The sequence below is a fragment of the Reyranella aquatilis genome (genome assembly GCF_020880995.1).
GTDB lineage: Bacteria > Pseudomonadota > Alphaproteobacteria > Reyranellales > Reyranellaceae > Reyranella > Reyranella aquatilis.
Genome location: NZ_JAJISD010000002.1, coordinates 226,804 through 283,014 on the forward strand (window position 1 = coordinate 226,804; position 56,211 = coordinate 283,014).

The 56,211-nt window shown below is 66.6% G+C and carries 51 protein-coding genes and 1 pseudogene (2 of these 52 cut by a window edge); 29 read left to right on the forward strand and 23 right to left on the reverse strand.

What is annotated here, in order from left to right:
* A protein-coding gene (ettA, locus tag LJ725_RS06895) for an energy-dependent translational throttle protein EttA (RefSeq protein ID WP_230549898.1) crosses the window boundary here: on the forward strand, positions 1-1,292 show its 3' portion. 385 nt of this gene lie to the left of the window's left edge; the window shows 1,292 of its 1,677 coding nt (coding positions 386-1,677); its start codon lies off the left edge, out of view; it ends in the stop codon at positions 1,290-1,292.
* 29 nt (positions 1,293-1,321) lie between these two features.
* Positions 1,322-1,777 carry a hypothetical protein gene (locus tag LJ725_RS06900; protein ID WP_230549899.1) on the forward strand — a complete coding sequence of 152 codons (456 nt, stop codon included), beginning with the start codon at positions 1,322-1,324 and terminating at the stop codon, positions 1,775-1,777.
* Here LJ725_RS06900 and LJ725_RS06905 read toward each other — a convergent pair whose 3' ends face one another.
* Positions 1,778-2,884 carry a hypothetical protein gene (locus LJ725_RS06905; protein ID WP_230549900.1) on the reverse strand — a complete coding sequence of 369 codons (1,107 nt, stop codon included), beginning with the start codon at positions 2,882-2,884 and terminating at the stop codon, positions 1,778-1,780. It lies immediately after the preceding gene.
* A gap of 159 nt (positions 2,885-3,043) precedes the next feature.
* Positions 3,044-4,696 carry a tetratricopeptide repeat protein gene (locus LJ725_RS06910; RefSeq protein ID WP_230549901.1) on the reverse strand — a complete coding sequence of 551 codons (1,653 nt, stop codon included), beginning with the start codon at positions 4,694-4,696 and terminating at the stop codon, positions 3,044-3,046.
* 71 nt (positions 4,697-4,767) lie between these two features.
* Here LJ725_RS06910 and LJ725_RS06915 point away from each other — a divergent pair, with 71 nt between their 5' ends.
* On the forward strand, positions 4,768-5,868 hold the full coding sequence (locus tag LJ725_RS06915) for an NAD(P)/FAD-dependent oxidoreductase (RefSeq protein WP_230549902.1): 1,101 nt from the start codon (positions 4,768-4,770) through the stop codon (positions 5,866-5,868).
* Here LJ725_RS06915 and LJ725_RS06920 read toward each other — a convergent pair.
* From LJ725_RS06920 to LJ725_RS06940, 5 genes are all read right to left on the reverse strand, one after another.
* The gene (locus tag LJ725_RS06920) at positions 5,865-6,392 is read right to left on the reverse strand and encodes a hypothetical protein (protein WP_230549903.1); all 528 of its coding nucleotides are present in this window, start codon (positions 6,390-6,392) and stop codon (positions 5,865-5,867) included. The genes LJ725_RS06915 and LJ725_RS06920 overlap by 4 nt on opposite strands.
* Positions 6,393-6,614: 222 nt before the next feature.
* Entirely contained in the window at positions 6,615-7,442 is an 828-nt protein-coding gene (locus LJ725_RS06925; protein WP_230549904.1) for a sugar phosphate isomerase/epimerase family protein, read from the reverse strand.
* Positions 7,443-7,534: 92 nt separating this feature from the next.
* Positions 7,535-8,359 (reverse strand): serine O-acetyltransferase, encoded by an 825-nt coding sequence (gene cysE, locus LJ725_RS06930; protein ID WP_230549905.1) that lies wholly within the window; start codon positions 8,357-8,359, stop codon positions 7,535-7,537.
* A gap of 116 nt (positions 8,360-8,475) precedes the next feature.
* Entirely contained in the window at positions 8,476-9,066 is a 591-nt protein-coding gene (locus tag LJ725_RS06935) for an MlaC/ttg2D family ABC transporter substrate-binding protein (protein WP_230549906.1), read from the reverse strand.
* An 89-nt stretch (positions 9,067-9,155) separates the two neighbouring features.
* The gene (locus tag LJ725_RS06940) at positions 9,156-9,959 is read right to left on the reverse strand and encodes an MlaA family lipoprotein (protein WP_230549907.1); all 804 of its coding nucleotides are present in this window, start codon (positions 9,957-9,959) and stop codon (positions 9,156-9,158) included.
* A 216-nt stretch (positions 9,960-10,175) separates the two neighbouring features.
* Between LJ725_RS06940 and LJ725_RS06945 the strand changes: the two genes are divergently transcribed.
* The 3 genes and pseudogenes from LJ725_RS06945 (at position 10,176) to metH (ending at position 15,809) form a co-directional block, all read left to right on the forward strand.
* A complete protein-coding gene (locus tag LJ725_RS06945) occupies positions 10,176-11,156 on the forward strand; it encodes an ArsR/SmtB family transcription factor (protein WP_268990514.1) in 981 nt (326 codons plus the stop codon).
* A complete protein-coding gene (gene metF, locus LJ725_RS06950; protein ID WP_230549909.1) occupies positions 11,153-12,085 on the forward strand; it encodes a methylenetetrahydrofolate reductase [NAD(P)H] in 933 nt (310 codons plus the stop codon). Before LJ725_RS06945 ends, metF begins: the two co-directional genes overlap by 4 nt.
* An 11-nt stretch (positions 12,086-12,096) precedes the next feature.
* Positions 12,097-15,809: pseudogene (gene metH, locus LJ725_RS06960) on the forward strand (methionine synthase).
* A 76-nt stretch (positions 15,810-15,885) separates the two neighbouring features.
* Here metH and LJ725_RS06965 read toward each other — a convergent pair.
* From LJ725_RS06965 to nthA, 3 genes are read right to left on the reverse strand one after another with little or no spacing between them, the layout of a single operon-like run.
* Positions 15,886-16,269, reverse strand: coding sequence for a nitrile hydratase accessory protein (locus tag LJ725_RS06965; protein ID WP_230549912.1), 384 nt, complete (start codon positions 16,267-16,269; stop codon positions 15,886-15,888).
* Complete coding sequence (nthB, locus tag LJ725_RS06970; protein ID WP_230549913.1) at positions 16,269-16,928, reverse strand: nitrile hydratase subunit beta; 660 nt, start codon at positions 16,926-16,928, stop codon at positions 16,269-16,271. The genes LJ725_RS06965 and nthB overlap by 1 nt, the downstream gene beginning before the upstream one ends.
* On the reverse strand, positions 16,925-17,566 hold the full coding sequence (gene nthA, locus LJ725_RS06975) for a nitrile hydratase subunit alpha (RefSeq protein ID WP_230550153.1): 642 nt from the start codon (positions 17,564-17,566) through the stop codon (positions 16,925-16,927). The genes nthB and nthA overlap by 4 nt, the downstream gene beginning before the upstream one ends.
* A gap of 227 nt (positions 17,567-17,793) precedes the next feature.
* On the opposite strand from nthA, the gene LJ725_RS06980 reads away from it, so the two are divergent.
* From LJ725_RS06980 to LJ725_RS06995, 4 genes are all read left to right on the forward strand, one after another.
* Positions 17,794-18,516 (forward strand): sulfite exporter TauE/SafE family protein, encoded by a 723-nt coding sequence (locus LJ725_RS06980; RefSeq protein WP_230550154.1) that lies wholly within the window; start codon positions 17,794-17,796, stop codon positions 18,514-18,516.
* Positions 18,517-18,568: 52 nt separating this feature from the next.
* Positions 18,569-19,099, forward strand: coding sequence for a hypothetical protein (locus LJ725_RS06985; protein WP_230549914.1), 531 nt, complete (start codon positions 18,569-18,571; stop codon positions 19,097-19,099).
* Positions 19,100-19,188: 89 nt separating this feature from the next.
* Positions 19,189-20,049, forward strand: coding sequence for a phytanoyl-CoA dioxygenase family protein (locus LJ725_RS06990; protein WP_230549915.1), 861 nt, complete (start codon positions 19,189-19,191; stop codon positions 20,047-20,049).
* Positions 20,050-20,201: 152 nt separating this feature from the next.
* Positions 20,202-20,720: a DUF992 domain-containing protein gene (locus LJ725_RS06995; protein ID WP_230549916.1), complete on the forward strand. Its 519-nt coding sequence runs from the start codon at positions 20,202-20,204 to the stop codon at positions 20,718-20,720.
* Between the two features lie 7 nt (positions 20,721-20,727).
* On the opposite strand, the gene LJ725_RS07000 is transcribed toward LJ725_RS06995, so the two are convergent.
* The 5 genes from LJ725_RS07000 to LJ725_RS07020 form a co-directional block, all read right to left on the reverse strand.
* The gene (locus LJ725_RS07000) at positions 20,728-21,582 is read right to left on the reverse strand and encodes a TauD/TfdA dioxygenase family protein (RefSeq protein ID WP_230549917.1); all 855 of its coding nucleotides are present in this window, start codon (positions 21,580-21,582) and stop codon (positions 20,728-20,730) included.
* A 21-nt stretch (positions 21,583-21,603) separates the two neighbouring features.
* Positions 21,604-22,560, reverse strand: coding sequence for an AEC family transporter (locus LJ725_RS07005; protein ID WP_230549918.1), 957 nt, complete (start codon positions 22,558-22,560; stop codon positions 21,604-21,606).
* 151 nt (positions 22,561-22,711) lie between these two features.
* Entirely contained in the window at positions 22,712-23,854 is a 1,143-nt protein-coding gene (locus tag LJ725_RS07010) for an acyl-CoA dehydrogenase family protein (RefSeq protein ID WP_230549919.1), read from the reverse strand.
* 40 nt (positions 23,855-23,894) lie between these two features.
* Positions 23,895-25,091: an acyl-CoA dehydrogenase family protein gene (locus LJ725_RS07015; RefSeq protein WP_230549920.1), complete on the reverse strand. Its 1,197-nt coding sequence runs from the start codon at positions 25,089-25,091 to the stop codon at positions 23,895-23,897.
* Positions 25,092-26,288 (reverse strand): acyl-CoA dehydrogenase family protein, encoded by a 1,197-nt coding sequence (locus LJ725_RS07020; protein WP_230549921.1) that lies wholly within the window; start codon positions 26,286-26,288, stop codon positions 25,092-25,094.
* Between the two features lie 226 nt (positions 26,289-26,514).
* Between LJ725_RS07020 and LJ725_RS07025 the strand changes: the two genes are divergently transcribed.
* Entirely contained in the window at positions 26,515-27,207 is a 693-nt protein-coding gene (locus tag LJ725_RS07025; protein ID WP_230549922.1) for an OmpW/AlkL family protein, read from the forward strand.
* A 56-nt stretch (positions 27,208-27,263) separates the two neighbouring features.
* Here the strand turns inward: LJ725_RS07025 and LJ725_RS07030 are convergent, their stop codons facing one another.
* Positions 27,264-28,466 carry a CaiB/BaiF CoA transferase family protein gene (locus LJ725_RS07030; protein ID WP_230549923.1) on the reverse strand — a complete coding sequence of 401 codons (1,203 nt, stop codon included), beginning with the start codon at positions 28,464-28,466 and terminating at the stop codon, positions 27,264-27,266.
* Between the two features lie 142 nt (positions 28,467-28,608).
* Here LJ725_RS07030 and LJ725_RS07035 point away from each other — a divergent pair, with 142 nt between their 5' ends.
* Positions 28,609-29,736 (forward strand): CaiB/BaiF CoA transferase family protein, encoded by a 1,128-nt coding sequence (locus LJ725_RS07035; RefSeq protein ID WP_230549924.1) that lies wholly within the window; start codon positions 28,609-28,611, stop codon positions 29,734-29,736.
* On the forward strand, positions 29,736-30,950 hold the full coding sequence (locus tag LJ725_RS07040; protein WP_230549925.1) for an MFS transporter: 1,215 nt from the start codon (positions 29,736-29,738) through the stop codon (positions 30,948-30,950). Before LJ725_RS07035 ends, LJ725_RS07040 begins: the two co-directional genes overlap by 1 nt.
* A 20-nt stretch (positions 30,951-30,970) precedes the next feature.
* Here the strand turns inward: LJ725_RS07040 and LJ725_RS07045 are convergent, their stop codons facing one another.
* The 3 genes from LJ725_RS07045 to LJ725_RS07055 form a co-directional block, all read right to left on the reverse strand.
* Positions 30,971-32,131, reverse strand: a complete 1,161-nt coding sequence (locus tag LJ725_RS07045; RefSeq protein WP_230549926.1) for a DSD1 family PLP-dependent enzyme — start codon at positions 32,129-32,131, stop codon at positions 30,971-30,973.
* On the reverse strand, positions 32,128-33,006 hold the full coding sequence (locus LJ725_RS07050; protein ID WP_230549927.1) for an SDR family NAD(P)-dependent oxidoreductase: 879 nt from the start codon (positions 33,004-33,006) through the stop codon (positions 32,128-32,130). Before LJ725_RS07050 ends, LJ725_RS07045 begins: the two co-directional genes overlap by 4 nt.
* Positions 33,007-33,081: 75 nt before the next feature.
* On the reverse strand, positions 33,082-34,284 hold the full coding sequence (locus LJ725_RS07055; RefSeq protein WP_230549928.1) for a pyridoxal phosphate-dependent aminotransferase: 1,203 nt from the start codon (positions 34,282-34,284) through the stop codon (positions 33,082-33,084).
* A 77-nt stretch (positions 34,285-34,361) separates the two neighbouring features.
* Between LJ725_RS07055 and LJ725_RS07060 the strand changes: the two genes are divergently transcribed.
* On the forward strand, positions 34,362-35,210 hold the full coding sequence (locus tag LJ725_RS07060) for a LysR family transcriptional regulator (protein WP_230549929.1): 849 nt from the start codon (positions 34,362-34,364) through the stop codon (positions 35,208-35,210).
* Between the two features lie 36 nt (positions 35,211-35,246).
* Here LJ725_RS07060 and LJ725_RS07065 read toward each other — a convergent pair whose 3' ends face one another.
* Positions 35,247-37,094, reverse strand: coding sequence for an AMP-binding protein (locus tag LJ725_RS07065; RefSeq protein ID WP_230549930.1), 1,848 nt, complete (start codon positions 37,092-37,094; stop codon positions 35,247-35,249).
* A gap of 91 nt (positions 37,095-37,185) precedes the next feature.
* Here LJ725_RS07065 and oxlT point away from each other — a divergent pair, with 91 nt between their 5' ends.
* The 4 genes from oxlT to LJ725_RS07085 all read left to right on the forward strand — a co-directional run bounded on the left by oxlT (position 37,186) and on the right by LJ725_RS07085 (position 41,853).
* Positions 37,186-38,448, forward strand: a complete 1,263-nt coding sequence (oxlT, locus tag LJ725_RS07070; protein WP_230549931.1) for an oxalate/formate MFS antiporter — start codon at positions 37,186-37,188, stop codon at positions 38,446-38,448.
* Between the two features lie 110 nt (positions 38,449-38,558).
* A complete protein-coding gene (locus LJ725_RS07075; protein WP_230549932.1) occupies positions 38,559-39,782 on the forward strand; it encodes an acyl-CoA dehydrogenase family protein in 1,224 nt (407 codons plus the stop codon).
* A 195-nt stretch (positions 39,783-39,977) separates the two neighbouring features.
* A complete protein-coding gene (locus LJ725_RS07080) occupies positions 39,978-40,346 on the forward strand; it encodes a YidH family protein (RefSeq protein ID WP_230549933.1) in 369 nt (122 codons plus the stop codon).
* A 604-nt stretch (positions 40,347-40,950) separates the two neighbouring features.
* Positions 40,951-41,853: a hypothetical protein gene (locus tag LJ725_RS07085; protein ID WP_230549934.1), complete on the forward strand. Its 903-nt coding sequence runs from the start codon at positions 40,951-40,953 to the stop codon at positions 41,851-41,853.
* A 103-nt stretch (positions 41,854-41,956) separates the two neighbouring features.
* Here LJ725_RS07085 and LJ725_RS07090 read toward each other — a convergent pair whose 3' ends face one another.
* The gene (locus LJ725_RS07090; RefSeq protein WP_230549935.1) at positions 41,957-44,053 is read right to left on the reverse strand and encodes a hypothetical protein; all 2,097 of its coding nucleotides are present in this window, start codon (positions 44,051-44,053) and stop codon (positions 41,957-41,959) included.
* A 610-nt stretch (positions 44,054-44,663) separates the two neighbouring features.
* Complete coding sequence (locus tag LJ725_RS07095; protein WP_230549936.1) at positions 44,664-45,272, reverse strand: VOC family protein; 609 nt, start codon at positions 45,270-45,272, stop codon at positions 44,664-44,666.
* Between the two features lie 85 nt (positions 45,273-45,357).
* Between LJ725_RS07095 and LJ725_RS07100 the strand changes: the two genes are divergently transcribed.
* The 4 genes from LJ725_RS07100 (at position 45,358) to LJ725_RS07120 (ending at position 49,132) form a co-directional block, all read left to right on the forward strand.
* Positions 45,358-45,993, forward strand: a complete 636-nt coding sequence (locus LJ725_RS07100) for a TetR family transcriptional regulator (protein ID WP_230549937.1) — start codon at positions 45,358-45,360, stop codon at positions 45,991-45,993.
* Positions 45,990-46,991, forward strand: coding sequence for an HlyD family secretion protein (locus LJ725_RS28905; protein WP_268990515.1), 1,002 nt, complete (start codon positions 45,990-45,992; stop codon positions 46,989-46,991). The genes LJ725_RS07100 and LJ725_RS28905 overlap by 4 nt, the downstream gene beginning before the upstream one ends.
* On the forward strand, positions 46,988-47,914 hold the full coding sequence (locus LJ725_RS07115; protein WP_230549938.1) for an ABC transporter ATP-binding protein: 927 nt from the start codon (positions 46,988-46,990) through the stop codon (positions 47,912-47,914). Before LJ725_RS28905 ends, LJ725_RS07115 begins: the two co-directional genes overlap by 4 nt.
* 66 nt (positions 47,915-47,980) lie before the next feature.
* Positions 47,981-49,132 (forward strand): ABC transporter permease, encoded by a 1,152-nt coding sequence (locus LJ725_RS07120; protein WP_230549939.1) that lies wholly within the window; start codon positions 47,981-47,983, stop codon positions 49,130-49,132.
* 71 nt (positions 49,133-49,203) lie between these two features.
* Here LJ725_RS07120 and LJ725_RS07125 read toward each other — a convergent pair whose 3' ends face one another.
* Positions 49,204-51,141 carry a primary-amine oxidase gene (locus LJ725_RS07125; protein ID WP_230549940.1) on the reverse strand — a complete coding sequence of 646 codons (1,938 nt, stop codon included), beginning with the start codon at positions 51,139-51,141 and terminating at the stop codon, positions 49,204-49,206.
* A gap of 178 nt (positions 51,142-51,319) precedes the next feature.
* On the opposite strand from LJ725_RS07125, the gene LJ725_RS07130 reads away from it, so the two are divergent.
* From LJ725_RS07130 to LJ725_RS07160, 7 genes are all read left to right on the forward strand, one after another.
* On the forward strand, positions 51,320-52,246 hold the full coding sequence (locus LJ725_RS07130; protein ID WP_230549941.1) for a DMT family transporter: 927 nt from the start codon (positions 51,320-51,322) through the stop codon (positions 52,244-52,246).
* Positions 52,243-53,013: an SDR family oxidoreductase gene (locus LJ725_RS07135; RefSeq protein WP_230549942.1), complete on the forward strand. Its 771-nt coding sequence runs from the start codon at positions 52,243-52,245 to the stop codon at positions 53,011-53,013. Before LJ725_RS07130 ends, LJ725_RS07135 begins: the two co-directional genes overlap by 4 nt.
* Positions 53,014-53,015: 2 nt before the next feature.
* On the forward strand, positions 53,016-53,276 hold the full coding sequence (locus LJ725_RS07140; RefSeq protein WP_230549943.1) for a hypothetical protein: 261 nt from the start codon (positions 53,016-53,018) through the stop codon (positions 53,274-53,276).
* Positions 53,277-53,282: 6 nt separating this feature from the next.
* Positions 53,283-54,077 carry an alpha/beta fold hydrolase gene (locus LJ725_RS07145; protein ID WP_230549944.1) on the forward strand — a complete coding sequence of 265 codons (795 nt, stop codon included), beginning with the start codon at positions 53,283-53,285 and terminating at the stop codon, positions 54,075-54,077.
* A gap of 87 nt (positions 54,078-54,164) precedes the next feature.
* Positions 54,165-55,331 carry an acyl-CoA dehydrogenase family protein gene (locus LJ725_RS07150; protein WP_230549945.1) on the forward strand — a complete coding sequence of 389 codons (1,167 nt, stop codon included), beginning with the start codon at positions 54,165-54,167 and terminating at the stop codon, positions 55,329-55,331.
* Positions 55,332-55,458: 127 nt separating this feature from the next.
* Entirely contained in the window at positions 55,459-55,842 is a 384-nt protein-coding gene (locus LJ725_RS07155) for a hypothetical protein (RefSeq protein ID WP_230549946.1), read from the forward strand.
* A gap of 117 nt (positions 55,843-55,959) precedes the next feature.
* Positions 55,960-56,211 carry the 5' end (the start) of an alpha/beta fold hydrolase gene (locus tag LJ725_RS07160; RefSeq protein ID WP_230549947.1) on the forward strand. 894 nt of this gene lie beyond the right edge of the window, so only the first 252 of its 1,146 coding nucleotides appear in the window; it begins with the start codon at positions 55,960-55,962; its stop codon lies beyond the right edge, outside the window.

Genomic DNA, 56,211 nt, shown 5'->3' on the forward strand with positions numbered 1-56,211 from the left:
AGCTGCAGGAGAAGATCGACGCCGGCAACGGCTGGGACCTCGGCCGCACCGTCGAGATCGCCATGGACGCGCTGCGCTGCCCGCCGTCCGACGCCGACGTGAGCAAGCTCTCCGGCGGCGAGAAGCGCCGCGTGGCGCTGTGTCGCCTGCTGCTCTCCAAGCCCGACATGCTGCTGCTCGACGAGCCGACCAACCATCTCGACGCCGAGTCGGTGGCCTGGCTGGAGCGCCACCTCGCGGAGTTCCCCGGCACCGTCGTGGCCGTCACCCACGATCGCTACTTCCTCGACAACGTCGCCGGCTGGATCCTCGAACTCGACCGCGGCGCGGGCATCCCGTGGGAAGGCAACTACTCGTCCTGGCTGAAGCAGAAGGACAAGCGCCTGGAGATGGAAGAGAAGGCCGCCGACTCGCGCCGCCGCACCATGCAGCGCGAGCTCGAATGGATGGGCACCAGCCCGTCGGCCCGCCGCTCCAAGAGCAAGGCGCGAATCGCGGCCTACGAGCGCATGGTCGAGGAGGAGCAGAAGGCGACGCTGGACTCCCAGCAGATCGTCATCCCCGCCGGCCCGCGCCTCGGCGACCACGTCATCCGCGCCGAGGGCATCTCCAAGGGCTTCGGCGACCGGCTTCTGATCGACAACCTTTCCTTCAACCTGCCGCCGGGCGGCATCGTCGGCGTGATCGGCCCCAACGGCGCCGGCAAGACCACGCTGTTCAAGATGATCACCGGCCAGGACAAGCCCGACAGCGGCACCTTCTCGGTCGGCCCGACGGTGAAGCTGGGCTACGTCGACCAGAGCCGCGAGACGCTCGATCCCAACAAGACGGTGTGGGAGGAGCTCTCGGGCGGCCTCGACATCATCAAGCTCGGCAGCCGCGAAGTCTCCAGCCGCGCCTATTGCGGCTCTTTCAACTTCAAGGGCGCCGACCAGCAGAAGAAGGTCGGCCAGCTCTCCGGCGGTGAGCGCAACCGCGTGAACCTCGCCAAGATGCTGAAGAGCGGCGCCAACGTGCTGCTGCTCGACGAGCCGACCAACGATCTCGACGTCGATACCTTGCGCGCGCTCGAAGAGGCGCTGGTCGACTATGCCGGCTGCGCCGTGGTGATCTCCCACGATCGCTGGTTCCTCGACCGCATCGCCACCCACATGCTGGCCTTCGAGGGCGACAGCCATGTCGAGTGGTTCGAGGGCAACTATCAGGACTACGAGGCCGACCGGCACCGCCGCCTCGGCACCGACGCCGACCAGCCGCACCGCATCAAGTACAAGCCGCTGGTCCGCAGCTAGACGCCGGCGGGCGCGGCAAGGGCAGCGGCATGAACCCGCTCAACGAGGTCCAGTGGGGCCAGGACTGGGCGTGGGGCGTGCCGCTGATCGCGCTCACCTGCGTCATCCACATCCTGTGCCTCGCCGTCTTCACCGCCCGGGTCGACCGCCTGCTCGACACGATGCGGGACCGCGGCCGCCACTTCACCCTCATCTTCTCGCTGGTGATGGCGATGGCCGTCACCCTGGTAACGGTGCTGCACATCCTCGAAGGCGGCATCTGGGCACTCGCCTTCCGCCATCTCGGCGCCATCCCCGACAACCGCTCGGCCATGCTCTACTCGCTGGGCGCCCTCACCACCTACGGCGACACCACCATCCACCTCGCCCACCAGTGGAAGATGCTGGGCGCACTGGAAGCGGTGAACGGCATGCTGCTGTTCGGCCTGACGACCGCCTTCCTGTTCGCGATGATCCAGCGGGTGCTGCCACCGGCGAAGCGGTGACTAGGCGGTTACCTCCGATGGAATTGGCACAGACCCGTAAATCGCCAGTTCCGGTTGATTGTCAGGTGGCAGCCAGAAGACTTCCTGAACCTTGGCCAGTTCGCTGTGGATACGGCGGACGGTTGCCAGAACAGGAAATGCCTCGAGGGTTGGAGTTGATCCCTTGGCGAGTGGCGGCCGGCTATTTTCGCTCGTCACCATCTTGAGTTCGCTGTGGTAGCCACTCTCGGATTTGGCGGGCGAGGCAACCAGGGTTTTCATGGCACCATCGACGCCGAAGATCAGGCCGCCCTTCAAGGTTGCGACGCGCGCGTCCACAATCCATGTGCCGCACGCTGGGACGATCTGAATCTGCGCATACACATCGCCCGATTCCATTGCGATCCCGCGCAGGCGTTCGAATCCGTGATCGGCACAGATTTCGATGCCGAAGGTAATGCCATCCAGCCTTACTATCCCGCCACGGTCGATGCCTCTACCGGGAAGCACCCTGTCGTTTAGCTCCTCGGAGTAAGACAGTGGGAACGCGCCTTCGAAATAGCTCGGCCACTGGCCTCCGAAGCCTTTTACGTCTTCTGCTACGGGAGAAACATCCGGAAAATCCATCCAATCTTCCGAGCCCCGGCGCTTCTTCTGCACGACGAGCGATCGATCCCCTTTCTGCACCAGAGCAAGATTGAGCATTTCGATCTCGCCCGGCGGCTTGCGCGGCTCACCCGCCATCCGGTTCTCGACCATCGCGGTGCCGAACACGAACAGCCAATCCTTCCAATCCGGCCCATGAAGTTTAGCGGACAACTCACCCATTATTGTCCCACGCGTGGGTGCCGCCCCCATCGCACCCAGTAAGCCATTGTCGGGATAGGCGCCTGTTCGCGGACGGAAGTAGAACTCCGGTGCCACGAAAACTTTCAGCACGGACGGATCTCTATTGATGTCGGGGCTGTTAGCAGCTGCATGGATCGCTTCGGTCATGAGATCCAGGCGCACGCTGAGGTCGCTCACAGGATCCCGAGGTCCGACAAAGTGGGTGCCCATGCCATCGGCACCGACGGCTGCCCCGGTGTATATGCGGTAGGCAATGAATTGGACTTTCCGGTAGGTCACGACTCGCTCCCTGATTACGTATGTACGCGCACCAAGAGCGCGCTCGCCGTTTGGACGGAGACCGCGCCCTCGTTCGTAGCCGGAGGAAATGAGATCAGCCCCTCTACCCAGTGGCGCGATCGTAATATCCTGACGCCAACCGGCAGGGCGAAACTTCAGCTATGCGGCTTCGCGCCGACAGAGGCATGAAGCGCGCACCGGGAACTCCGTCCGTGCCGACGCCAGATCCAGCCGCGCCTTGATCAGCGGCGCTTCCACAGTCTCGCCGCGGCGCGTCAGGCATTCGTGGAGGCCGTGCAGGCTCCAGACATTCTCGGGATGCCAGCACGCGCGGTTGGTCTTGCCGTCGAAGCCCAGGTCGGCGCGATAGACGGCTTCCGCCTCGGCGAGATGGCCCTGCTCCAGCAGCAGCGCGCCGAGCGCATGACGCGTCGGCTGCATCCAGCCCCAGGGCTCGTCGTAGGGCAGCGAATCGTCGAGTTCGACGGCGCGGCGCAGATGGGCGAAGGCCAGGTCGAAGTTGCCACGGCGATATTCCAGCTCGCCGGTCAGCATCTCGTCGGCGATGGCCAGCAGGTCGACCATCGTGTTGTTGTGCAGGCGCCGGCTCTCGGGTACGCGCGCCTTGGCGGCGCGGAAAGCGGCACGCGCCCGTTCGGCCTGCTCGATCTCGCCCAGAACCGAATGCGCCACGCCTTTCGCGTAGAGCGTCATCGCCGTGGTCGAGCAGTAGAGATCGGGATCCTTCGGCAGTTCCTGGGCAATGATCTCGCGCCACTTGCCGAAGCGCACCAGCACGTGCTGCTTCATCGAGAGATAGCCCTCGACGAAATCGGCCATCGGCGGCGACTGGATGCGCAGCAGTTCCTCGGGCGTGGTGTCGATCAGCTCCTGCGCCGCGGTGATGGCCGGCGTGTACTGGCCGAGGAACATTGCGCCGTAGACGATGAAGTGGTGGTCGTGGCTGCGATACATCGAATAGACGTTGAGGGCGCCCTCGCGGGCGAGATACTTGCGGTCGACCACCACGGCTTTCTGGTTGTAGACGACGACGTCGCGATAGTTGCCGCACAGCACATCGATATGGGTCGGCATGTGCACGAGATGGCCGGAGTCGGGCACGAGGTCGCGCAGCCGGTCGCCGGCGCGCAGCGCGCGCTGCGGGAACGGCGACATCTCCATCAGATGGACGTAGAGGTGCAGCAGGCCGGGATGATCCCAGCTCGCCGGGATGTCGCGGAAGGCGCTCTCCAGCACCTCGACCGCCTCCTCCGTGCCGGCGCCCGGCGTCGGCTGGCCGGTCTTGAGATCCCACATCTGCCATGGCGTCTCGTTCATGATCGCCTCGGCATAGACCGAGCGCAGGTCGAGATCGTGCGGATGGGCGCGGAACAGCTTGCGCATCTCGACGGTGAAGGCCTTGTCCCAGGTCGTCTGGTCCTCGATCACCTCGCGCTGCGGGTAGCGCGCCGGCAGGGCGCGGATCAGCGCCTGCTCGACCGGCGAGGCGTTGGGCGCGGCGGCCAGCGCGCGCTGCATGGCGTCATAGGAGGCTTCGAGCGCGCGCTTCTTGCCGGCCGGATCGTAGCGGTGCCAGGGGAGATTGTAGTTCGGCCCGGCGGCATAGGAGATGCCCCAATGCGCCATGGCGCAGCCGGGATCGGTCTCCAGCGCCTTCTCGAAGCACTTGATCGCTTCGGCGTGGTTGAAGCCGTAGAGCCAGTTCAGTCCGCGATCGAACCAGAGCTGCGTCTGCGGCGAAGATGTGGTGACGGTGCGCTTGTAGGCGCCGAGATCGTAATAGTCGTCCATGAACGAGGCTCCCGCGGCGGTCCGGCCCGCATGCTGCCGCCACGGACGTCATTGCGCTAGTGTCGAAACGCATGGACAGACCCAGCAGAATCATCATTTGCGGCGGCGGCGCGATCGGCGCGGCCATCGCCTACTTCCTCAGTCTGCGCGGCGCGGTACCGGTCGTGGTCGAGCGCCATGAAGTCGGCGGCGCGGCCTCGGGCAAGTCCGGAGGGTTCCTTGCCCTCGACTGGTGCCGCGGCAGCGCCCTCGACCGGCTGGCGCGCCGCAGCTTCGCGCTGCACGCCGAACTGGCCCGGACGCTTCGCAATCCGTGGGGCTATCGCCCGCTCACGACCTTCGCCGGCCATGCCGCCGAGGGGCGACACGGCCACGGCCGTGCCGGGCGGCCGTGGCTCTCGCCCGACGTCACGCTGACCGGCCAGATCGGCACGCCGCAGACGACCGCCCTGGTCGAGCCGCGCGCCTTCACGCAAGGCCTGATGCGTGCCGCGGAAGCCAACGGCGCCGAACTGAGGCAGGGCACCGTCGCGGGACTGACGAAGGCCGCCAGCGGAGCCGTTGTCGGCGTCGTACTCGACAGCGGCGAGACCGTCGAAGGCGACGGCGTGGTGATCGCGATGGGCCCGTGGTCGATCCTCGCCTCGCGCTGGCTGCCGCTTCCCGCCGTCTATGGGTTCAAGGGCCACAGTCTCGTCTTCCGCACCGGCGACGCTGTGCCGGCCGAGGCGCTGTTCCTCGAATACGAGGAGGCAGGCGGCGAGGCGCTGACGCCCGAGATCTTCGCGCGTGCCGACGGCACGGTCTGGGCCTGCGCCGTCTCCAGCACCGCGTCGCTGCCGATCGATCCGGCCGACATTGCGGGCGACGAGGGCGCGCACCACCGCCTGGAAGCGTTGTGCCGCGCGGTGTCACCTGTCATGGCGACGGCGCCCATCGTGGCCCACCAGGCCTGCTTCCGTCCCGTCACCGAGGACGGCCTGCCGCTGATCGGCGCGGTGCCCGGCGTTGCCGGCGCCTGGGTCGCGACCGGCCACAGCGTCTGGGGCATGCTCAACGCACCCGCGACCGGCGAGGCGATGGCCGAGCTGATCCTCGACGGCGCGACGAGCCAGGTTCCGCTGCGGCACTTCGATCCGCGACGGCTGAAGCCGTTCGCGGGTTTGCGTTAGCCTTCGGGCTTGCTCGTCCAGCGCGGCGGCAGCAGCCGCGTGTTGAGGAAGTACGGCACGCTGTTGTCGCTGAGCCGGATCGTGCCGAAGAACGGCAGTTCGTAGGTTGCGCGGAAGTAGATCTGGGCGCGATGGGCGGTGCTGTAGTCCTCGGCGAGCGGCGGCAGGCCGAACAGGGCACGGAAAGGGCAGCGGAAGGTCGCCACCTCGCCGGGCTTCAGCTCGTCGACGGCCCCGGCAGGGAAGCGCACGTCGGTCGCCTCGATCAGCGTGGGCTCGCGGCCGGAGGCGCGCACATGATCGAGCACGCAGTTGAGCTTCAGGCCCTTCAACGGAAACCAGGGGTTCGTATTCTCCGCCGTGAAGGTGGCATCGAACGGCGAGCCCGCCTTCTGCTCGACAGACGCGTAGCTGGGCACGGGCCGCATCGACCAAGCGCCGATGCCGATGCCCGCGATCACCACCAGCACCGCCAGGAACACGATCAGGCTCTGCAGCGACTGCGCACCGCTTTGCGCCATCATCCGCAATTCCTGCTGCAGCGTCGTGGTAGGCGGCGGCAGCGGCCGCGGTCCCGCGGCGCGCGATGCCGGCTTTCGGGCCCTCGGCTTCGCGCCCGAAGAAGGAGGCTTCGCACCGGAAGAAGCGCTCTTGCGCGGCTTGCTGGTAGGCTTCTTCTTCTGCGCCATCGCCCAAAGGCTTAACGCATCCCGTCCGGATCATCCATCCCGCGGCTGGTCGCAGGCTCAGCCCGCGAAGGCGATCTCCAGCGTGCGGCGCGCAGCCTTGGCGCCCTCGCGCGCGACCTCGAGGGCGGGCTTCGCCCAGTGCGCGGGATTGGGCGCTTCGTAACTCACCCAACCCTCGTAGCCCTTGGCCGCCAGCAGCTGGAACAGCTCGGTCCAGCGCACCACGCCCTGGCCCGGCGGCAGGCGATCGACCGGCGGTGCCGCGTTGGGCGGCGCGTTCGGCACGTCGCTGTATTGAACATAGAAGATCTCCGAGCCCGGCACTTCCTCGAAGCCGCGCCCGGGACGCCCGCCGCGCTGCAGGTGATAGGCGTCGAGCAGCAGGCCGACGCTCCTCTGCCCGGCCTTCGCGATCAACTCGCGCAGGATGTCGAGGCGGCTCACGATCGGATGCTGGAACTGGTATTCGAGCGCCAGCCGGAGCCCATGACGCGCCACGATCTCGCCGGCATGGCGGATGTTCGCCACGCCCTCTTCCATGGAGGCATCGCCCGGCCCGATACCGCTCATCACCGTCGCGCAGTCTAGCGTTACCGCGCGCTCGCAGGCCTCCTCCAGCGACGCGAACAGGCGTTCGCGATCCTCAGATGCCGCAAACGCCCAGCCATACTCGCAACCGACGGCGCTGACCGGCAGGCCATTGGTTCGCACGCGGCCCAGTATCTCGGTGTTCGACAGGCCGCGCTCCTCGGCACGCTTGAAGTCGACGCGCCGCAATTCGACCGCGTCGAAGCCGCCCTCTTTCGCCGCGCCGAGCGCCTGCTCGAACGGCGTCGTATCCACGGTCCAGAGATGGAGCGCGATCCCGCGGAACCTGTGACGCATTGGACTTCCCCTGAATGTGGCGGTGACCATCATTCAAATTCCCCTCCCCCGCCAGAGGAAGAGGCGGGAGAAGGCCACAAATCGCGCTGGTGTCAGATGCGATGATCCATGTCGAGTGCCGGCTCCGGCACGTCGACGCAGCCGATGATGCGCGCAGGCACGCCGGCGGCGGTGCAGCCGGCCGGAACGGGGTCGAGCACGACACTGCCGGCCGCGATCTTGGCGCAGGCGCCGATCTCGATGTTGCCCAGCACTTTGGCGCCGGCCCCCAGCAGGACGCCGCGGCGCACCTTGGGATGGCGGTCGCCGCGCTCCTTGCCGGTGCCGCCCAGGGTGACGCCGTGCAGCATGGAAACGCCGTCCTCGACGACGGCGGTCTCGCCGATCACCACGCCGGTGCCGTGGTCGATGAAGATGCTCTTGCCGATCACCGCGCCCGGGTGGATGTCGAGGGCGAACAGCGAGCTCGCGCGGCTCTGCAGGAAATGCGCGAGCGTCCGCCGCCCCTCCAGCCACAGCCAGTGGGCGGCACGGTAGGTCTGCAGCGCGTGATAGCCCTTGAACCAGAGCAGCGGGTCGAGATGGGAAGTGCAGGCCGGGTCACGGTCGGCGACCGCCACGATGTCGGCGCGTGCCGCCAGACCGATACCCGGATCGGCCGCGAAGGCTTCGTCGAAGGTCTGGCGTATCAGGGCGGCCGGCACTTCGGTCGTGCCAACGAGGCGCGCAAGGTGATAGCTCAGCGCGCTCTCGAAACGCGGCTGGCTCAGGATCGTGGCATGGAGCGTTCCCGCGAGCACGGGCTCGGCCGCGGCGGCTGCCTGGGCGGCCTCGCGAATCCGGTCCCAGACCGGGTCCACCGAGCGCAAATCTGCGGACCGGGGCTCCGACGGGTTCTTGAATACGGCGCTATCCATGGCGCTCTCCTCCGCTCCGCTTCCGTCCCCTGCGACGCTCGCGGTGCGCTCGACACGCCTCCCCTCGGGAAAGACTATGCCGCGCGCGCGCCGTTCGCAATCGGGCGGTTACGGACCTACTGGGCCGCCCGGGCTTCCAGCTCCCGGACCAGCGGCTCGACCTTGCCGCCATTGTTCTGGATGTAGGAATTGAAATCCGAACGTCTAGTCATGACCATGCTGACGCCCTCGACCTTGACGTCGGTGATGCGGTCGTTGCGGATTTCCCATTCGAGCTTGATCGGTTGGCCGCTGGTCTGGTTCAGCCTGCTGTCGACGATCGTGACGCCGTTGGCGCGCGGCGTGACCTTGCCCACGGTCAGGGTCTGGCCGCCGTACTGGCCAAAGCGCTCGCTGTAGGCCTTGGCTTCGGCCGTGGCGACGGCCTTGAGGAAGCGGGTGCGCTCCGCCTCGGTCGCCTGGTTCCAGTGGGTGCCCAGCGCCGAGCGGCCCATCGCCGGCATGTCGAAGCTTGTCTGCAGGACGCCCAGGATCGCGGCCTGGCGGGCGGCGCCCGTCTTGGTCTTGATGATGTCGATGACCTGCTGCGCCGTGTTCTGCACGAGCTGCGCGGGATCGACCGCGAGGGCGGGCGTGACGACAGGAAGGGCGACGAAGAGAGCGGATGCGGCGGCAAGCTGCAACACGACACGACGAGAGGCGAGCATCGGCACCGTGCACTCCTGTGAACGATTGTTGGGAAAGGGGCTTCTAGCCCGGACGCCCGCTCAACGCACCCCCTCGCGGGCGCGTTGCGCTAGCGCACGAGCGCCAGGTTGTCGCGACGCTCCAGTTCGCTGCGCGTGTCGGTCTTCTCGCGCTTCTGGCGGATCAGATCGGCACGATTCTGCGTGTAGGCCGAACGCAGCGCGGCATAGTAATCGACGCTGTTCTTCTCGAGGTCGTCCAGCGCGAAGATGGTGCGTGAGCGGTAATCGACGGCATTCATGCCGTAGCGGCCGAGCTGGTAGATGTCCCAGTTGATCGACAGGTTGAACGTCAGGATCCGGAACGGATCGACCAGATAGTCCATCATCAGGCCGGTGCCGTCGCGGGCGTTGGACGGGCCGATGCCGGGCAACATCAGGTAGAAGCCGCCATTCTCGGGCTCGACGCCGGCCCACAGGCCGATGGTCTTGCCGAAATCCTCCTTGGTGCGCTCGAGGCCGAGGCTGGTGGCGACGTCGAACAGGCCAGCAAGGCCGATCGTCGAATTGACGAGGAAGCGCGCCATGGTCGTGGCGGCGCGATGCGGTTCGCCCTGGAAGATCTCGTTGATGGCCGTCACCGGCTCGCCGAGGTTGTCGAGCGCGTTGCGGACGCTGGTCTGGGCGCGGTCGGGCACCAGGTCGCGATACATCACCGCCAGCGGCCGAAGCGCTATGATATCGACGGCACGGTTGATCGAAAAGATGAAGCGGTTGGGGGTCTCGAGCGGATCCCACACTTCGGCGGCGCCGGTATCGCCGGTGGCGCAGCCTCCCACCATGGTCCCGGCAAGGGCGATGGCGACAACCGACCGGCGGATGCCTGCAGCAATGGTTCTCGTCAGACCAAACATGAACGCCGACCCCGGTTCCATCCCGCTGGCCCAGGGACGCCGGGCCACGAACGCGATGCGGCTTTCTCCGCCGCAGTTATTCCAAAGTGTTGCATAGGCAAGCTGCACTTTGAAGTGAGTCGCCCCACAAAGACGAGGCTTGTGCTTCCCGGGTCACATAAGTCGGCCCCCAGGAAGCCCTTGCATACATAAAGATATGCTTATATCATTCTCAACATGGAACACCTTCTTGCCCTGCTTCGGGCTGCGGCCGAGGACACGCGCCTGAGGATTTTGGCCTTGGCGGCGCGCGAGGACCTTACGGTCAGCGACTACGTGAATGTGCTGGGCCAGAGCCAGCCGCGCGTCTCCCGGCACCTGAAACTGCTGGTCGAAGCGGGACTCCTGGAGCGGTTCAGGGAAGCCCAGTTCACCCGGTTTCGCCTGACCAACGGTGGCGAGGATGCCGCCCTGGTGCGTGAGTTCGTGCGCCGGCTCGATCCCAAGCATCCCCGCATCGCCACCGACCGGGCCCGACTCGACGCCGTCCAGCAGCGCCGCCAGACCGCTGCCGCCCGCTTCTTCCGCGACAATGCCCAGCGCTGGGACGAGCTGCGCGCCCTGCACGTGGCCGACCGTGAGATCGAGAGGTCGCTCGCCCACCACCTGCCTTTCGGGGCCCGCCGACTGCTCGACATCGGGACCGGCACCGGCCGGCTGCTCGAAGTGCTGGCGCCCAAGGTCGAGCAGGCGGTCGGTGTCGACCAGAGCCGCGAGATGCTCGCGCTGGCGCGCGCCAACCTCGCGCGCGCCGGCATCGAGAATGCCGACATCCGCCAGGGCGACATGTATGCCCTGCCCTTCGAGTCCGACAGTTTCGACGTGGTGACGATCCATCATGTGCTGCACTACGCCGACGATCCCGCGGCAGCGCTGGCCGAGGCCGCGCGCGTGGTGAAGCCCGGCGGCTCGGTGCTGGTGGTCGACTTCTCGCCGCACGACCTGGTGGAACTGAAGCGCGATCACGCGCATGTCCATCTGGGCTTTGCCGACAACCAGGTGCAGGGCTGGCTGCGCAGCGCCGGCCTCAATCCGCTCGAACCCATCCACTTCCCCGGCCGCCGCCTGATGACGGGCATCTGGCGCGGCGAGCGCGAGCTTCCCTCGCTCGCGAGCGCCCGGCCCACCACCGTATCCGCCCAAGGAGTTTCGCGATGAGTCCCGATACCGGTCCGATCGGCAGTCCCCTGAGTTCGGCAGGCAGCCCGCCCGCGGCCGAGTTCCCGGCCCGCGCGCCGCAGCGCCTGTCGGTCTCCTTCGAGTTCTCGCCGCCCCGTACCGACGCGGCGGAGAAGACGCTGTGGGAGACCGTGACCCGCCTCACGCCGCTGCGGCCCTCCTTCTTCTCCGTGACCTATGGCGCCGGCGGCTCGACGCGCCAGCGCACGCACGACACGGTGGCGCGCCTCAAGAGCGAGACCGGCATCGACGCCGCTGCGCATCTCACCTGCGTGGCCGCCACCCAGGGCGAGATCGACGACATCGCCCGCGCCTACTGGGATGCCGGCATCCGCCATATCGTGGCCCTGCGCGGCGATCCGCCGGGCGGCATGGGCGGGGCCTACACCCCCCATCCGGGCGGCTATGCCAACGCCGCTGCTCTCGTCGCCGGCCTGAAGAAGATCGGCAACTTCCAGATCAGCGTCGCGGGCTATCCCGAGAAGCACCCGGCCTCGGCCGACGAGAAGGCCGATCTCGACAATCTCAAGGCCAAGGTCGATGCCGGCGCCGACCGCTGCATCACCCAGTTCTTCTTCGAGGCCGAGGACTTTCTGCGATTCCGCGACCGCGCCGCGGCGGCGGGCGTCAACGTGCCGATCGTCCCCGGCATCATGCCGGTGTCCAACTTCGCGGCGGTCAACCGCATCGCGGGCCTGTGCGGCTCCAAGGTGCCGCCGTGGTTCGCCAACATGTTCGAAGGCCTGGACGACGACCTGGAGACGCGGCGCATGATCGCCGCCACCGTGGCCGGCGACCTCTGCCGCCGCCTGCAGAGCGAGGGCGTCGGGCAGTTCCATTTCTACACGCTTAACCGTGCCGATCTCACCTTTGCGATCTGCCATCTGCTGGGAGTGCGCCCCAAGTGACCCGTCAAGCGATGACCCGCGAGAAGAAGGCCGAGCAGCTGCGCGAGATCGGCGCGCAGCGGATCCTGGTCAAGGACGGGCCCTATGGCTCGATGATCCAGAGCTACAAGCTCGACGAGGAAGGCTTTCGCGGCGGCCGAACCTTCAACCACGACCAGAAGGGCAACAACGACCTCCTGAACCTAACGCGACCTGACGTCGTGGGCGAGATCTGCAACGCCTATCTCGACGCCGGCGCCGACATCGTGGCGACCAACACGTTCAACTCCAACGCCATCAGCCTGTCCGACTATGGCATCACCGGCATGGCGCGCGAGATCAACATCGCCGCGGCGAAGCTGACCCGTGCCTGCGCCGACGCCGCCACGGCGCGCGATCCCGCCAAGCCGCGCTTCGTGGCAGGCGCGCTGGGGCCGACCAACAAGACGCTCTCGGTGTCGCCCAACGTCAACGATCCCGGCTACCGCGCCGTCACCTTCGACGAGGTGAAGGACATGTACCGCGAGCAGATCGACGGGTTGCTCGATGGCGGCGTCGATTTCATCCTGGTCGAGACGGTGTTCGATACGCTGAACGCCAAGGCCGCCCTCGTCGCCGTCGACGAGGCGGGCGAGGCACGCGGCGAGGTCATCCCGGTGATGGTGTCGATGACGCTGACCGACCTCGCCGGCCGCAACCTGTCTGGCCAGACGGTCGAGGCTTTCTGGCATTCGGTGCGGCACGCCAAGCCGATCACCATGGGCCTCAACTGCAGCTTCGGCGCCACCGAGCTGCATCCCTACGTGCAGGCGCTGAACCCGCAGGTCGATAGCATGCTGTGCATATACCCCAATGCCGGCCTGCCGAACGAGCTCGGCGCCTATGACGAGCCGCCGGAAATGACCGGCAAGCTGGTCAAGGGCTGGGCCGAGAACGGCTGGATCAACGTGGTCGGCGGCTGCTGCGGCACGACGCCCGGCCACATCAAGGCGATCGCCGAGGCGGTCAAGGGCATCAAACCGCGCACCTGGCACGTCCTGCCCCCGGCGCTGCGGCTCTCCGGCATGGAAGCAGCGAGTTTCTTCTGATGAGCATCGACGAGAACACGGCCGGCGAGAACCGGACCGAGAGCCGCGCCACCTTCATCAACATCGGCGAGCGCACCAACGTCACGGGCTCGGCGAAGTTCAAGAAGCTGATCCTCGAGGGCGACTACACCGCCGCCGTCGAGGTCGCGCGCCAGCAGGTCGAGAGCGGCGCGCAGATCATCGACGTCAACATGGACGAAGGCCTGCTCGACGCCGAGCTGGCGATGGACACGTATCTCAAGCTGATCGCGTCCGAGCCCGACATCGCCCGCGTGCCGATCATGATCGACAGCTCCAAGTGGAGCGTCATCGAGGCGGGCCTGAAGTGCGTCGCCGGCAAGCCGATCGTGAACTCGATCTCGATGAAGGAGGGCGTCGAGCCCTTCATCGCGCAGGCCCGCAAGGTCCGCCGCTACGGCGCCGCGGTCGTCGTCATGGCCTTCGACGAGAAGGGCCAGGCCGACACCAAGGAGCGCAAGGTCGAGATCTGCGCCCGCGCGTACGACATCCTGGTGAACAAGGTCGGCTTCCCGGCCGAGGACATCATCTTCGATCCCAATATCTTCGCTGTGGCGACGGGCATCGAGGAGCACAACAACTACGGCGTCGACTTCATCGAGGCGACGCGCGAAATCAAGGCGCGCTGCCCCGGCGCCAAGATCTCCGGCGGCGTGTCCAACCTCTCCTTCGCCTTCCGCGGCAACGAGCCGGTGCGCAAGGCGATGCACTCCGTGTTCCTCTACCATGCCATCCAGGCGGGCATGGACATGGGCATCGTCAACGCGGGTCAGCTCGAGGTCTACGACCAGATCCCGCAGGAGCTCCGCGACGCTTGCGAGGATGTGATCCTCAACCGCAACCCGAACGCCACCGAGCGGCTGCTCGACCTTGCGCCCAAGTACAAGGGCACCGGCGAGGTTGCCGAGACGCAGGATGCGGAGTGGCGCAGCTGGCCGGTCGAGAAGCGCCTGGAGCACGCGCTGGTCAAGGGCATGGACCAGTTCGTCGTCGCCGACACCGAGGAAGCGCGCCTGCAGATCGCGCGGCCGATCGAAGTGATCGAGGGCCCGTTGATGGCCGGCATGAACGTGGTCGGCGACCTGTTCGGCGCCGGCAAGATGTTCCTGCCGCAGGTCGTCAAGAGCGCGCGCGTGATGAAGAAGGCGGTGGCGCATCTGCTGCCCTTCATCGAGGCGCAGAAGACCGAGGGATCGCGGCCCAAGGGCAAGATCGTCATGGCGACGGTCAAGGGTGACGTCCACGATATCGGCAAGAACATCGTCGGCGTGGTGCTCCAGTGCAACAACTTCGAGGTCATCGACCTCGGCGTCATGGTGCCGTTCCAGGACATCCTGAAGAGCGCCAACGACAACAAGGCCGACATCATCGGCCTCTCCGGCCTGATCACGCCCTCGCTCGACGAAATGGTGACGGTGGCCGAGGAGATGACGCGGCAGGGCATGAACCTGCCGCTGCTGATCGGCGGCGCCACGACCTCCAAGGTCCACACCGCGCTGCGCATCGCACCGCGCTACAAGGGCACGACGGTGCACGTGCTCGACGCCTCGCGCGCCGTCGGCGTCTGCTCGGCACTGGTCTCGGAATCGGGCTCCCAGGCCGAGGATTTCGCGAGCAAGGTCGCCGCCGAGTACGAGGCGATCCGCATCGAGCGCGCGGGCGGTTCCAAGGAGAAGGTGATTCCTCTCGAAGAGGCGCGCGCGAACGGGTTCAAGATCGACTGGTCCGCCTACTCGGCTCCGAAGCCCGCCGTCACCGGCACGCGCGTGTTCGCGGAGTATCCGCTGCACGAGCTGGTGGAGCGCATCGACTGGACGCCGTTCTTCCGCGCCTGGGAGCTGGCCGGCAACTATCCGGCGATCCTCGAGGATCCGGTGGTCGGCGAAAGCGCGAAGAAGCTCTACGCCGATGCGCGCAAGATGCTCGACCGGGTCGTGCGCGAGAAGTGGTTGACGGCCAAGGGCGTCGTCGCCTTCTGGCCATGCCGCCGCGAGGGCGACGACGTCGTGCTCTACAGCGACGAGACGCGCACGAAGGAAATCTCGCGCCTCTACTTCCTGCGCCAGCAGATCGAGAAGCGCGCGCCCCGCGCCAACATGTGCCTAGCCGATTTCATCTCGCCGGAGGCCGACTGGATCGGCGGCTTCGCCGTCACCGCGGGCCACGGCATCGAGGAGCATCTCGCGCGCTTCAAGGCCGACCATGACGACTACTCGGACATCCTGCTGAAGGCGCTGGCCGATCGTCTTGCCGAAGCCTTCGCCGAGCGCTTGCACGAGCGCGTGCGCAAGACCCTATGGGGCTACGCGCCGGAGGAAGCGCTCTCCAACGAGGAACTGGTGCGTGAAAAGTATCGCGGTATCCGTCCGGCGCCGGGCTATCCCGCCTGCCCCGACCACAGCCAGAAACCCGAACTGTTCCGGCTGCTGAACGCCGGCCAGAACGCCGGCATCCAGCTCACCGAGAGTTTCGCGATGATGCCGACCTCGGCCGTCTCGGGTTACTATTTCGCCCATCCCGACGCGCAGTATTTCGGTGTCGCCCGCATCGGCAAGGATCAGGTCGAGGACTACGCCAAGCGCCGCGGCGTCTCGATCGAACAGGCCGAACGCTGGCTGCGCCCGAACATCGGCTACTGAGCGAGGACCCGGTCTCCCCGGCAAGCCTGAGGCTTGCCGGGCGGGGAACGAGATCCCCGCCGCCGGCGGCAAGCCTCTAGCGAAAGTCTTCCGCCACGAGCTCGATCGTCTGGCCGTGAGGCGTGCGATCGGCGGCGTGATCCCAGGCGCGATAGTAGCGATCGAGGGTCTCGGTCGACGCGATGCCCTTCCTCGACACGAGGCGTTCGAGCGTCGCCAGCCAATGGCGGTAATAGGTCGTCCCATCGTCGGGATCGCCGTCGGCGATCGCCGCCTTGATCTGCGCGCCGAGTTCGGCGGCCCACTCGCTCCAGGAAAAGACACCGCGTTGCTGCAGCTCGAGCGCCATGGCGAAAGCCTGGGCCTGCCACGGTTCGGCGAAGATGGGCGCCTCGCCTTCGCAAGGGATACCCGGGACCGTTTGCAGCGCCGAGCGAACGGACTCCAGATTCGGCGACATTACGGCCGTTCCAGATACGGCTCGAAAGCCTCGATGGAGACGGTGGCGCCCTCTTCCGCATCGGGTCCCCAGAGCTCCCGGCCGTCGAACACCACGGTGTATAGCCATTCGCCCTGCTTGACGCCCTTCTCCACCATCGCATCCGGATAGGTGTGGCATCCCTGGATCCGCTCGATCACGCCGACATGGCCGCGGGCGAAGCGCGGCAGGCGTGTGTGCGAATGGGGATGAATGTTGCGGGCACGAACCTTCTCGCCGACCGCGAAGGCGGCGGGCGCGCGCGGCGGTTGATCGTGGTTGGGCCGGCTCACGGAGGCGCCGGCGTGCGGACCCGACAGGGGCTGGCGCTTCAAGGGCCGGCCCGGTCCGCTCGAATGGCCGCTCGCCAACTCGCGCTCGGAAACGAGGTTCAGATGCAGGCAGAGGCGTTCGAGACGCAGAAACCACTTCTTGTAGTAGGACGAGGAGAGATAGACCGCCGGCGGCAAGGTCTCGATCCAGTAGCGGCCGACATCGATGTTCCATTCGCCCGCCGAGCCCATGACGCGATTGAGGGCAAAGGAGCGCGCCTGCCACTCTGCAGGGAAGGGCACTTCGTGTGCGTCGGGAGCGACCTTGCCGAAGCCGTCCATCCCGCCCATGTCGTGCACGCCGTTCATGCCGCCACCTCGTGCGCGGCTTTGGGGAACCCGGTACCGATCATCGAATCGCGCGTGACGAGGGCCGCGAGCCTGTCTTCTGACCAGCCTTCCGTGGCGGGCGGCCGCATCGGCAGGACGATGAACCGCGTCTCGGCCGTGGAGTCCCACACCCGGACCTTCATGTCGTCGGGAAGGGTCACGCCGAAATCGGCCAGCACCTTGCGCGGCTCTTTGACAGTGCGCGCGCGATAGGCCGTGGATTTGTACCAGGCCGGCGGCAGGCCCAGCAGATCCCACGGGTAGCAGGAGCACAGGGTGCAGACGATCATGTTGTGCGTGGCGGGCGTGTTCTCCACGGCAATCAGATGATCCCCGACCTTCTGCTGCAGGCCGAGTTGCGCGATCGCCTTGCTGGCGTCGGCGAGCAGTGCCGTGCGGAATTCCGGATCGGCCCAGGCCTTGGCCACGACCTTTGCCCCGATATGCGGACCGACCCGCTTCTCGTACGTCTCGATGATCGAATCGAGCGCGGCCGGATCCACATACCCTTTCTCCGTGAGAATGGTTTCGAGGGCGCGGACGCGCAGCTGCATTTCCGAGAGCTCGGAGCCATGCTCATGGTGGTGGTCATGGTCATGATCGTGGTCGTTCGACATGGCATCCCCTGATCGCTTGAGCGGGATTGGCAGCGCAAGCGCTGCAGCGGCGGTCGCTGGCGCGCGTCCGTCGGGCTCTGCCGGTACGTTAGGATATCCGCTTCCGCCTCGCCAGAGGGCGCGCCGGGCACGCATGATGGCGGAAATCCCCTGATGACTCCCCGGCGCATCGACCGCTATGAGCACGCAGCCTCTTCCCGATGCGGACGAGGTGGGGAGACACGATGCTGAGCTACGCCCTCGTCCTGTTCGTCGGCCTCATCGCCGGTACGGTGAGCGGCGTCGTGGGCACGGGAGCGACCGTCATCCTGCTGCCGGTGCTGGTCATGGTGTTCGGGCCGCGCGAGGCGGTGCCGATCATGTCCGTCGTCGCCCTGATGTCGAACTTCGCCAAGATCACCGCCTGGTGGCGCGACATCGATTGGCGCGCCTCGTTGGCCTATGCGCTGGGCGGCATCCCGGCGGCGGCGCTCGGCGCGCGCACCTTGCTCGCGCTGCCCGAGAACACGGTCGAGACGGCGCTCGGCGTCTTCTTCCTCGCGATGATTCCGGGCCGGCGCTGGCTGGCGGCGCGCAACGTCGTGCTGGGCTATGGCGGCATGGTCGTGGCCGGAATCGTGATCGGTTTCCTGACCGGCATCGTGGTCTCGACGGGACCGCTCAGCGTGCCGGCTTTTGCCGCGCACGGGCTGGTCAAGGGCGCCTTCATCGCGACCGAGGCCGCCGGCTCGCTCGCGCTCTACATCAGCAAGGCCCTCACCTTTCAGGCGTTCGGCGCGCTGCCGGCCGACATCGTCGTGAAGGGACTCATCACCGGCTCCTCGGTGATGGCCGGCACCTATCTCGCGCGCCTGATCGTCGAGCGATTGAGCGTCACCACCTTCCAGTATCTGCTCGACATCGTCATGGCGGTGTCGGGCGTCGCCCTGCTCTGGACCGCGCTGAGGTAGACGTCCGCAATTTCCTTCGGCAAGGATGCTCATCCCCTACAAGGAGAGACCGATGGCGATCACGACGAAGCAGGAACTGCGGGCGCTCAGCGCCGACGAGCGCGAGCTGATCGACATGTCGGGCGCGCGCGTCGTCAAGGCGCTGACCGACGCCCAGCTTTCCAGCCTGGTGAAGCGTACCCGCACCAGGCGCGACCGCGCCCGCACGCTGGCCGAGCGTCAGCGCCGCGAGATGCGCGGCAAGTCCCGCGCACGCGGCGCAACACCGGTCAAGGCCGACGACGGATCGCAGCTCAAGCTCGCCATCCTGACCGCCGCGCTGGCGCGTCTCGACGCCGAAACCACGCGCCGCGGCCAGGTGAAGGCCAAGGCCGCACTGGTCGCGAGTGCCAAGAAGGCACTGTCGCTCAAGCAGAAGGCGAAGCCCGCCAAGGGCGCCAAAGCGCCGGCGAAGCCGCGCGGTCCCGCCAAGGCGGTTCGCGGCAAGACGCGCGTGGCCGTGAAGAACCACGTGCCGGGATCGGTGCGTGGCAGCGTTCGCAGCCAGGTGGCGAAGGCCCAGGCCAAGCGCGATTCGCGCTGAGGCCGTTCCCGGGCCGCGATGCGAGAGGGCGACGCCGACAGGGGCGTCGCGCGGCGCTAGAATGGCGGCGCTTCCCAGGGAGGACCGGCATGCTGGCCAACACCACGCGCACGCTCACCGAGGCACAACGAGAGCAGTGGGCCGTCGACGGCTACCTGCAGATCGAAGGCGCGCTGTCCTCCGCCGAAGTCGATTTCTTTTCCCGATTGCTCGATGACACGGTGCGCACCGCGCCGGGCTACGAGCCCGCGCCGGGCGCCCTGCCGCGCGGCCACTATGCGTGGAAGCTGCCCGACCAGAACAAGGACGCGTTCATGGACCGGCGCGACCTGCTTCCCTACCACCAGGCCTTCATCGACCTGATCGACCGGCCGGCGATCTTCGACCTGATCCTCGACCTGATGGGTCCCTACATCCAGTTCTCGATGAGCCAGGCGATCGTGCGCGCCTCGACAGACCTGTTCCCGGGCTACATCCACACCGACGGCGGCCAGGCGCAGAAGGCGATCCGCGTCAGCGAGACCAGCCGGCCGCTGGCCGTCAAGGTCATGTACCTGCTGACCGACGTGACCGCCGACAACAGCGGCAACTTCACGGTGTTCCCCGGCAGCCATCTCCGGCCGTTCCCCGAGCGTGCCGAACGGGTGCCCCATCCCGGCATGCCGGGCGCGGTGCCGCTGCTCGGCAAGGCGGGCGATGCCTACGTCTTCCCGCACGCGCTGTGGCACGGTCCGTCGCCCAACCATTCCGGCAAGGCGCGCAAGACCCTGCTCTACAACTACTGCCAGATGTTCATGCGGGCCTACGACTTCAGCGGCCCCTATGCGGCGATCCTCGACCGCTGCACCCCGCGCCAGCGCCGCCTGCTGGGCGACCTCGGCCACGACTTCCGCCCAGGCGATTTCTTCTACGCACCCGAGGACCAGGAAGCGGTGATGACGGGCGCTTAGGCGCCCGCCGCCGCGACCGAAGCTATTTGCATTCCACCTCGGCACCGGAGCGAATGAGGCGGTCGCTCCTCCCTTTCCAGCGCCCGCACAACGTCGTAATGGCTGTTTCGACTGGCGCCCTTTCGGGCGACCATTCGCTTACAGGAGCTTCAATGAAGAATGTCGTCATGGCGGCCGGAATGGCTGCCCTCGCCCTCTCGACCGGCGCCTGCACCACCAGCATGCAGCAGTCGAGTGCGCAACAGCTCAATGCGACCAACGCCAACTCGCGCATCTACATCGGCTCGCTGACCTGCAACGTCGGCGGCAGCACCGGCTACGTGCTGGGTTCGGCCAAGCCGCTCGATTGCGTGTTCCTCAGCCGCGACGGCGTGTCGTCGGCCCAGTACACGGGCACGATCGACAAGGTCGGCATCGACATCGGCTACACCAAGGCGGTGCACACGATCTGGCGCGTCTACTCGCTGGGCTCGGATCGCGGCGTGACGCAGATCAGCGGCACCTATGTCGGCGAACAGGGCACAGTCGCGGCCGGCAACCAGGCCGGCGGCAACTGGATCTACGGCGGCCCGAACGCCGAGATCGGCATGGTCTCGTCGGGCGTGATCAAGGATGCCGGCTACAACCTCGCGACCGGCGTGGCCGCGATGACGATTCGCCTCAAGCAGTAACTTCGGCTCAGACCGGAGGAGCCGTCGCCGCCTGCAACGCGCAGCCGGCGACGGTGATGCGGTGCATCAGGCGCCGCTCGCCCTGATAGTCGTTCTGGGCGCTGTGCCAGGTGGCGCGGTTGTCCCAGAAGGCGATCGAGCCGTCGCGCCACCGGAAGCGACTGGTGAACTCGTCTCGCGTGACATGCGCGTAGAGATACTCGAGCAGCGGCTTGCTGTCCTCGACGCTCCAGCCCTCGAAGTGCAACGTGAAGTCCGCATTGACGTAGAGCGCCTCGCGGCCGCTCAGCGGGTGGCGGATCACCACCGGATGCAGCACGTCGCCGACCTGGTCGCCATTGTAGAAGACGTGATCGCTGCCGCTCGCCTTGCGCGCCGCGGTGCCGAAGCGGTGTGCCGAGGAATGCACGGCGTTGAGCCCGCGCAGCGTCTGCTTCAGCCCTTCCGACAGCGCCTCGAAGGCGCGGTAGACGTTCGCGAACAGCGTATCGCCGCCCTTCGACGGCAGTTCGCGCGCCACCAGAATCGAGCCCATGGCGGGGATCTGATCGTAGGTGTGATCGGTATGCCAGCGCTCGCCGATGTTCTTCTGCTGTGTCGGCTCCTTGCGGACCTCGGCGATCATCGGATAGCCGGCGACGGCCGGGAAGTAGCGGTTGATGTCGATCGCGCCCCAGCGCTGCGCGAATTCGATGTGCTGCTCGGGCGTCAGATTCTGGTCGCGGAAGAAGATCACGCCATGCTCGACGAAGGCGCGCTGCACCTCGTCCCACTGCCGATTGCTCATCGACTTGAGATCGAGCCCCAGCACCTCGGCGCCGCAGCCCTCGAGCTCGCGAACCTGAACCGTCTCGTATGTCATGGTCACCCTCCAGACCCGAGCCTAGCGCGCCTGCACCCCGAGCAACAACAGGGCGACGGACAGCGTGAAGACGCTGGCGGCGGTCGAGATCACCACGGCGTTGGTCGCGCGGGCGACGCCCACACCGTACATCTGGGCGATCAGGTAGACGTTGGCGCCGGCCGGCAGCGCGGCGTTCAGCGTCGCGACGTTGAGCCATAGAGGATCGAGCGGGAACACGTAGCGGCCAATCGTCCAGACCAGTACCGGCAGGATCGCCAGCTTGAAGAACGAGGCGACGGCCGCCGGCTGCCAGTGACCCTTCAGCCCGACATGGGCGAGGGAAGCGCCGACCATGATCAGGCCGCAGGGCGGGGCCGCCGCAGCAAAGGCCTGCAGGATGCGGTCGATCACCGCCGGTGTCGCGAGGCTGGTGTGCGCCGTGATCTCGCCCCACAGGAGGCCCGCGAAGATCGCGGGGATGACCGGATGCTTCAGCATGGAGAGTGCCGCGCCACCGAGGCGCTTCCACACGTTCCCATGCCGGCCGCCGGCACCATCCATCTCCATCAGGAAGCAGGTGAAGGTCAGCAGGATCAGCGAGTGAACGCTGATGATCATCAGCAGCGGCACCAGCCCCTGCTCTCCGAACCCGTAGCTGATGAACGGGATGCCGATGCCGACGCCGTTGGAGAAGGATCCGCTCAGCGCGAACATGGCGCGGTCGCCCAGCCGCAGCCCCTGGATCCGGCCGAGCATCATGAGGATCCCGTAGAGGATCATCACGCCGCTGAAGAAGGCGAGCAGCACCTGCGGCTCGAGCGTCTCCAGACGCACCTTGGCCATCGAGCGGAAGAGCAGCGCGGGGAACAGCGCATAGAAGGTGACGGCGGTGAAGCCGCGCAGGCCCTCGGGACTGAGGAGCTTGCTGCGGCCGATCACCCAGCCGGCCAGCACCATGCCGAAGACCGGCACGATGATGTCGACGATGGCACTCATTTATCGCCGACCAAACAAACCTCCTCATGCTGAGGAGGTCGCGCAGCAACCGTCTCGAAGCATGGGCCGCAGACGGGGTGCCTGCTCCCCACCCTTCGAGACGGCCCTGCGGGCCTCCTCAGGGTGAGGATTTTGGTTCGCAAGGCGTTGACTACGCAGCCATCGCGAGGTTGCTGTAGCGGGTCAGGTGATGCTGCTGGTTGCCGAACATCAGGTCGATCATGGTCAGGCGCTTGAAGTAGTGGCTGACCGCCATCTCGTCCGTTACGCCCATGCCGCCGTGCATCTGCACCGCGCTCTGGCCGCAGAACTTGCCCGACTTGCCGATCTGGACCTTGGCGCCCGAGGCCGCCTTGGCGCGCACCGTCGGGTCCTTGTCGTCGATCTTGAGCGAGGCCATCAGCGTCATCGAGCGCGCTTCCTGCGCGTTGGTGAAGCAGTCGACCATGCGGTGCTGCAGCACCTGGAACTTGCCGATCGGCACGCCGAACTGCTTACGGGTCTTTATGTACTCCAGCGTACCCGCGTTGATCGCGTCCATGCAGCCGGTCGCCTCGGCGCACAGCGCCACGATGGCGCGATCGACCGCCTCTTCCACGACCGGGAAGGCCTCGTCGACCTTGCCCAGCACGGCGTCGGCGCCGACCGAGACTTTGTCGAACGTGAGCTCGGACGCACGCAGCGCATCCTGGGTCGGGTAGTCGCGGCGCGACAGGCCCTTGGCCTTGGCGTCGACCACGAACAGCGTCAGGCCCTTGGGTTCGCGCGCCGAGCCGCCGGTGCGGGCCAGCACGATGATCTCGTCGGCGGAGGCGGCGTTGTAGACCACGCCCTTGTGACCCGACAGCGACCAGCCGGTGCCTTCCTTGGTCGCCTTCAGCGATACGTCGGCGAGGTTGTAGCGGCTCTGGCGCTCCAGCCAGGCGAAGGCGAACTGCTTCTTGCCCTCGATCATCGGCGCCAGCAGCGCCTCCTTCTGGGCCGCGGAACCGGCGCGGGCAATCATGCCGCCGCCCAGCACCACCGTCGGCAGGAAGGGCTCGAGCACCAGGCCTTTGCCGAACTGTTCCATGACGATCATCGTCTCGATCGGGCCGCCGCCGTAGCCGCCATCCTCCTCGGAGAAGGCCATGCCCAGCCAGCCCAGCTCGGCGAACTGCGCCCAGTTTTCCGGCAGCCAGCCCCGCTCGGTCGCCGCGATCTTGCGGCGGGCGTCGAACGCGTACTTGTCGCGAACGAAGCGCTCGGCGGCCTCCTGCAGCTGCTTCTGTTCGTCGGAAAGGGACAGATCCATGTTTCTCCTCCGGAATTCTTGATCGCGGTTATAGCCCCCGTCAGAGGCCCAGCACCATCTTCGAGACGATGTTCTTCTGAATCTCCGTGCTGCCACCGTAGATGCTGGTCTTGCGCATGTTGAAATAGCGCGGGGCGGCGGGCGGAGCATGGTCGGGCCCGATCGGGGTCTCGTTCGTGTCGTGGAACAGCATGCCGGGCTGGTAGGGCTGGGCATACTCGCCCACCGCCTCCATCGTGAGTTCCGCGATGCGCTGCTGGATTTCCGAGCCGCGCACCTTGAGCGTCGAGACCTCAGGCCCGGGCGCGCCGCCCTGGGCCATGGTCGACAGGACGCGCAGTTCGCTCATCTCCAGTGCCTGGACCTGCAGGTCGATGTCGGCGATCTGCGCCGTGAAGGCGGGATCGTCGGCCAGCGTGCCACCGTCCTGCGGTTCGATCCGGGCGATCTTGCGCAGCACCGAGACGCCGCGCTTGGACGACGGGACCTCGGCGATGCCCAGCCGCTCGTTGGCCAGCAGGAACTTGGCGCAGGTCCAGCCCTCGTTCTCCTTGCCGATCAGGTTCTCGACCGGGACCTTCACATTGTCGAGGAACACGTCGTTCACGTGATGGGCGCCGTCGGTCATGATGATCGGCCGCACGGTAACGCCCGGCGTCTTCATGTCGATCAGCAGGAAGGAGATGCCCTCCTGCGGCTTGGCGTCCATGTTGGTCCGCACCAGGCAGAAGATCCAGTCGCCCCAATGGGCGAACGAAGTCCACGTCTTCTGGCCGTTGACGATGTAATGGTCGCCCTCCCGCACCGCGCGCGTGCGCAGGTTGGCGAGGTCGGAGCCGGCGCCCGGCTCGGAATAGCCCTGGCACCATGAGACTTCGGAGCTGCGGATGCCCGGCAGGAAGCGCTCCTTCTGCGCCTCGGTCCCGAACGTGTAGATCACCGGGCCGACCATCTTCGGACCGAATGGCAGGATGCGCGGCGCACCCTCCTCCGCCAGCACGTTCTCGAACAGGAAGCGCTGCGTCACGTCCCAGCCCGGGCCGCCGTACTTCTTCGGCCAGGTGTAGGCGAGCCAGCCCTTCTTCCCGAGGGCCTTCTGCCAGACCATGTGATCGTCGCGGTCGTAGTGCTTGCCCGAGAATGTCTTCTCGCGGGTCGCCGGCGACAGGTTCTCGCGCGCGAAGGCGCGTACCTCGTCGGCGAACGCCTTGTGTTCCGGCTTGAGCGACAGATCCATCTAGAGCCCCAACACCATCTTGCTGATGATCCCCTTCTGGATCTCGTTGCTGCCGCCGTAGATCGTGGTCTTGCGTGTGTTGAAGTAGCGCGGCGCGGCGAGGTGCGCGTACTCGGGCCCGACCGGCGCCTCGTTGGTGCCCTGCCACAGCAGGCCCGGGAGGTACGGCGCGGCATACTCGCCGACCGCTTCCATCGTGAGTTCCGTGATTCGCTGCTGGATCTCCGAGCCGCGGATCTTGAGTCCCGACACTTCCGGTCCCGGCTGGCCGCCATGCGCCATCTGCGACAGCACACGCAGTTCGGTGAACTCGAGCGCCGTCACCTGGATCTCGAGATCGGCGATCTTCTCGGCAAAGCTCTGGTTCTCGATCAGCGGCTTGCCGTCGTCCTGCTCGGCGCGTGCGATGTCCTTCAGCGCCTCGACGCCGCGCTTGGACTGCGGCACGGCCGCGATTCCCAGCCGCTCGTTGGCCAGCAGGAACTTGGCGCAGGTCCAGCCCTCGTTCTCCTTGCCGACCAGGTTCTCGACCGGAACCTTGACGTTGTCGAAGAACACCTCGTTCACCTCGTGGCCGCCGTCGGCCATGATAATCGGCTTCACGGTGATGCCCGGCGTCTTCATGTCGATCAGCAGGAATGAAATGCCTTCCTGCGGCTTGGCCTTCGAATCGGTGCGAACCAGGCAGAAGATCCAGTCGGCCCAGTGGCCCATCGTGTTCCAGGTCTTGGACCCGTTCACGATGTAGTGGTCGCCGTCCTTCTCCGCCTTGGTGCGCAGGCTCGCGAGATCGGAGCCCGAGCCCGGCTCGGAATAGCCCTGGCACCACCAGACGGTGCTCTCGCGGATCGCCGGGAGATACTTCTCCTTCTGCGCCTCGGTGCCGAACGTGTAGATCACCGGTCCGACCATCTTGGTGCCGAACGGGATGATTCCCGGCGCATATTCCTCGGCGCAGATGTTCTCGAAGATGTAGCGCTGTGCCGGGGTGAAACCGGGGCCGCCATGCTTCTTCGGCCAGGTGTAGACCAGCCAGCCCTTCTTCCCGAGCGCCTGCTGCCAGCGCATGTAGTCGTCGCGGATCAGGTGCTTGCCGTTCTTCACCTTGTCGCGCACGTCGGCCGGCAGGTTGGCGCGCACGAAGGCCCGCACCTCGTCGGCAAATTTCTGTTCTTCAGGCGTAAAAGCGAGGTCCATGTTCCCCTCCCGCGGAGGCATTTTCGGTTTGGCCGGAGTTTAGCCACCAGCCCGTTCGGGACAAGCGCGCAAGCGTCGCTCCGCGGCCGGGGGCGCCGCGAAGCGGAACAAGTTTACGTAGGAATTTCCCACGTCAGGGCCACCCGGGTTGCAACCATTGACGCCCGTCAATTCCCGATTTGGCCGGGTGGCATTCACTTCTTCCTGCGTAAACGGGAGAGTACCAATGCGGAATACTTCGGTGGCTGGGGCGGTGGTTGCGGCAGCCCTCATGTCTTGCTCGCTTGGGCAGGCGGCCAAAGCCCAGGATGAAGCCCAGAGCCCCTGGCAGGTGCGTGTCCGTGCCCTGGGCGTCCTTCCGGCCTCAGGCGGGAGCACCGTGAACGTTCAGGGCGTCCCTGCGCTTTCCACGCCGAATTCCGGCCTGTCCATCGGCAACTCGATCGTCCCCGAACTGGACATCAGCTACTTCATCACGCGCAACGTCGCGGCCGAACTCATCCTGGGCGTGACGCCGCACAACATCACCGGCACCGGTGCCCTCGCGAACACCAACATCGGTAGCGCGTGGCTGCTGCCGCCGACCTTGCTCGCGCAGTACCACTTCACCGACTTCGGCGCGTTCAAGCCCTATATCGGCATCGGCCTGAACTACACGATCTTCTTCAGCCAGAGCGCCGGCTACACGCCGACCAACGGCCTCGGGGTGACGAACCTCAGCATCAACAATACCGTCGGCGGCGCAGTCCAGGTCGGCTTCGACTACATGATCGACAAGCACTGGGGCGTGAACTTCGATGTCAAGAAGTACATCCTGCGCCCGACCTACAATGCCACGGTCAACAACACCATCCAGGTGAACGGGACCGCGGTCATCGATCCCTGGATCATCGGCGCTGGCGTGACCTACAGGTTCTAGCCATCGGCCCGATGCCGATCGGACCCTGAAGCCGGTCGTGACGTATCGCGTCGGCTTCAGGGCACGATCAGCACCTTGTCCGCCTTGAGCTTCTCGATCGCCGCGTCGCTGAGGCCTGCCTCGCGCAGGACCTCGACGCCGTCGCTTCCCAGGGGCGGCGCGTGGCGGCGGAACTCGACCTTGGTCTTCTCGAAATCGAGCGGGCTGGCGAAGGTGGTGATCGGCCCCTCCGTCGGATGCTCGCGCTCGGTGAAGAAGCCCGTGGCCTTGAGGTGCGGGTCGTCCTTCAGTTCCTCCAGCGTGCGAACCGGCATGGCGGGGATGTCGGCCTCGTCGAACATGTCGAGCCATTCCTGGGTCGGGCGATGCTTCAGAAGCTCCGCCAGCACCTGGTAGAGCTCGCTGAAATGCTTGGCGCGCTCCATGCGGTCGACGAACCGCTTCTCCTTCGCGAGATCGGGCCGCTCCGCCAGCTCGAAGAACCTGATCCAGTGCGCGTCGGTATAGGGCAGCGCGCAGATGTAGCCGTCCTGTGTCGGGAACGGATGGCGGAACTTGTTGATGATGCGATCGTAGCCCATCGGCGCGCGCTCAGGCGTCCAGGTGGCGCCGAACAGATGCTCGGTCAGCCAGAACGAGGCCAGCGTCTCGAGCATGGGCACCTCGATCATCTGCCCCTCGCCCGTGCACTTGCGATGGTAGAGCGCGCCCAGCACGGCGATGCAGAGATGCAGGCCCGTGGTCTTGTCGGCGATCAGGCTCGGCATGAAGCGCGGCGGCAGGCCGTCGACCCGGCTCTGCAGCGAGGCCGCGCCCGACACGCCCTGCACCAGGTCGTCGAAGGCCGGCTTGTGGCCGTAGGGTCCCTTGCGCGCATAGCCCAGCGAATAGGCATAGATGATCGACGGGTTGATCTTCTTCAGATCCTCGTAGCCCAGGCCCAGCCGCTCGATCGCCTGCGGGCGGCTGTTGTGGATGAAGAGGTCGGCGTCCTTGATCATGTCCTTAAGGACGGCGCAGGCGGCGGGCTTCTTGAGGTCGAGGCAGATCGAGCGTTTGTTGCGGTTGGCCGCCATGTAGATCGGGCCCATGGCCGGCGCGTTGCCCAGGCTGCCGCCCGAAGCGCGCAGCAGGTCGCCTTCCGGCGGCTCGACCTTGATCACGTCGGCGCCCATGTCGGCCAGATGCTGCGTGGCGAACGGCCCCAGCAATACGGCCGTCAGATCGATCACGCGCACGCCCTGCAATGGTCCCGGCATTTCCTCGTCCCCGCTATGACGTTTTGGTCTTGGCCAGACCGTGCCATCGCCCTTTGCGAAATGGTAGTCCTACAGTAACAACCGGTCCCGAGGCGCATCGCGATGCGATGGGCGGGGCATTCCTGAAAGTTGGGGTTTCGCGATGGCTGGAGCGCTGGACGGTCTGCTGGTGGTGAGTGTCGAGCAGGCGGTGGCCGCGCCCTATTGCGCCGCCCGGCTGGCGGACGCCGGCGCGCGGGTCATCAAGATCGAGCGGCCCGAGGGCGATTTCGCCCGCGGCTACGACGGCTATGTGCACGGCCAGTCGAGCTATTTCGTCTGGCTGAACCGCGGCAAGCAGTCCCTCACCCTCGACTTCAAGGCGAAGGACGACCTCGCCCTCCTGCACCGGCTGATCGCGAAGGCCGACGTGCTGATCCAGAACCTGGCGCCGGGCGCCGCCGAGCGCGCGGGCTTCGGCTCGGCCGCCATGCGGGCGGCCCACAAGAAGCTGATCACCGTCGACATCTCGGGATACGGCGATCACGGGCCCTACAGGAACCGCCGCGCCTACGACCTGCTGGTCCAGGCCGAGAGCGGGCTGGCGTCGATCACCGGTACCGAGCATGCGCCGGGCCGGGTCGGCATCTCCGCCACCGACATCGGCACCGGCATGTACGCCCATGCCGCCGTGCTGGAGGCGCTGATCGCCCGCGGCCGGACCGGCGAGGGCCGCGCCATCTCGGTCTCGCTCTTCTCCTCGATGGCGGAGTGGATGACCGTGCCGCTGCTCGGCATGGAATATTCCAACTACGAATGGCCGCGCCTCGGCCTCACCCATCCGTTCATCGCGCCCTACGGCGTCTATCCGACCTCGGACAAGGTACCGGTGCTGATCTCGATCCAGAACGACCGCGAGTTCGAGCGTCTGTGCCACGGCGTCATCGACCGGCCGGGCCTCGAGAAGGATCCGGACTATGCGACCGGCAAGGCACGCAACGCACGACGCGACGACACGAATGCCATTGTCGCCACGAGCTTCGCATCGCAGACCTTTGCGGATATTTCCGCCCGTCTCGAAGCCGCGCAGATCGCCTGGGCGCGGGTCAGCAGCGTCAAGGACCTGACGACCCATCCGCAGCTGCGCCGCACCGGCTTCAATTCGATCGACGGCAAGGACGTCTCGATCCCGGCGCTGGCCGCCTCCTACACAGGCGAGCCCGAGCGGCTGGGCGACGTGCCGACGCTCGGCCAGCACAGCGAGGCGATCCGCAAGGAGTTCGCCGCCTGATGTCCGACCGGCCGACGAGCCGCCTCCTCCAGGGGATGAGGCTCGCGGCCTATGGCGCCGCCTACTTCTTCGCCGCCGGCGCCTTCATGAGCTACTGGCCGGTGTGGCTGCGCGACCGCGGCGTCAGCGACACCGAGATCGGCACGCTGTTCATGTCGCGCCAGATCGTGACGGTGATCGCCACGCTCTCGGTCGGCTGGATCGCCCACCGGCTGGGCGGGCCGCGCGGCGTCATCGTGGCGCTGGGCATCGGCGCCATCGTGATGATGGGCGCCTACCAGTTCTCCTATTCGTTCCTGGCGATCTTCGTCGTCACCATGATCTGGGGCTTCCTGTGGTCGCCGCCGATGCCGCTCTACGACGGCGTGCTGGTGACCGAGACCAAGAAGCACGGGCTCGACTATGCGCGCGTCCGCATGTGGAGTTCGGTCGCCTTCATCTTCGGCACCTTCATCGCCGGCATCGCCGTGGACCGCTACGGACCGCCCTGGGTGCTCTATGTCGGCATGGCGAGCATCGTGCTGCTGGCGCCGCTGGCGCTGTTGCTGCCGGCCGCCGCGCCGCGCGCCGCCGCCGCCGCCTCAGAGCCGGGCCATGCGCCGTTCCGCGTGGCCGACCTGCTGCGCCAGCCGGCCTTCCTGCTGTTCCTGCTGGCCTGCGGCCTCTGCCAGGCCAGCCATTCTGTGCTCTACAGCTTCGGCACGCTGACCTGGCGCGGCGCCGGGATCGACGACGTGACGATCAGCGCCCTGTGGGCCGAGAGCGTGGCCATCGAAATCGTGCTGATGCTGTTCGGCGGCTGGCTGCTGGGACGACTGGGCGTCTGCGGCCTGATCGCGCTCGGTCTCGCGGCAGGCCTCGTGCGCTGGACGGCGATGGCTTTCACGACCGAGCTGTGGGCGCTGATCCTGCTGCAGGCGCTCCACTCCTGCACCTTCGCCGCCTGCCATCTCGGCGCCATGGCCTTCCTGCAGCGCGCCCTGCCCGCACACGGCGCCGCCATCGGCCAGAGCCTCTATTACGCACTGGGCACCGGCGCCACGCAGGCCTTCGTCTACCAGTTCTCCGGCCTGCTCAATTCCGAGTACGGCCAGCGCGCGTTTCTCGGCATGACCGTCGTCAGCGCGATCGGGATGTGCGCCGTGATCGTGCTGGCGCGCACGTGGAACGGCGGATTGCTGGTGGGGCACACTCAAGTTCCTCTCCCCCGATAAGGGGGAGAGGAGAAAGAAGCTCAGCGCGACCGGCCGCGCGCCGTTACCGGCCAGATCTCGACCAGAGTGTCGCCTTTCACCACGTGATAGCTCTCGTAGAGGTTCACGGTGGGGTCGCAGTGCGGCGGCGTCAGCACGACCTGCTCGGCGAGCTTGGGCGGCGCCTGGCCCTCGGGCGCGATCACCGCGAGATGCTCGTCGCCCATGAAGCGCGTCGTCGAGCCGTAGACGGCACCCTTCAGGATCACCGGCGGGCCTTTTTCGGTCGCCATCGCCTTCAGGCCGGCATCGACCGTCACCATGCCGGGCGCATTGGCGCTGACGACGCGGGCATCGATCTGCAGCGCCTGCTCGAAGGTCGGCTTGTCGAGGCCGCGCAGGTCGCAGACGTTGTAGTCGTGGTCCATGAACACGTAGGAGCCGACCTGCAGCTCGGTGAAGACGCCGATCTTGGCATCGATGTAATGCGTGCCGGTGCCGGAGCCGGTGACGATGCCGGGCTTCAGTCCCGCCTCCTCCAGCTTCGCCAGGATGCCCTGCAGGTATTCGGTGCGCTCCTTGATCTCGGCGGTGCGCTGCTTGAAGTCGACGATGTGCTGGTGGCGGCCGCAGTAGAACTGGACGCCGGCATAGGTGAGCGACCGGAAGTTGGCGATCTTCTGCGCCAGCGCGACCGTCGCCTCGGGCGACGCGGTGCCGGTGCGATGGATGCCGGGATCGATATCGACGATCACGGTAAGCGGCTTGCCGGCCTTCGCGGCGGCGGCGGCCAGCGCCTCGGCATTGTCGGGATGATCGACCACCAGCATCAGGTCCGACACCTTGGCGTTCAGCTCAACCAGCCGCTGGATCGCCTGCGGCGTCACCACCGGCGAGGTGATGTGCAGGCTCTGGATGCCCGCCTCGCCCAGCGCCTCGGCCTCGCCCAGCTTGGCGCAGCAGACGCCGAGCGCCCCGGCTGCGATCTGGCGGCGCGCGATGTCGGCCGACTTGTGGGTCTTGGAATGCGGCCGGAGCTTCACGTTGTGCGCTTTGGCGAAGCTCGCCATCTCCGCGATGTTGCGGTCGAGCATGTCGAGATCGAGCACGAGTGCCGGCGTGTTGAGCGACCCGCGCGATCCCTGCTGTCCGATGAGGTGGCCGTGCAGGCGCCAGGCCTCGCTGGTGGCTTCGCTGGTCATTTCTTCTGATCTCCGGATTGCAGGGTGCGGACGACCATGGCTTCGCCGGTCGTGCCGCGGTTGACGCCGGCGCTCTTCATGAAGGTGTTGTCGGCGCCGGTGCCCCAGAGCGCGACGCCCTGGGCCAGCAGGCCGCCATCCACCTTCACCGTCTCGCCGGTGATGAAACGCGCCTCGTCGGAGGCCAGGAAAGTCGCGACGTCGGCGATATGGCCGGGCTCGCCGCGCTCGGGCCAGGGCTGCTGGCTGAACTGCTTCTCGTATTTGTCGGGCCGGCCGCGATGGACCAGAGGCGTCGAGATGACGCCCGGCGCGATGCCGACCACGCGGATGCGATCGGGGCCCAGTTCGGCTGCCACGTTCTCGATCAGGCTGATGCAGGCGGCCTTCGCCGCCGAATAGGCGTGACTGCCGCCGCCGCCCACCATGCCGGCGATCGAGGCGGTGACGAGGAGCACGCCGCCGTCTCCATGCTCCTTCATCGCCTGCGAGGCATGCTTCATGCCGAGGAACACCGAGCGCGTCAGCACCGCGAACGTATAGTCCCAGTCCTCCACGCTGGTCTCGGCGATCGGCCCGAAAGCGCCGCCGACGCCGGCATTGAGATAGGCGATGTCGAGCCGGCCGAAGCGGCCTTTAGCCTCGGCGACAATCGCCGCGACATCGCTCTCCTTCGCCACGTCGCAGCGCAGGAAGCCGACACTGTCGCCATGGCCCTGCGCCCGGGCGACCGCCAGCGTCTCCGCGCCATTGGCCTCGTTGAGGTCGGCCACGATCACCTTCGCGCCCTCGGCAAGGAAACGCATCACGGTTGCGCGCCCCATGCCGCTCGCGCCGCCCGTCACGATGGCCACCTTGCCCGCCAGTCGCTTCATGCCGATTTGACCCTCCGATGCCATGGTGGTGGCGCCTGCATCGCGAGGCAAGCCTGACGTTTCGCCGCCGCGCTTCTACGCGAGCGTCGCGCACGCCTCGCCGATCAGACGGCCCGCCGCATGGATTTGTTCACCCGGCACCGCGAAGGTCATCCGCACGTAATGGGGAAGCCCATAGCCCTCGCCGGGCAACAGCGCGACACCAGCCGTTTCGAGGAGCCAGTCGGAAACAGCGCCGCCGCTGTCGAGCACCTGCCCCTGCGGCGTCCTTTTGCCGATCACGCCGGCGCAGGAGATGCAGAGATAAAAGGTGCCCTCGGGCGGCGCGGCGGAGAGTCCGGCGCAGCCGTTGACCAGAGAGACGGCGAGGTCGCGCTTTTCCTGCAGGACGGTGAGGCGTTCCGCCAGCACCGTCTGCGGGCCGTTGAGCGCCGCGGTCGCGGCGGCCTGGCTGATCGACGAGGGGCAGGACGTCACCAGGTACTGCACCTTGGTCATCTCCGTGACGAGATCGGCCGGCGCCGCGGCGTAACCGATGCGCCAGCCCATCATCGAATAGCTCTTGGCGACGCCGCTCACCGTGACCATACGATCCCTGAGGTCCGGCGCGGCTTCGAGCGGCGTCACTGCCTTGGCACCGTCGTAGACGGAATGCTCGTACAGATTGTCGGCGATCACCCGGACGTCGGGGTGTCGCCGCACGACGTTGCAGAGCTCGGCCAGTTCGGCGCGCGTGTAGAGCGCGCCCGTCGGATTGACAGGATTGTTGACCACGAGCCAGCGCGTGCGCGGAGTGATCGCGCGGGCGAGATCCTCGGGCCGCAGCTTGAAGCCGTTGTTCTGCGCACAGGAGACCTGGACCGGAACCCCACCCGCGAGCGTGGCCTGGCCGCAATAGGTAGCCCAGCACGGGCTGGGCACGATCACCTCGTCGCCCTGTTGCAGGGTCACGGCGAAGGCGGTGGCGATGGCCTGCGAGGAGCCGTTGCTGACGATGATCTCGGAGCGATCGAATGCCAGCCCGTTCTGCCGACGGAAATGTTCACGCACCGCATCCTTCAGCTCAGGCGTGCCGTCGACGCTGGTGTAGCGTGTCTCGCCCGCGCAGGCAGCGGCGACAGCGGCCTCCACGACATGCGGCGGCGTGGGGAAGTCGAGGTCGCCGGCGGTCATGTCGATGACCGTGCGGCCCCGGCTTCGAAGCTCGAGCACCTTTCGACGAAAGGCGGCGGCTGGTGAGGAATGCAGGCTCTGCGTCTGCGGGCGTGCGTTGGGCATGCGCGATCTGTAGCCGCGGTTGATCATTTCTAAAACAGATGATTGGATGTTTCAGAGATAACCAAAGGATATGGTAGATGCTGGATGCGGCGGCCGTTCAGGCCTTCGTCCTCGTGGCCGACCTGGCAAGCTTCACGCGCGCGGCGGCGGCGCTGAATTCGAGCCAGGCCGCCGTCAGCCTGAAGATCCGGCGCCTGGAAGAAGCGTTGGGCCGCCGGCTGCTCGACCGTACGCCGCGCCTCGTCCGCCTGTCGCCCGACGGCGCGACCTTCCTCCCCGCCGCGCGCGAGCTCGTCGCCGCGCAGCACAAGGCCATCGGCGCCTTCACGCAGGAGGAACGGCGCATCGGCGTGGCGATCAGCCATCACATCGTCGGCGCCGATCTCACGACCCTGCTGCAGCACCTGCACCGCTCCGATCCCGGCCTGGTGGTCGAGGTCAGGATCACGACGTCGGCCGAGGCCCTCGCAGCCCTCAAGGACGGGTCGAGCGACTGCGCCATCGTGCTGAACCATGACGGCAGGCGTCGCGACGGCGAGGTGCTGTTCACGGAGGAGTTCCGCTGGACCGCTGTGCCGGACTTCGACTTCCGGCCGGGCGCTGTGCTGCCCCTCGCTACGCAGGCCTCGCCCTGCAACGTCCGCGCGATGGCAGTGAGTGCGCTGGACAAGGCCGGCATCCGCTGGTCGGAAGTGTTCGTCGGCGGTGGTGCACAGACCATCGGCGCTGCCGTCCGCGCCGGGCTCGCCGTCGCCGCTCTCGCGCGGCGCGTGGCGCCGATCGGCACGGTGGATGTCGGCCGCAAACTCGGACTGCCGCCGCTGCCGGCGCGTGACGTGGTGCTGCTCTCCGGAACCGGCAGCGTCACGAAGCGTCAGGCCATCAAGCTGCTGGGCCGCTCGTTCCGGGCATTGGCGGGGCGCTAGTTCACTGTCGTCCCGAGCACCGCGAGGAACCTTCGCTCAGATATCGATGACGCCCTCGCCGCCGGCATAGAGCTTCTCGACCAGCGCCTTGCGGCGATCGAGCGTGGCGCGCTGGTTGATGTAGCCCTTGTCGGTGATCTCCTGGCCGTCGACCTGCGGCGGCTCGGTCATCAACATCACGCGCTTCACGCGCATGGAGGAGCCGCGGCCTTCGGCGTTCATCTTCGCGAGGCCTTCCTTCAGCCGGCCGACGACAGCGGGATGCGCAAGCAGGTCGGCGAGCGACAGTTGCGCGCCGCTGTCGCCCGCGAGCTGGCGGCACGCCGCGACGTTGGGGAAGCCCAGCAGGCCGACATATTCGCGATCCTGGCCGCAGACCACGGCGTCCTGCAGCACCGGCGAGGCGGCGGCGATGGCGGTCGTGCGCAGGGTGCCGACCAGCACGAAGGTGCCGCTGGTCAGCTTGAAATCCTCGACCACGCGGCCGTCGAAGATCAGCCCCTGCTGGGGATCGTTCGGATCCACGAAGCGGCCGGCATCGCCGATCCTGTAGAAGCCCTCCTCGTCGAACATCTGCGCCGTGAGGTCGGGCTGCTTGTAGTAGCCCGGCGTCACGATCACGCTCTTGAGCCGCAGCTCGTAGCGGCCTTCCTCGCCGGTGGGCACCATCTTGAGCTGCACGCCGGGATAGGGAAGCCCCACGAGACCGACGCGATCTGAGGCCCAGTGCACGCTGGTCGCCGTCGGCGCGGTCTCGGTCGAGCCCCAGCCGGTGACGAAGGGAATGCGATAGCCGGTGTGCTTGACCGCCAGCACTTCCATCCGGTCGTAGAGATCGCCGGGCAGCGTCGCGCCGCCATAGGACAACACGTTGATGTTCCTGAAGAAGCGCTTGGCCAGGCTCTCGTCCTTTTCCAGCGCGGTCGCGAGCATCGCGTAGCCCGCGGGCACGTTGGAGAACGAGGTCGGCGAGATCTCGCGCAGGTTCCGCAGCGTCTCCTCGAACAGCCCGGGCAAAGGCTTGCCGTCGTCGATCCAGGTCGTTCCACCCTCGTTCAGGTTGCCCTGGAAGGTCGCGTTGCCGCCCATCGTGTGGTTCCACGGCAGCCAGTCGAGCATGACCGGCGCGGCGTCGTCCGCCTTGCGCACCCGCGCCATGCTCATCATGGCGACGTTGGCGCACATCATCTCCTGGGTGTTGATCACCGCCTTGGGCATGCCGGTGCTGCCCGAGGTGAACAGGAATTTGCCAACCGTCTTCGGCCCGATCGCCGCGATCGACTGCGCGACCGCATCGGTCGCCTTGGTGGCCGCCAGCTCCGACCAGGCGAGCGACGGGAGGCCGGGCACCGGCTTTTCGACGTGGACCAGCAGCACGCCTTCCAGATTCAGCGCCGCCAGTGCCCGGGCATAGATCTCGCCGTTCTGCACGAAGACCAGGCCGGGCTTCACGAGGTCGAAGACGTACTTCAGCTTGGCATGGTCCTGGCTCATCACCGAGTAGGCCGGCGACACCGGCGCCACGGGCGCGCGCACCTGCATGGCGGCCATCGTGAGCAGCGCGAACTCGATCGAGTTGGACGACAGGATCATCACCGGCCGGTCGGGACCGAAGCCGCGGTCGAGCAGCGCCTGCGTCACCGCATCGACCTGCTTCTTGGCCTCGCCATACGTGACCTTCAGCCATTCGCGTGCCGGCCCGCGGCGCTGCGCCAGCCATAGCCGGTCCGGCACCTGCTCGGCCCACTTTGCCAGCAGCGCCGGGATGTGGGGGGCATAGGGCGCCAGCCGGTGGTTGGACTGCAGCACCACCGTGCCGTCGGCGCGGCGTTCGACCTCGATGTCCCGGCTCAGGAATTCGATGGGCTTGAACGGAACCTGCATTACACTGTCCAAAGACGTTCTCCCCGGCGCTTGTCCTGTCGACCGCGATTTAGGGACGGGAACCGTTGGTCGGCAAGGGAGCGTTTGGCGAGTGTCGCGCAGCAATTCGACGGTGACGGCACCGCCTGCAAGGCGCTGGCTGCAATTGTTTGCCGGCCTGCTCTGCATGATCGCAGTGGCCAACCTGCAATACGGCTGGACGCTGTTCGTCCATCCGCTGCACGACAAATACGGCTGGAGCCTCGGCAGCATCCAGACCGCCTTCGCGGTCTTCGTCATCGCCGAGACCTGGCTGGTGCCGTTCGAGGGCTGGCTCGTCGACCGCTTCGGGCCGAAATTCGTGGTGCTGGCGGGCGGCATCTTCGTTGCCGCGGCCTGGGCCCTGAACTCGGTGGCCGATTCGCTGTGGCTGCTCTATCTCGGCGCCGCACTGGGCGGCATCGGCGCCGGTGCGGTCTACGCGACCTGCGTCGGCAATGCCGTTCGATGGTTCCCCGACCGCCGCGGCCTTGCCGCCGGCATCACCGTGGCCGGGTTCGGCGGGGGGTCGGCGCTGAGCATCATTCCCATCCAGGACGTGATCGCCCGGCATGGCTACGAATCGGCCTTCCTGTGGTTCGGTCTGGTGCAGGGGCTGGTCGTCATCTTCACCGCGGGCTTCCTGCGTACGCCGTCTCCCATGGCGACCGTTGCCGTGCCGTCGCGCCTGCCGCAGACCGACCGGGACATTCCGCCGCTCGAGATGCTGCGTTCGCGCGTCTTCTGGCTGCTCTACTTCATGTTCATCCTGGTCTATTCGGGCGGGCTCATGGCCACGGCGCAACTCGCGCCGATCGCACGCGACTTCAAGGTTGCAGACGTGCCCGTCAGCCTCCTGGGCCTGACCCTGCCGGCGCTCACCTTCGCGCTGACACTGGACCGCTTCATGAACGGCGTGACACGGCCCCTGTGCGGCTGGATTTCCGACCGGATCGGCCGCGAGAACACTTTGTTCATGGCCTTCCTGCTGGAAGGCGCGGGCATCTGGGCGTTGTGGCTCTACGGCCAGGACCCGCTCCTGTTCGTGATCCTGGGGGGCATCGCCTTCTTCGCGTGGGGCGAGACCGCGAGCCTGTTCCCGGCGATCTGCACCGACACATTCGGCACCAAGTACGCCACCACCAACGCCGCCCTCCTCTACACCGCCAAGGGTACGGCCTCGCTGCTGATTCCGCTGGCGAGCTTCTGGGTCGCGGAGACGGGAAGCTGGCGCGACGTGTTCCTCGCCGCCGCCCTGTTCAACCTGCTCGCCGCCTTCCTGGCGCTCGCCGCGCTGAAGCCGCTGCGGCTGCCCGCACGGTCCCATCGCGGCTGACCACGGGTCCCGACCGCCAACCGCATTCCGAAACCGGTGTGCGACCTGAATGCCCGTTCACATCGCCCCCGATTTCGGCCAGAGTCCGCCGCAGCACAAGGGAGAGAGCGATGGACTTCGAATACTCGGATCGCAGCAAGGCGCTGCTCGAGAAACTCAACAAATACATGGACGAGGTCATCTATCCGGCCGAGCCGATCTACGAAGAGCAGATGGAGAAGGCCAAGGATCGCTGGCAGCTCCCGCCGATCATCGAGGAGTGCAAGGCCGAGGCGAAGAAGCGCGGCCTGTGGAACATGTTCCTGCCGGCCGATCGCGAGACCGGCGACACGCACGGCACGATGGGCCTCAGCAACCTCGAATACGCGCCGATCTGCGAAGTGCTGGGCCGCTCGTCGATCGCCTCCGAGGCGGTCAACTGCTCGGCTCCCGACACCGGCAACATGGAAGTGTTCGCCCGCTACGGCTCGGCGGAGCACAAGGAGAAGTGGCTGAAGCCGCTGCTGAACGGCGAGATCCGCTCCTGCTTCGCCATGACCGAGCCGGCCGTCGCCTCGTCCGACGCACGCAACGTCGAGTGCCGCATCGAGTCCGACGGCAACGACTATGTCATCAACGGCCGCAAGTGGTGGTCGTCGGGCATGGGCGATCCGCGCTGCAAGGTCATCATCCTGATGGGCAAGAGCGACCCGAACGCACCGGCCTACCGCCAGCAGTCGATGATCGTCGTGCCGCGCGACACCCCCGGCATCAAGATCGTGAAGATGCTGCACGTGTTCGGCTACGACGACGCCCCGCATGGTCACGCCGAGGTGGTGTACGACAATGTGCGCGTGCCGAAGTCGGCGATCCTGCTGGGTGAGGGCCGCGGCTTCGAGATCGCCCAGGGCCGCCTCGGACCGGGCCGCATCCATCACTGCATGCGCGCCATCGGCGTCGCCGAGCGGGCGCTCGAGATGGCGATCAAGCGCGCCAAGAGCCGAGTCGCCTTCGGCCAGCGCATCTCCGAGATGGGCGTCACCAAGGCCCATGTCGCCGACATGCGCATGGAGATCGACATGGCCCGCCTGCTGGTCCTCAAGGCTGCCTGGGCGATGGACAAGTACGGCAACAAGGAAGCCCGCCAGCAGATCGCGATGATCAAGGTGGCGGTGCCGAACATCACCTCGAAGGTCGTCGACCGCTGCCTGCAGCTGCACGGCGCCGGCGGCGTCAGCCAGGTGTTCAAGCTCGCGAGCATGTACGCCCACCAGCGCACCCTGCGCCTGGCCGACGGTCCGGACGAGGTCCATCGCGACCAGGTCGGCCGTCTCGAGATCGCCAAGTACAACTAAGCCCGATACCGGGACGGAACGAGGCGCGATCCCCCGGGGTCGCGCCTTTTTCTTTGAAGCCTCATACTCCTCTCCCCCGCTAGGGGGAGAGGTTGGGTGAGGGGGCGACGCACCGCCTTTAACCCCCTCACCTAGCCTCTCCCCCCTAGCGGGGGAGAGGGACAAGAATTGAGAGATGCGCGGGAGAGAGACACCGTGGACAGTCCGAAGAAGAGCCTGCACGTCACCGATCATCTGGCCAACGAGCGCACCTTCCTCGCCTGGATCCGGACGGCAATCGCGGTGATGACGCTCGGCGTCGCGATCAACCGCTTCGCGCTGTTCCTGATGGAGATCCACCAGGTCGTGCCGGAGGTGCGCGACCTCGCCAACCGGCACGTCGAGAAGCTGGGCGTGGGACTGGTGCTGCTGGGCCTGGTCATGCTCGTCGGCGCCACCTGGCACTATCTCCATGTCGGCAAGACGATCGACGACGAGAGCTACCGGCCCTCGAGCCGGATCATGGTCGGCACCGCCATCGCGATCGGCCTCATGGGCGGCTCGACCCTGATCTGGCTGTTCTAGCGTTGGAGTCCCTGTGCATCGGGCGCAGGATCTCTGCTCCGTGCCTGCCGGAATTGTCGAAGCCGACCATGTCGCCCGGACGCAGAGCCGGCAGGAGCCGTTGCCCGACATTGGCGCGGAAGCACAGGCCGTTGATTGGACCATCGAGGATGCAGGGTGCGATGATCTCGCCCGCAGGATTAGGGCTGCCGCTCGGCCACGCTGCGGTCGTCCAGCACCGACGTCGCCTCCGCCACGTTCCGCCCGAGATCGCGGACGGCATGGTCGAGACGGCGAGAGACCCGTCGCCGGATCAGTCTCCAAGCCGCGGATTGCGCCCTCGCACCTGCTGTCGAGCTGGCGCGCGAACGTCTCGTCGGCCTGAAGACCAGGCGCGCTGCCGTCCTCAAGCTCGTTGCGCTGCCACAGTCCCACCGCAGGCGCCGTCAAGGGTAGCCCCCTGTCTAGATGCTTGCCATGTTCGTCTCCGGACCACGTCCGTTTGGAACCAGCCTACTAATGGAGATGCAAAGGCTCGTGCAAAGACGTGGCCAGTCTCCACTAGTTATGATAGTTTTACTTTATGTATACACAACTATCGGTGTTTGCCCGCTATGGAATGCGCTTGGTCGCGCGCTTCGTCGTTCTTCTGGTCGCCCTATCCGTTATGTTCGACTTGATGGGACAGATCAGTGTCGACTATCTCGAACTGGAAGGACCTTTCGAGCCGGACAAGCAGGCTCTTTTCTCCGCCCTTTATCTCGGAATACTGAACGAAGACTGGGGCAAAGGCAGCCTTACCGGCCTCCTGTGGCACTATATACCGGCGATCGTCCTGTCCTTGTCGATCGTTATCGCCTGGACGCTGATTGATATCGCTTGGGCTACGAAAGATTTTCGGCAAAAAGCCCACATCAACACGACGCGCTTGCCGCACCTGCCTCGCCTGGCCCTGCGCTTCGTCGTTCTTCTGATCGTCCTGTCCTTTCTGTTCGACCTGATCGGGCGAACCTGTTTCGACTCTCTCGAACTGGAAGGGCCTTTCCTGGTGCAAAGAATGACCGTTTGCTCCGCCCTCAGCTTCGGAATGCTAACCGACGCCTTGGCCAAAGCCAGCCTTGCCGGCCGCCTGTGGCATTATCTACCGGCGATCGTCGTGTCCTTGTCGGTGGCCATCGCCTGGATTTTGGTGGACCGCCATCGCCTGGCCTCCGAAATATTTTCGACAAAAGCCCGCATGAACAAGGCGCCCTTGCCGCTCTTGCGTCGCCTGGCCCTGCGCTTCTCGGTTGTATTGTTCGTCCTCGTCGTTCTTTACGATTTTTCCAGACCAATGAGTTTCTGCTTCGATCCAAGTTCGCCGATGACCCTCCCTACTTGCTTTCGCACCTTCTCGGAAAACTGGCTCCTGATGGCACGCAAGGGGGGCCTTCCCGGCCTCGCGTGGCATTATCTGCCTGTTGCCGTGGTCGCGACCGTCATCATGATCGATTGGGCCTGGACCTATTGTCGGGGAAAGCGCGAGTGAAGGCGCCACTTTCTCTCGCCGCATAGCCAAGTTTGACCCGCCATTTGACACGAGGATTCAGGTCATAGGGCCCGTTCGGCATGTAGTTGCGAATACAAGCCAATCAGTCTGCCGTCCTCGGCGCCGCTCTGACCCTTTTTGACGGCCGATTGAAGGCGCCACTTCCACCCGCTTCATAGCCGCGTTCGATCCACCGCTTGACTCGCGGATCCAGGCCGTAGGGCTCGTTCGGCATGTAGTTGCTCGAATTTTCTTTTGCATATGCTCCCGCAATCGCCAGAATCATGGGAAGGGGAACGCCAACTTGTTGCATGTACAGTCCCACATTGAAATTCGAGACATCGCGGAACTGACGCAACTGCAAGTAGCCCGGATCGCCGTCTGGATTTCGCCCTCTCTGGTAGTCGAACCGCCCGCCTTGAGCGAGGTCCTTGCGGACCAACTCACGGGCGTAGGCCTCTAGTTCCAGAGGGTCCGTGATGATCTTCTCCCGGAGCTTGCTGCCCGTTTCCCGACCGGCCGCGGCAACCACGCTGAGGTCCTCGACCGGCGACATCAGGAACTCCGTTTTCGGATCTTCAAAGCTTGGCACGTTCTTGCCGGTCGGCAAGACCACACGCTTTCCCGGGTCCGTGGCTTGAGCCTCAGGGCTTCCAGGAGCAGGCCCCGTTGGTGGCGCAGCCTCTTGGCCTGTCTTGACCGGCTCTTGCTGCTGCGCGATTTGCGTATTGCCGTTCGGTTCGACCGGCTCGCCGCCCGAGGTCCGGACGATTTTTGGATCGCCATTTACGCGCGGCAGCACGCCGCTCACCACATCGCCGACGACGCCGCGAATGTCCGCCATCGTCGACGGTCTGCCCTCAACCGCCTCGAAGGCGCCTAGAAGCTTGTCGAACTTCTGCCGCGCAGCCCGGGCATCCTCGACGTCGGGACTGACGTTGGCAGCGCGCAGTCCTTCTCCCAGGAACAGGCGGCCAAGACGGTGCCGCTCGAAGGCGGGATCGGGTTTGCCTTCGGCGAGAGCCTGCTGGAGTTTGGTCAGGCGGTTGTACTCGCTGTCGCCGAGCGACAGGCGGTGTTGCGTGAGGTCGATGGCGGCGAAGCTTTCCGGCTCGTGTACGGCCTGGTCGTCGAGCCTGTCGTAGAGGTCGCGGTCCGTGACGACGCGGCCGCCGTTCATGGCCGTCCGGTCGAGCGCCTGTATCTGCTCCGGGCTCAGCCCGTCGCGCAGCTCCGCCGGCATCGCCATCAGGGGCGCCCCGGGATTGGCGCCGAGCCAGTCGAGCGCGCCCATGGCCCCGCGGCCCCGCGCCGCCTGCCACGCCCGGTCGGCGCGCGCGTGCTCGATCCCCGCCAGCCGCGTCACCTGCGCCCGCACCTCCGGCGAGGCGTCCGGCGGCGTCGCCCCGGCGGCCTGCGCCTGGTAGTCGTCGAGGTCCGGGCGGCGTGTCGGATCGTCCGGCGTGTCGGCCAGGCCGCCCACGATCTCCCCGACGCGGCGCTCCTCGCGCGCCCGGTCGATCCTGCGTTCGACCGCAGCCTGCCGCTCCGGCTGGATCACGTCGCGCGCGTGGTCGTAGAGCATCGCCGCCCGCTCGGGATCCTGAGCCAGCGCGGCCTCGACCGCGCCGGCATAGAGATCGCTGAGACCGGTGCGCACAGCCGTGTCGGTCCGGCCCGCGTCCCAGCCCTTGCGTTCGGCCTGGTAGCGCAGCTCGCCCACTACGGTGGCGCCCAGCGTGCGCAGATGGGCCCGGTCCTGCCAGGACAGCGTCGCATCCTGCCTCAGGTCGGCGAGATGCTCGGCCACGCTGCGGTCGTCCAGCACCGACGCAGCCTGCGCCGCGATCCGCCCGAGGTCGCCGCCGGCGCGGTCGAGGCGGCGGTCGATCAGCGGTTCCAGCATCGCCTTCTGGCGGGGCCCGATCGCCTGCGCCAGGTACCGGTCCTTCAGCTCGGCCAGCAGCGGGATGGTCCCGGCAATTCCGGCCAACGCCTCCTCGGGGTCCTTGCCCGCGAGACCCGTCGCCGGGTCGGTCACCAGGCCGCGCACCGCGCCCGCGAACCCGGTGTCGAGCCGGCGCGCGAACGTCTCGTCGGCCTCGAGGCTCAGCGGATGGTCGTCGCCGAGGGCGTCGCGCGGCCATGGGTCCGCGGCCGGCGCTGCCGAGGGCAGCCCTTCCGTCTCGATGCTTGCCATGTTCGTCTCCGTTCAGCGGCCCATCGGGGCCTCAGGGCCGTGCTTGCGGCCGGCGACCGCCTCGAAAAGGAAAGCGGCCCCGACGCCGGGACACGCCCGGCCATCGTCTGTTCGTTGGTGTTTGAGATTCCGGCGCGCTCGATTCGGTCGATGCGACGGTTTGCAGTTAGGCCGAGGTCAATCTTCCGGGTGATCGCTGCTCAATGGCCGCGACGAGGCGCGCGGCAACAAAGTCGCCGACAACGAGGGATGGGCAGTATCACCGCCACGGCCATCACATGATTCCAAGGACATCCCTCCTGTGAGAAGCGAGCCCTTGAGTTGCTGATGATCCGGACTTTGAATTTGCAAGCGGGAAATCTCGACGGGAAGCGCCGACCGGAATGCATACTGCTATCTGCTCTCTGTCCGCATATGCCTGGCAGCAGCCAGGCTTGAGCGACCCTGGCCCGCGAGGCCATCGCCGGATCGTGCCCCGGGCGCGGGCCGCGCCCGCGAACCCGGTGTCAGTTGGCGCGCGAAAATCTCGTCGGCTTCAAGGCGGGTCGAAAGGTCGGGCCCTTCAGGCGGCGGGGTCCCCGGGCTGGCCGCGCTGCAAACGCGCACGGTATCAACGAGGGGAAGGCGCCGCCTGCGGCGGCGCGGGTGGGCCGTCGGGCATGTCCAAAAGTTCGCTCTCCGGCGCGCCCGCCTCGTAGGCCTTCACCAGCGCCTCGGGATCGAAAGCGACTCCGATCGGGTTCTTCCGGAACGCCTCGGTCTGGAAGTAGGCCGCGGTCGCCTCCTTCGTCGGGTAGCGGTCGACCTGCAGCTCGACGCCGTTGCCGTCGGGATCGCGATAGTAGATCGAGACGGTCGGACCGTGATGGATGCAGCGCGACGGCTGGATGCCCAGCGCCTTCACGCGGCGATAGGTGGAGAGCAGCGCACCGATGTCGGCCATCGTGTAGGCGACATGCGCGAGCCCGGAGGTCTTCGCATCGGGTGCCTTCAGTCCCGCCAGATTGACGATGCCCAGCCGATGATGCTCGTCGTCGTAGGTTAGGAAGCAGATGTAGTCGGTGCGCTGGACGATGCCCATGTTCAGCACCGTCGAGTACCAGTCGATCATTGGCTGCACGTTCGACGAGCGCAGGACGAAGTGCGCGAACAGGATGGGCGCGGCGGGCTTGTCCGTCAGCGTCCGGCGGCGCGGTGCGGTCTCGATCACGGTATCCATGGCAACCTCCAGCTCCAACCTTAGGCCGGAGCCGGAGAAAGCGGCAGTCCTTGCGCCTCAACTAACTGACCGGTAAGTTATTTATATGAAGGCGCCCAAGCAACGCCGCGCGCCCACTGCCCGGCCCCAGGAGATCATCGACGCGGCCCTCGCGCAGTTCGTGGAAACGGGCTTCGCTGGCACGCGCCTGGACGACGTGGCCCGCCGTGCCGGCCTCTCGAAGGCCGCGATCTACCTCTACTTCGAGGACAAGACCGCTCTCTTCAAAGGGGTGGTGCAGCATGCCATCGCCAGCAACATCGGTCAGATGGAAGCCATGCTGGCCAGCCATCGCGGGCCGGTGGCGCCGCTGTTGCCACGCATCCTGGGCTTCATGGCCGACCGCATCGAGCACACGCCGCTGGCCGCGGTCGCCAAGCTGGTAATTTCCGAATCCCGCGCCTTTCCCGAGATCGGGCAGTACTATCTCAGGGAGGTGATCGGGCGAGGCCTCCCACTGATGGAAAGGCTCCTGACGCGCGGCATCGAACAGGGCGAGTTCCGCCGGGTCGACCCCTTCTTCACCGTGCGCTCGATGATGAGCCCGATGCTGCTCGCGATCCTGTGGCGCACCGTCTTCGAGCCGATCGGTGCGGAGAGGCTCGACGTGCAGGCGCTCGCCCGCCACCACGCCGACCTGATGCTGCATGCGCTGCGTCCCGCCGCAGGGGACACAGCATGAAACGCGCACCGCTTCTCGTCGTCGTGGCCCTCGCCGCCGCCCTGCTCGTCTCCTACGTCGCCTGGGGCGACCGGTTGCTGGCGCTGGTCGGTATCGGCACCGACGACGGCCGCTACCTTGGCTACGTCGAGGGGGAGACCAGCCTGATCGCGCCGCCAACCGCCGGCCGGCTGATCGAACGCCCGGTCGAACGCGGCGGGCGCGTGAAGAAGGGCGACCGACTGTTCGTGATCGATCCCGTCGCCGCCCGAGCGGAGGTGGCGCGCGCCGAGGCCATGCTGGCCGAGGCCAGGGCGCGACACGCCAACCTGCTGACGGGCAAGCGCCAGGAAGAGCAGGACGTCATCCGGGCCCAAAGGCGCGAAGTCGAGGCAGCGCTCGTGCAGGCCGAGGTCGAGCTGAAGCGGCAGACCGAACTGCTGGCGCGCAACATCACGACCCACCAGGCCTTCGAACAGGCCGATTCGCAGGTGCGGCAGCTACGCTCGCGCGCGGCGTCGCTCGAAGCCCAGGAAAGGGTGGGCGACCTCGCCGCGCGGCAAAGCGAAATCGCCGCCGCGGCCGCGCTGATCGAACAGAGCCAGGCCAATCTCGCGCAGGCGCAGAAGCGGCTGGAGGATCTCATGCCCGCCGCGCCCGAGGATGCCCTGGTGGAAAACACCTTCTTCAATGTCGGCGAGTGGGTCCCGGCCGGTTCGCCCGTCGTTTCGCTGCTGCCCGACCACCGCGTGAAGCTGCGCTTCTTCGTCCCCGAGGAAGACGTGGCCCGTGCCCGTGCCGGCAGCGAGGTTTCCTTCTCTTGCGATTCCTGCCCCACAGGCCTCAAGGCCGCGATCATCTATGTATCGCCGCGGGCCGAGTACACGCCGCCGGTGATCTACTCGCAGAGCGCGCGGACCAAGCTCGTCTTCCTGGTCGAGGCCCGGCCCACCGCCGCCGGCACCCCCCTGCCACCCGGCCTGCCCGTCTCGGTCGCGCCGTTCGGACCCGCGCCGTGAGCCTCGCCATCGATGTTCACGGCCTGGTGAAGCGCTACGGCACGCGCACCGTGGTCGATGGATTCAGTCTTGCGCTGGAACAGGGCCGCATCTGTGGCTTCCTCGGGCCCAACGGCTCGGGCAAGACCACGACGCTCCGCATGATCTGCGGCCTGCTCACACCGGACAGCGGCGGCGGCACCTGCCTCGGCCACGACCTCGTACGCGACCGCGAGGCGATCAAACGACTCACCGGCTACATGACCCAGCGTTTCGGCCTCTACGAGGACCTGACCATTCGAGAGAACCTCGAGTTCGTCGGCCGTGTCTATGGACTCGATCGACTCGGAGAGAGGGTCGACCAGTCTCTGGAACGCCTCGGCCTCACGACACGGCAGGGTCAGCTCGCGGGCTCTCTTTCCGGCGGCTGGAAGCAGAGGCTGGCACTGGCGGCCTGCGTTCTCCATGGTCCGCGCCTGCTGTTGCTCGACGAGCCGACCGCCGGCGTCGATCCCAAGGCGCGCCGGGCCTTTTGGGACGAGATCCACGCCTATGCCGCCGACGGCATCACCGTCCTCGTCTCGACCCATTACATGGACGAGGCCGAGCGCTGTCACGAGATCGCCTATATCGCGTACGGCGAGCTGATGGCGCGGGGCACGGCCGAGGACATCATCCGCCAATCCGGCCTCTCCGCCTTGGTCGCAAGCGGTACCGGCGCCGACCGGCTGGCATCGAAGCTGCGGTACACGCCCGGCGTCACCGCCGCCGCCGCCTTCGGCACCACGCTGCATGTCTGCGGTCCCGACCGCGCGGCGCTAGAGCGGGCGGTCGCGCCCTGGCGCGGCGATCCGGCGATCGTGTGGCGAGACGCCGAGCCCACGCTGGAAGACATCTTCATCCACCTCATGGGACGGGCGCGCGACAATGCACCGGGTGCGTGATCCAGAGCACCGTCGCCGTCAGCCCAGGAGGGAGAGGGCCCTCTCCTGGATCGCGGAATCGCGCGCATGAACCGCTGGTTCGCGATACGTCGCGGCTTTCTCCAGCGACTCGGCGCCATCATCGTCAAGGAGGTGCTCCAGCTTCGGCGCGACAGGCTGACCTTCGCCATGATGTTCGTCATGCCGATCGTGCAGCTCTTGCTGTTCGGCTATGCGATCGACACCGACCCCCATCGCCTGCCGACGGCCGTGATCGCGGCCGACCAGAGCCAGATCACGCGGACCGTCCTGTCGGCGCTGAGCAACACCGGCTACATGCGCTTCACCCACCATCCGACGAGCGAGGACCAGGCCAATGCCCTGCTGCAACAGGGCGAGGTGCAGTTCGTCGTCACCATTCCCTCGGATTTCACGCGCCGGCTGGTACGGGGGGAGCGCGCGCAGATCCTGATCGATGCCGACGCCACCGACCCGATGGCCGCAGCCAATCCGCTGGCCGCCGCCGGCCCGTCCATAGCCCAAGCCCTGAAGCGCGACTTCGTGGGGCCGCTGGCGGGCCTGCGGGACAGGCCGGACGCCGTCGAGGTCGTGGTGCAGCGGCGCTACAATCCGGAGGGCAAGGCGCGGCTCAACATCGTACCTGGCCTTTTGGCGGTCATTCTCACGATGACCATGGTGATGATGACGGCGCTCGCGGTGACCCGAGAGCGCGAGCGCGGCACCATGGAAAACCTGCTCGCCATGCCGGTTCGGCCGATCGAGGTCATGATCGGCAAGATCGTGCCCTACATCGCGATCGGCACCGTGCAGGTCGCGGTCATCCTGATCGTGGCGCGGGTTCTGTTCGACGTGGCGATCCAGGGCAGCGTGCCGCTCCTGGCGACCGGCACCGCGCTGTTCATCACCGTGAACCTCGCCATCGGCTTCACCATCTCCACGCTCACGCAGAACCAGCTCCAGGCTATGCAGGCCTCGTTCTTCATGATGCTGCCGTCGATCCTGCTTTCGGGATTCATGTTCCCTTTCCGCGGCATGCCGCTCTGGGCGCAGTGGATCGGCGAGACCCTGCCGGCCACGCATTTCATGCGCGTGGTCCGCGGCGTCATGCTGAAGGGCGCGGGCCTCGACGACGTCGCCGCCGAACTCGCCGCCCTGCTGGCGATGCTGCTGATCGTCTCCCTCGTCGCCGTCAGCCGCTACAAGGTCACGCTCGACTGAGCCGAAAGATCGGCGATCAGCCGGAACACGCTGTCGCCGGCGGAAGCGGCCTGCAAGGGATCAAGGCCACATCAATCGACGCAACAGCTCATGCTGCTGACGGAAGGCGGGACGTCGAGCGCCGGATTTTCGGTGAAGAATCCGGCAGGATGAAGGGCGAATCCGGCGGTGATCACCGGCTGGACCGGGAAATCCTCGGGACGTGGAATATGGTGCAGGCCGAAGCTGTGCCAGATCACGAGATCGGTATCGACCAGCGGACGGTCCGCTTCCGTCCAGGCCGGCAAGCCATCGCCGCCGCTGCTCTGGTTCGGGTAGCGGCCGGCCGCGTAGATCTCGTCGGGATGATAGGCGGTGACCCACAATTGCCGGGTCATGAAGGCCGCGCGCCGTGAGACCATCGACTGAGGATGCGAGAAGGTCGGAACCGGGTTCAACGGCAGCAGCTTGTAGGCGGTGGGCTGGCCCAGCCGGTTGCGGGCCTCCGCACTCTCTATCTTCCAGAAGCGCGCCGCATTGAAGTCGACGTTGCGTTGGGCGCCCTGTTCGGTTTGGAGGACGGTCTGGCGCGTGGTGAAGGCATTGCCGTAGGGATTGTCAGCATCCATGGGCAGGGCCACGGTGTCGACCTCGACGACGCGGTTGCGCTCGCCGTCGACCGCCATGTCGAGGCGCATGTTGAAGACGTGCTGATGGTAGTGGGCATAGACGCCCGGCGACACGATGGTTCCGTAGTCGGGCGCTTCGCCGGGCCGCAGGCCGGCGGTGTTCATGATCCCGGTCGCCTTCATTTCGAAGTGGATCGAGCCGTCCTGGTGAAAGTACCAGAACGAGCCGTACTCGTAGTTGCCGATGGTCGAGATCGACGACACGACCAGCCGCCGGGCCCGCCTCACGTCGACCTCGCCCGTGAACAGGTCGGTGTGCTTCCAGAGGATGCCGAAATCCTCCTCGTGCAGGCACACCGCGCTCTCGATGCAGTAGGGATCGCCCTTGCTGTCGGCCAGCCACGCATCGAAGTAGCGGATGGCGCCAAGGCAGTCGCAGCCCAGCGTCAGCGAATTGGCGAGCACGCCGATGCCGTACTCGCCGACGTCGAAGGCATTCTTGCGAAAGTGCCCGCCGCCGGGATGTCCGTAGGGCACGACCATCTCGGACAACGCCGCCCGGTGCAGCACCGACCGCAGCCGTCCCTCGTCCTCGTATCCGATCGCATGCAGCACCAGCCCTTCGCGGGCATTGAAGCCGACGCGGAAGCGCCATTTCTGCCAGCGCACCTCGTTGCCCTCGACGACAAAGCTGGGGCCGGCCGGCTGGACGATTTCCAGGGGCTTCACGTCGTCGCGAAAGACGCTCCTGTAGCGGGCGGCATAGTTGCGATCGAGCCTCGGCACGTCGGCCACGCCGTAATCGTCGACTCGCAGCACCTCGGCCCGGTCGAGATCGACGACGGCACACAGACCCTCGATGGGATGGGCATAGCCGTTGTCGTGCTTCTCGCTGCGGTACCAGCAGAAGGTATGGGAGAGCCGCCGGCCCTCTTCGTCCGGCAGCCCGTAATTGCCGGCCGACCAGGGATCGACCTGGACGTTTTCGATGTCGGTGATGCCGCGCCGGGCCAGGGCCTCGCGAAAGCGGGGATCGGCCCGCGCGACCTCTCCGACCAGCGTGATGTCGTCGATCAGAATGCGCGGCCGGACGCCGGGAACGTGCCGCCAGTCGACGACCTTGTCGGCCACGAGGTCAACCCGGGCCTCCCAGACCTGGCCGTTGGTGCGGTCGAAGGCGCAGACGAACGCCTCGCGCGGAAACGAAGCACCCGCCCGGAAGTCAGTCACGACGCTCTTGTCGGGCTCGTGCAGGCTCACCGTTTCGAACATCATGCCCGGGCCGAGATCGTGTGCCGCCCGCACGGCCGCCGACGCCTGGCGTATCTCGTCGGGAGTCAGGGGATCGAGCGGATGGCCGGGGGCCGCGTGCGTCAGGGTCTCGGCGTTGGCATCGGGCATATGGTCTTCCTCTCGACGGCATTGTCACGTTCAGCATCGCAGAGCGCAACACGCCCCTGTTCCGAGTGGGCCGCAGCGCCACGAATGGCGTTATCGCCCCGCAATTACCGCGCCGGGGGGCTGACCTGCGAAAGCAGCGCCTTGACCCGTTGCGCGGATCGGCTTCCTCTGCCGCGGCATGTCCGTTCCCGTCGCCGAGTTGCCCGATACGCTGTCTCGCCTGATCCCGTCCCGCACCGCGCGGGGGTTCTTCCTCGCCGTCGTCTCCGGCATCTTCTTCAACTTCCTCAACGCCTCGGTGAAGGAGCTGGCCGGCGAAATGCCGCCGCTCTACGTCGCTTGGGGCCGCTGGGTCGCCGGCGTCGCGCTGATCGCGCCGTACCTGCTGTGGCGCGCCGGCCTGGCCGGCATGAAGACGCAGGACCTGAAACTCCACTGCTTCCGCGGCCTGTTCCACACCTCGGGCTACGCGCTTTGGTACGAGGCGGTGGTGTGGCTGCCGCTCGCCACCATGGCGGCGCTGAGCTTCACCGGACCGATCTTCGTCACCGTGGGCGCGGTGATCTTCCTGCGCGAGACCGTGCACTGGCGGCGCTGGCTGGCGGTCGGCATCGGCTTCGCCGGCATGCTGATCATCGTCCGGCCGGGACTCGTCACGGTGAATCCCGGCATCATCTACATGCTCTGCGCCGTGCCGCTGATCGCGGGCTCCAACCTCGTGGCCAAGGTCGTGTCGGGCCGCGACAAGCCCGCCGTCGTCGTGCTGTGGCAGAGCGTGGTCGGCGCGATCTGCTTCACGCCGCTCGGCATCTGGTTCTGGCAGACGCCGACCGCGGACCAGCTCCTGCTGTTCCTGTCGGCCGGCTTCTTCGGGACGATGGGCTATTTCTTCATCACCTGGGCCTATCGCCTGCTCGACATTTCCGCCCTGCAACCCATCACCTTCCTCGGCATTGTCTGGGCCGCCTTGATGGACGTGGCGGTCTGGGGCAAGACCTCCGACATCTGGACCTTCGTGGGCGCTGCCGTCATCGTGGCCTCCACGACCTACATCGCCCACCGCGAGGCAAAAGCGGGGGCCGCCGCGGGAGGAAAGAAGACATGACGGATCGTCTGGCCGGCAAGGTTGCGCTCATCACCGGGGGCGCCTCGGGCCTCGGCGCCAATGCCGCCGAACTGATGGCCAAGGAAGGCGCGCGCGTCGTCGTCGCCGATGTCGCGACGGATCGCGGCCAGGCCGTGGCCGACCGGCTGGGCTCGGCTGGCCATTTTGTGAAGCTCGACGTCACCAGCGAGGACAACTGGAAGTCCGCCATCGCCGAGACCGTGACCAAGTTCGGCGCCATCCATGTGCTGCTGAACTCCGCCGGCATCGGCCTCAGCAAGACGGTCGAGGAGATCACGCTCGAGGAATGGCGCAAGGTCCACGCGATCGACCTCGACGGCGTGTTCCTGGGCTGCAAGCACGGCGTCGCCGAGATCAAGAAGCACACCCAGCGGCTCGGCGGCTCGGTGATCAACATCTCGTCGATCTCCGGCATCATCGCTGGCGCCAACATGGCGGCCTATAATTCGGCCAAGGCCGGCGTCCGCCTGCTCTCGAAGTCGGTGGCGCTGCACTGCGCCAAGTCGGGCTACAACATCCGCTGCAACTCCGTGCATCCGACCTTCATCGACACGCCGATCCTCGACAAGTACCGCGACCGCTTCGGCCAGGACCTGATGCAGCAGAAGCTCGGCAAGCAGGTGCCGATCGGCCGCCTCGGCCGGCCCGAGGAAGTGGGCTGGGCGATCGTCTTCCTCGCTTCCGACGAATCGAGCTTCATGACCGGCTCGGAAGTGATCATCGACGGCGGCATCTCGGCGATGTGACGATGAAGACGGGCGAGCCGATCTCCCTGAAGGCGGTGCTTGATCCCAAGTCACCGACGATAGAGATGGTCGCGTCGCCGGCGGCGCCGCTGGACCCGGGAGCCACCACGGACGGCTTCAGCTTCGCTACCCATACGACGGGTGGCAATCGCCGCAGGCTTTCGTTCTGCTTCAAGGTCGTCGCATTGATATTCCTCGGTTGGACCGCGCTGGGCCTGCTTGCCCAGGCAGCGGCCATTATCTCCTCACTCTTGCAGACCTGAGATCCCATGCTGCTCAATCTCGACGGACGTAAGATCTACTTCGACCTGGCCGGTCCGCAGAATGCGCCGGCGGTCTGCTTCACCCATTCGCTGGCGGCCGATGGCGGCATGTGGACCGAGCAGCTCGTGCCGTTGCTGGCGGCGGGCTATCGCGTGCTGCGCCTCGACATGCGCGGCCATGGCGGCAGCCAGCCGGTCGAGGGCGACTACACGATGGAGCAGCTCGCTGGCGACGTGAAAGGCGCGCTCGATGTGCTGGGCATCTGGAAGGTGCATTACATCGGCCTGTCGATCGGCGGAATGATCGGCCAGGGGTTTGCGCTGGCCTATCCGGAGCGGCTGCAGTCGCTGACGCTGTGCGACACGCATCCCTCCTCGCCCGACGATTCGGGCGGCCTTTGGGACCAGCGCAAGGCGGCGGTCCGCAAAGGGGGCGTGAAGTCACTGGCCGACGGCAACATGGAGCGGTGGTTCACGCCCGAGTTCAAGCACGTCAATCCAACCCGCTGGAAGGAGATCCATTCGACGATCTGCGGCACCTCGGATGCAGGCTTCCTGGGCTGCGCCGCCGCCATCCAGAATTTCGACTATCTCGACCGGCTGCCGACCATCAAGATACCGACCCTGGTGATCTGCGGCGACGAGGATCCGGCTACGCCGCCCGATCGCAACAAGCTGATCGCTTCCAAGATTCCCGGCGCCCGCTACGAGGACATCGCCAAGGCGCGCCATCTGCCCAACGTCGAGCGGCCCGAGCCGTTCAACCGGCTCATGCTGAGCTTCCTCGGCCTTAACCGCTGACTTTTTGTCATCCCGAGCGCAAGCGAGGGATCCTTCTCCTGACCCTAAAGATCCCTCGCTGACGCTTGGGATGACAGAGGTTTCAAAATGGATTTCGCCTTTTCCGAAGACCAGCTCGCCATCAAGGACAGCGTCTCCAAGCTCTGCGCCGGCTTCGACGAGAAATACTGGCTGAAAAAGGACAAGGACGGCGGCTTCCCCGAGGATTTCTACCGCACGATGGCCGATGCCGGATGGCTGGGCATCGCCATGCCGGAGGAATACGGCGGCTCGGGCCTCGGCATCACCGAGGCCTCGATCATGATGCAGGCGGTCGCCGAATCGGGCGCGGCGCTGCAGGGTGCCTCGGCGATCCATCTCAACGTTTTCGGGCCCAACCCGATCGTGGTCTTCGGCACCGAGGAGCAGAAGAAGCGCATCCTGCCCGACATCATCAAGGGCAAGGTGAAGGGCTGCTTCGCCGTCACCGAGCCCGACGCCGGCCTGAACACCACGGCACTGGAGACGCGGGCCGAGCGCGACGGCAACGGCTATGTCGTCCATGGCAAGAAGACCTGGACCACGACGGCGCAGGTCGCCGACAAGATGCTGCTGATCGCCCGCACGACTCCGAAGGAGAAGTGCAAGCGCCCGACCGACGGGTTGTCGCTCTTCTACACCGACTTCGACCGCAGCAAGATCGAGGTGCGCGAGATCGAGAAGATGGGCCGCAAGGCGATCGACACCAACCAGGTGTTCATCGACGGTCTCAAGGTGCCGCTCGAGGATCGCATCGGTGAGGAGGGCAAGGGCTTCCACTATCTGCTGCACGGGCTCAATCCCGAGCGCATCCTGATCGCGGCCGAGGCGATCGGCATCGGCAAGGCCGCCCTCGCACGCGCCACGCAGTATGCCAAGGAGCGGGTCGTGTTCGGCCGGCCGATCGGCAAGAACCAGGCGATCCAGCACCCGCTGGCCGAGAGCTGGATGCAGCTCGAGGCGGCGAACCTGCTGACCTTCAAGGCAGCCTGGCTGTACGACAACGGCAAGGAATGCGGCGCCGAGGCCAATTCGGCCAAGTATCTCGGCGCCCGTTCCGCCTACGACGCCTGCGAGCGCGCGATCCTCACCCATGGCGGCTACGGCTATGCCAAGGAGTTCCACGTCGAGCGCTTCCTGCGCGAGGTCATGATCGCCCGCATCGCGCCGGTGAGCGAACAGCTCATCCTCTGCTACGTCGCCGAACGGGTGCTGGGGCTGCCGAAGAGCTACTGACCACTGCGCCGAATTGGGGCGAAACCGGGGCAAACGCCGTACGATTGTATCGATTGTATTGGCAACCCCCGAGCGATTCCGGACGTTTATTCGGTATCTGATCGCAACCCAGTCCCTGGAGCAGTCCATGACTCGCAACCAGCTCAACGCCGGCTTCGCGTTCGGCAGCACGCTTCTCGCGGCAGCCATCGCGGCCTTCGCCCCGCCCGTTCCGCCGGCGTCCGCGCAGAGCCAGGCGGAGCGCATCTGCCGCGAACAGGGGCTGAAGCCGACCTCGGAAGGCTATGAGTACTGCCTGTCACAGGCAGTCCGTGCCCTCGATTGGGGCAAGCCGGAGATCGCCTACACGATGGCCCGTGTGACCGCCGACGCGCGGGACGCGTGCCGGGACTACGGCCTCGTCCCCGCTACATCCGGTTACAAGGCCTGCATGGATCGCGAAACCCACGCACGTCGCCTGCTGGTCTTCACGGACGAGCCGCAATACGACAAGGACATCGCGGTTCAATAACCAACCAACGAGAGTCCGTTCGCCCGTCGGCAGCCGGTCTTCCAATCGATTGATCGCAGAGCGGATCGACCGACGATGCGGCCTGCCTTTCGGGGCGCGGTGGGCTAGGCTCGTCCCATGAAACCGCTCTCCGCCTCCGTCCTCCCCGCCGGCGTTCGCGCCCGCATCCTCCCCGGCATCAACGGCCTCGACATCCATGTGCTCGAGGCGGGCTTCGAAAAGAAGGGAAGCCCCGCGGTGATGCTCTTCCACGGCTTTCCCGAGGTCGCCTACAGCTGGCGCAAGGTGATGCCGGCGCTCGCCGCGGCGGGCTATCACGCCATCGCGCCCGACCTGCGCGGCTATGGCCGCACGACCGGCTGGGACGCC

What these genes read in the sequence shown, in the direction of transcription:
- LJ725_RS07000 (WP_230549917.1), bottom strand. Translation starts at nt 21,582, where the DNA reads ATGACATACGAGACGGTTCAGGTTCGCGAGCTCGAGGGCTGCGGCGCC.
- LJ725_RS07045 (WP_230549926.1), bottom strand. Translation starts at nt 32,131, where the DNA reads ATGACCAGCGAAGCCACCAGCGAGGCCTGGCGCCTGCACGGCCACCTC.
- LJ725_RS07075 (WP_230549932.1), top strand. Translation starts at nt 38,559, where the DNA reads ATGGACTTCGAATACTCGGATCGCAGCAAGGCGCTGCTCGAGAAACTC.
- LJ725_RS07025 (WP_230549922.1), top strand. Translation starts at nt 26,515, where the DNA reads ATGCGGAATACTTCGGTGGCTGGGGCGGTGGTTGCGGCAGCCCTCATG.
- LJ725_RS07140 (WP_230549943.1), top strand. Translation starts at nt 53,016, where the DNA reads ATGAAGACGGGCGAGCCGATCTCCCTGAAGGCGGTGCTTGATCCCAAG.
- LJ725_RS06900 (WP_230549899.1), top strand. Translation starts at nt 1,322, where the DNA reads ATGAACCCGCTCAACGAGGTCCAGTGGGGCCAGGACTGGGCGTGGGGC.
- LJ725_RS07055 (WP_230549928.1), bottom strand. Translation starts at nt 34,284, where the DNA reads ATGCCCAACGCACGCCCGCAGACGCAGAGCCTGCATTCCTCACCAGCC.
- LJ725_RS06925 (WP_230549904.1), bottom strand. Translation starts at nt 7,442, where the DNA reads ATGCGTCACAGGTTCCGCGGGATCGCGCTCCATCTCTGGACCGTGGAT.
- LJ725_RS06915 (WP_230549902.1), top strand. Translation starts at nt 4,768, where the DNA reads ATGGACAGACCCAGCAGAATCATCATTTGCGGCGGCGGCGCGATCGGC.
- LJ725_RS07040 (WP_230549925.1), top strand. Translation starts at nt 29,736, where the DNA reads ATGTCCGACCGGCCGACGAGCCGCCTCCTCCAGGGGATGAGGCTCGCG.
- LJ725_RS07050 (WP_230549927.1), bottom strand. Translation starts at nt 33,006, where the DNA reads ATGAAGCGACTGGCGGGCAAGGTGGCCATCGTGACGGGCGGCGCGAGC.
- LJ725_RS07035 (WP_230549924.1), top strand. Translation starts at nt 28,609, where the DNA reads ATGGCTGGAGCGCTGGACGGTCTGCTGGTGGTGAGTGTCGAGCAGGCG.
- LJ725_RS07145 (WP_230549944.1), top strand. Translation starts at nt 53,283, where the DNA reads ATGCTGCTCAATCTCGACGGACGTAAGATCTACTTCGACCTGGCCGGT.
- LJ725_RS06965 (WP_230549912.1), bottom strand. Translation starts at nt 16,269, where the DNA reads ATGTCGCCGAATCTGGAGTCCGTTCGCTCGGCGCTGCAAACGGTCCCG.
- LJ725_RS28905 (WP_268990515.1), top strand. Translation starts at nt 45,990, where the DNA reads ATGAAACGCGCACCGCTTCTCGTCGTCGTGGCCCTCGCCGCCGCCCTG.
- LJ725_RS07030 (WP_230549923.1), bottom strand. Translation starts at nt 28,466, where the DNA reads ATGCCGGGACCATTGCAGGGCGTGCGCGTGATCGATCTGACGGCCGTA.
- LJ725_RS07065 (WP_230549930.1), bottom strand. Translation starts at nt 37,094, where the DNA reads ATGCAGGTTCCGTTCAAGCCCATCGAATTCCTGAGCCGGGACATCGAG.
- LJ725_RS06985 (WP_230549914.1), top strand. Translation starts at nt 18,569, where the DNA reads ATGGCGATCACGACGAAGCAGGAACTGCGGGCGCTCAGCGCCGACGAG.
- LJ725_RS06990 (WP_230549915.1), top strand. Translation starts at nt 19,189, where the DNA reads ATGCTGGCCAACACCACGCGCACGCTCACCGAGGCACAACGAGAGCAG.
- LJ725_RS07130 (WP_230549941.1), top strand. Translation starts at nt 51,320, where the DNA reads ATGTCCGTTCCCGTCGCCGAGTTGCCCGATACGCTGTCTCGCCTGATC.
- LJ725_RS07010 (WP_230549919.1), bottom strand. Translation starts at nt 23,854, where the DNA reads ATGGATCTGTCCCTTTCCGACGAACAGAAGCAGCTGCAGGAGGCCGCC.
- LJ725_RS07125 (WP_230549940.1), bottom strand. Translation starts at nt 51,141, where the DNA reads ATGCCCGATGCCAACGCCGAGACCCTGACGCACGCGGCCCCCGGCCAT.
- LJ725_RS07090 (WP_230549935.1), bottom strand. Translation starts at nt 44,053, where the DNA reads ATGGCAAGCATCGAGACGGAAGGGCTGCCCTCGGCAGCGCCGGCCGCG.
- LJ725_RS07100 (WP_230549937.1), top strand. Translation starts at nt 45,358, where the DNA reads ATGAAGGCGCCCAAGCAACGCCGCGCGCCCACTGCCCGGCCCCAGGAG.
- LJ725_RS07005 (WP_230549918.1), bottom strand. Translation starts at nt 22,560, where the DNA reads ATGAGTGCCATCGTCGACATCATCGTGCCGGTCTTCGGCATGGTGCTG.
- LJ725_RS07150 (WP_230549945.1), top strand. Translation starts at nt 54,165, where the DNA reads ATGGATTTCGCCTTTTCCGAAGACCAGCTCGCCATCAAGGACAGCGTC.
- LJ725_RS07015 (WP_230549920.1), bottom strand. Translation starts at nt 25,091, where the DNA reads ATGGATCTGTCGCTCAAGCCGGAACACAAGGCGTTCGCCGACGAGGTA.
- LJ725_RS06995 (WP_230549916.1), top strand. Translation starts at nt 20,202, where the DNA reads ATGAAGAATGTCGTCATGGCGGCCGGAATGGCTGCCCTCGCCCTCTCG.
- nthA (WP_230550153.1), bottom strand. Translation starts at nt 17,566, where the DNA reads ATGTCGAACGACCACGATCATGACCATGACCACCACCATGAGCATGGC.
- LJ725_RS07060 (WP_230549929.1), top strand. Translation starts at nt 34,362, where the DNA reads ATGCTGGATGCGGCGGCCGTTCAGGCCTTCGTCCTCGTGGCCGACCTG.
- nthB (WP_230549913.1), bottom strand. Translation starts at nt 16,928, where the DNA reads ATGAACGGCGTGCACGACATGGGCGGGATGGACGGCTTCGGCAAGGTC.
- LJ725_RS07135 (WP_230549942.1), top strand. Translation starts at nt 52,243, where the DNA reads ATGACGGATCGTCTGGCCGGCAAGGTTGCGCTCATCACCGGGGGCGCC.
- LJ725_RS07095 (WP_230549936.1), bottom strand. Translation starts at nt 45,272, where the DNA reads ATGGATACCGTGATCGAGACCGCACCGCGCCGCCGGACGCTGACGGAC.
- LJ725_RS07155 (WP_230549946.1), top strand. Translation starts at nt 55,459, where the DNA reads ATGACTCGCAACCAGCTCAACGCCGGCTTCGCGTTCGGCAGCACGCTT.
- cysE (WP_230549905.1), bottom strand. Translation starts at nt 8,359, where the DNA reads ATGGATAGCGCCGTATTCAAGAACCCGTCGGAGCCCCGGTCCGCAGAT.
- LJ725_RS06920 (WP_230549903.1), bottom strand. Translation starts at nt 6,392, where the DNA reads ATGATGGCGCAAAGCGGTGCGCAGTCGCTGCAGAGCCTGATCGTGTTC.
- LJ725_RS07020 (WP_230549921.1), bottom strand. Translation starts at nt 26,288, where the DNA reads ATGGACCTCGCTTTTACGCCTGAAGAACAGAAATTTGCCGACGAGGTG.
- LJ725_RS06940 (WP_230549907.1), bottom strand. Translation starts at nt 9,959, where the DNA reads ATGTTTGGTCTGACGAGAACCATTGCTGCAGGCATCCGCCGGTCGGTT.
- metF (WP_230549909.1), top strand. Translation starts at nt 11,153, where the DNA reads ATGAGTCCCGATACCGGTCCGATCGGCAGTCCCCTGAGTTCGGCAGGC.
- LJ725_RS06945 (WP_268990514.1), top strand. Translation starts at nt 10,176, where the DNA reads ATGGAACACCTTCTTGCCCTGCTTCGGGCTGCGGCCGAGGACACGCGC.
- LJ725_RS07120 (WP_230549939.1), top strand. Translation starts at nt 47,981, where the DNA reads ATGAACCGCTGGTTCGCGATACGTCGCGGCTTTCTCCAGCGACTCGGC.
- LJ725_RS06910 (WP_230549901.1), bottom strand. Translation starts at nt 4,696, where the DNA reads ATGGACGACTATTACGATCTCGGCGCCTACAAGCGCACCGTCACCACA.
- LJ725_RS06935 (WP_230549906.1), bottom strand. Translation starts at nt 9,066, where the DNA reads ATGCTCGCCTCTCGTCGTGTCGTGTTGCAGCTTGCCGCCGCATCCGCT.